At 45.0% G+C, this 49,054-nt stretch carries 39 protein-coding genes, 2 tRNA genes and 2 pseudogenes; 19 read left to right on the forward strand and 24 right to left on the reverse strand.

The annotated features are described in order from the left end of the window. Positions 1–105 (reverse strand): annotated as a pseudogene (locus tag FTU40_RS13120) (IS5/IS1182 family transposase); the annotation flags it as partial. Positions 106–298: 193 nt separating this feature from the next. Between FTU40_RS13120 and FTU40_RS13125 the strand changes: the two are divergent. After that, positions 299–658 (forward strand): helix-turn-helix domain-containing protein, encoded by a 360-nt coding sequence (locus FTU40_RS13125; RefSeq protein ID WP_180041114.1) that lies wholly within the window; start codon positions 299–301, stop codon positions 656–658. A 355-nt stretch (positions 659–1,013) separates the two neighbouring features. Here the strand turns inward: FTU40_RS13125 and FTU40_RS13130 are convergent, their stop codons facing one another. Genes FTU40_RS13130 through FTU40_RS13140 form a run of 3 tightly spaced genes read right to left on the reverse strand, consistent with a single transcriptional unit; the run spans position 1,014 to position 3,040 of the window. Further along, complete coding sequence (locus tag FTU40_RS13130; protein ID WP_005095179.1) at positions 1,014–1,409, reverse strand: hypothetical protein; 396 nt, start codon at positions 1,407–1,409, stop codon at positions 1,014–1,016. A 20-nt stretch (positions 1,410–1,429) separates the two neighbouring features. After that, the gene (locus FTU40_RS13135) at positions 1,430–2,056 is read right to left on the reverse strand and encodes a DUF1294 domain-containing protein (protein WP_180041116.1); all 627 of its coding nucleotides are present in this window, start codon (positions 2,054–2,056) and stop codon (positions 1,430–1,432) included. Between the two features lie 36 nt (positions 2,057–2,092). Then, positions 2,093–3,040, reverse strand: coding sequence for a homoserine kinase (locus FTU40_RS13140; protein WP_180041118.1), 948 nt, complete (start codon positions 3,038–3,040; stop codon positions 2,093–2,095). A gap of 113 nt (positions 3,041–3,153) precedes the next feature. On the opposite strand from FTU40_RS13140, the gene hisF reads away from it, so the two are divergent. Next, complete coding sequence (hisF, locus tag FTU40_RS13145; RefSeq protein WP_005095173.1) at positions 3,154–3,912, forward strand: imidazole glycerol phosphate synthase subunit HisF; 759 nt, start codon at positions 3,154–3,156, stop codon at positions 3,910–3,912. Between the two features lie 594 nt (positions 3,913–4,506). Here the strand turns inward: hisF and FTU40_RS13150 are convergent. Beyond that, the gene (locus FTU40_RS13150; RefSeq protein WP_180041120.1) at positions 4,507–5,151 is read right to left on the reverse strand and encodes a hypothetical protein; all 645 of its coding nucleotides are present in this window, start codon (positions 5,149–5,151) and stop codon (positions 4,507–4,509) included. Positions 5,152–5,260: 109 nt separating this feature from the next. On the opposite strand from FTU40_RS13150, the gene FTU40_RS13155 reads away from it, so the two are divergent. Next, positions 5,261–6,274 carry an AraC family transcriptional regulator gene (locus tag FTU40_RS13155; protein ID WP_180041122.1) on the forward strand — a complete coding sequence of 338 codons (1,014 nt, stop codon included), beginning with the start codon at positions 5,261–5,263 and terminating at the stop codon, positions 6,272–6,274. 101 nt (positions 6,275–6,375) lie between these two features. On the opposite strand, the gene FTU40_RS13160 is transcribed toward FTU40_RS13155, so the two are convergent. Beyond that, positions 6,376–6,621 carry a hypothetical protein gene (locus FTU40_RS13160; protein WP_005095167.1) on the reverse strand — a complete coding sequence of 82 codons (246 nt, stop codon included), beginning with the start codon at positions 6,619–6,621 and terminating at the stop codon, positions 6,376–6,378. A 77-nt stretch (positions 6,622–6,698) separates the two neighbouring features. After that, positions 6,699–7,781 (reverse strand): DNA/RNA non-specific endonuclease, encoded by a 1,083-nt coding sequence (locus tag FTU40_RS13165; protein ID WP_180041124.1) that lies wholly within the window; start codon positions 7,779–7,781, stop codon positions 6,699–6,701. 265 nt (positions 7,782–8,046) lie between these two features. Between FTU40_RS13165 and FTU40_RS13170 the strand changes: the two genes are divergently transcribed. Further along, the gene (locus tag FTU40_RS13170) at positions 8,047–8,622 is read left to right on the forward strand and encodes a hypothetical protein (RefSeq protein WP_180041126.1); all 576 of its coding nucleotides are present in this window, start codon (positions 8,047–8,049) and stop codon (positions 8,620–8,622) included. A gap of 80 nt (positions 8,623–8,702) precedes the next feature. Here the strand turns inward: FTU40_RS13170 and FTU40_RS13175 are convergent, their stop codons facing one another. Next, positions 8,703–10,583: a potassium transporter Kup gene (locus FTU40_RS13175; RefSeq protein WP_180041128.1), complete on the reverse strand. Its 1,881-nt coding sequence runs from the start codon at positions 10,581–10,583 to the stop codon at positions 8,703–8,705. A 121-nt stretch (positions 10,584–10,704) separates the two neighbouring features. Between FTU40_RS13175 and FTU40_RS13180 the strand changes: the two genes are divergently transcribed. From FTU40_RS13180 to FTU40_RS13190, 3 genes are all read left to right on the forward strand, one after another. Beyond that, positions 10,705–10,795 (forward strand) — tRNA-Ser (locus tag FTU40_RS13180). 366 nt (positions 10,796–11,161) lie between these two features. Next, the gene (locus tag FTU40_RS13185) at positions 11,162–11,389 is read left to right on the forward strand and encodes a hypothetical protein (RefSeq protein WP_005095157.1); all 228 of its coding nucleotides are present in this window, start codon (positions 11,162–11,164) and stop codon (positions 11,387–11,389) included. Between the two features lie 203 nt (positions 11,390–11,592). Then, positions 11,593–11,668 (forward strand) — tRNA-Thr (locus FTU40_RS13190). A gap of 75 nt (positions 11,669–11,743) precedes the next feature. On the opposite strand, the gene FTU40_RS13195 is transcribed toward FTU40_RS13190, so the two are convergent. The 3 genes from FTU40_RS13195 to FTU40_RS13205 all read right to left on the reverse strand — a co-directional run bounded on the left by FTU40_RS13195 (position 11,744) and on the right by FTU40_RS13205 (position 15,196). Further along, a complete protein-coding gene (locus FTU40_RS13195) occupies positions 11,744–12,592 on the reverse strand; it encodes a cyclopropane-fatty-acyl-phospholipid synthase family protein (protein ID WP_074383895.1) in 849 nt (282 codons plus the stop codon). A gap of 3 nt (positions 12,593–12,595) precedes the next feature. Further along, positions 12,596–13,903 carry an FAD-dependent oxidoreductase gene (locus tag FTU40_RS13200; RefSeq protein WP_100329486.1) on the reverse strand — a complete coding sequence of 436 codons (1,308 nt, stop codon included), beginning with the start codon at positions 13,901–13,903 and terminating at the stop codon, positions 12,596–12,598. 414 nt (positions 13,904–14,317) lie between these two features. Beyond that, on the reverse strand, positions 14,318–15,196 hold the full coding sequence (locus FTU40_RS13205) for a pirin family protein (RefSeq protein ID WP_100329487.1): 879 nt from the start codon (positions 15,194–15,196) through the stop codon (positions 14,318–14,320). A 308-nt stretch (positions 15,197–15,504) separates the two neighbouring features. On the opposite strand from FTU40_RS13205, the gene ycaC reads away from it, so the two are divergent. Continuing rightward, positions 15,505–16,131, forward strand: coding sequence for an isochorismate family cysteine hydrolase YcaC (ycaC, locus tag FTU40_RS13210; RefSeq protein WP_005095149.1), 627 nt, complete (start codon positions 15,505–15,507; stop codon positions 16,129–16,131). A gap of 143 nt (positions 16,132–16,274) precedes the next feature. Further along, positions 16,275–17,198 carry a LysR substrate-binding domain-containing protein gene (locus FTU40_RS13215; protein ID WP_180041130.1) on the forward strand — a complete coding sequence of 308 codons (924 nt, stop codon included), beginning with the start codon at positions 16,275–16,277 and terminating at the stop codon, positions 17,196–17,198. An 81-nt stretch (positions 17,199–17,279) separates the two neighbouring features. Here the strand turns inward: FTU40_RS13215 and ahpC are convergent, their stop codons facing one another. The 4 genes from ahpC to FTU40_RS13235 all read right to left on the reverse strand — a co-directional run bounded on the left by ahpC (position 17,280) and on the right by FTU40_RS13235 (position 21,421). Then, positions 17,280–17,843: an alkyl hydroperoxide reductase subunit C gene (gene ahpC, locus FTU40_RS13220; RefSeq protein ID WP_005095146.1), complete on the reverse strand. Its 564-nt coding sequence runs from the start codon at positions 17,841–17,843 to the stop codon at positions 17,280–17,282. A 329-nt stretch (positions 17,844–18,172) separates the two neighbouring features. Continuing rightward, complete coding sequence (gene ssb / locus FTU40_RS13225; protein WP_005095120.1) at positions 18,173–18,763, reverse strand: single-stranded DNA-binding protein; 591 nt, start codon at positions 18,761–18,763, stop codon at positions 18,173–18,175. A gap of 51 nt (positions 18,764–18,814) precedes the next feature. Then, positions 18,815–20,179, reverse strand: coding sequence for an MFS transporter (locus tag FTU40_RS13230; protein ID WP_074383891.1), 1,365 nt, complete (start codon positions 20,177–20,179; stop codon positions 18,815–18,817). 153 nt (positions 20,180–20,332) lie between these two features. Beyond that, the gene (locus tag FTU40_RS13235) at positions 20,333–21,421 is read right to left on the reverse strand and encodes a DUF475 domain-containing protein (RefSeq protein ID WP_180041132.1); all 1,089 of its coding nucleotides are present in this window, start codon (positions 21,419–21,421) and stop codon (positions 20,333–20,335) included. A gap of 221 nt (positions 21,422–21,642) precedes the next feature. Between FTU40_RS13235 and tenA the strand changes: the two genes are divergently transcribed. From tenA to uvrA, 3 genes are all read left to right on the forward strand, one after another. Continuing rightward, positions 21,643–22,314, forward strand: coding sequence for a thiaminase II (gene tenA / locus FTU40_RS13240; protein ID WP_180041134.1), 672 nt, complete (start codon positions 21,643–21,645; stop codon positions 22,312–22,314). A 217-nt stretch (positions 22,315–22,531) separates the two neighbouring features. Continuing rightward, on the forward strand, positions 22,532–22,900 hold the full coding sequence (locus tag FTU40_RS13245) for a hypothetical protein (RefSeq protein ID WP_180001844.1): 369 nt from the start codon (positions 22,532–22,534) through the stop codon (positions 22,898–22,900). Between the two features lie 181 nt (positions 22,901–23,081). Beyond that, positions 23,082–25,913, forward strand: coding sequence for an excinuclease ABC subunit UvrA (uvrA, locus tag FTU40_RS13250; protein WP_180041136.1), 2,832 nt, complete (start codon positions 23,082–23,084; stop codon positions 25,911–25,913). Between the two features lie 393 nt (positions 25,914–26,306). On the opposite strand, the gene FTU40_RS13255 is transcribed toward uvrA, so the two are convergent. Continuing rightward, positions 26,307–28,013, reverse strand: a complete 1,707-nt coding sequence (locus FTU40_RS13255; protein WP_180041139.1) for a diguanylate cyclase — start codon at positions 28,011–28,013, stop codon at positions 26,307–26,309. 1,112 nt (positions 28,014–29,125) lie between these two features. On the opposite strand from FTU40_RS13255, the gene omp33-36 reads away from it, so the two are divergent. Further along, positions 29,126–30,037 carry a porin Omp33-36 gene (omp33-36, locus tag FTU40_RS13260; RefSeq protein WP_373686069.1) on the forward strand — a complete coding sequence of 304 codons (912 nt, stop codon included), beginning with the start codon at positions 29,126–29,128 and terminating at the stop codon, positions 30,035–30,037. Between the two features lie 68 nt (positions 30,038–30,105). Here the strand turns inward: omp33-36 and FTU40_RS13265 are convergent, their stop codons facing one another. From FTU40_RS13265 to FTU40_RS13280, 4 genes are all read right to left on the reverse strand, one after another. Further along, the gene (locus FTU40_RS13265) at positions 30,106–32,076 is read right to left on the reverse strand and encodes a choline BCCT transporter BetT (protein ID WP_180041151.1); all 1,971 of its coding nucleotides are present in this window, start codon (positions 32,074–32,076) and stop codon (positions 30,106–30,108) included. Between the two features lie 175 nt (positions 32,077–32,251). After that, positions 32,252–32,965, reverse strand: a complete 714-nt coding sequence (locus FTU40_RS13270; RefSeq protein ID WP_005095099.1) for an ion channel — start codon at positions 32,963–32,965, stop codon at positions 32,252–32,254. Positions 32,966–33,211: 246 nt separating this feature from the next. Beyond that, the gene (locus FTU40_RS13275; RefSeq protein WP_180001002.1) at positions 33,212–34,918 is read right to left on the reverse strand and encodes a cation acetate symporter; all 1,707 of its coding nucleotides are present in this window, start codon (positions 34,916–34,918) and stop codon (positions 33,212–33,214) included. 1 nt (position 34,919) lies between these two features. After that, positions 34,920–35,252 carry a DUF485 domain-containing protein gene (locus FTU40_RS13280; protein ID WP_004890697.1) on the reverse strand — a complete coding sequence of 111 codons (333 nt, stop codon included), beginning with the start codon at positions 35,250–35,252 and terminating at the stop codon, positions 34,920–34,922. A 182-nt stretch (positions 35,253–35,434) separates the two neighbouring features. On the opposite strand from FTU40_RS13280, the gene FTU40_RS13285 reads away from it, so the two are divergent. After that, entirely contained in the window at positions 35,435–38,926 is a 3,492-nt protein-coding gene (locus FTU40_RS13285) for a PAS domain-containing hybrid sensor histidine kinase/response regulator (RefSeq protein WP_074383882.1), read from the forward strand. Between the two features lie 410 nt (positions 38,927–39,336). Further along, positions 39,337–40,098 carry a hypothetical protein gene (locus FTU40_RS13290; protein WP_005095093.1) on the forward strand — a complete coding sequence of 254 codons (762 nt, stop codon included), beginning with the start codon at positions 39,337–39,339 and terminating at the stop codon, positions 40,096–40,098. Between the two features lie 80 nt (positions 40,099–40,178). Here FTU40_RS13290 and FTU40_RS13295 read toward each other — a convergent pair whose 3' ends face one another. Then, positions 40,179–40,829, reverse strand: coding sequence for a response regulator transcription factor (locus FTU40_RS13295; RefSeq protein ID WP_004281370.1), 651 nt, complete (start codon positions 40,827–40,829; stop codon positions 40,179–40,181). Positions 40,830–41,206: 377 nt separating this feature from the next. On the opposite strand from FTU40_RS13295, the gene msuE reads away from it, so the two are divergent. From msuE to FTU40_RS13315, 4 genes are all read left to right on the forward strand, one after another. After that, the gene (msuE, locus tag FTU40_RS13300) at positions 41,207–41,941 is read left to right on the forward strand and encodes an FMN reductase (protein WP_005095088.1); all 735 of its coding nucleotides are present in this window, start codon (positions 41,207–41,209) and stop codon (positions 41,939–41,941) included. A gap of 29 nt (positions 41,942–41,970) precedes the next feature. Continuing rightward, complete coding sequence (gene sfnG, locus FTU40_RS13305) at positions 41,971–43,083, forward strand: dimethylsulfone monooxygenase SfnG (protein WP_180041153.1); 1,113 nt, start codon at positions 41,971–41,973, stop codon at positions 43,081–43,083. A gap of 181 nt (positions 43,084–43,264) precedes the next feature. Further along, a complete protein-coding gene (locus FTU40_RS13310; protein WP_100329499.1) occupies positions 43,265–43,885 on the forward strand; it encodes a riboflavin synthase subunit alpha in 621 nt (206 codons plus the stop codon). Positions 43,886–44,005: 120 nt separating this feature from the next. Continuing rightward, a complete protein-coding gene (locus FTU40_RS13315; protein ID WP_100534522.1) occupies positions 44,006–45,421 on the forward strand; it encodes a deoxyribodipyrimidine photo-lyase in 1,416 nt (471 codons plus the stop codon). Positions 45,422–45,486: 65 nt separating this feature from the next. On the opposite strand, the gene FTU40_RS13320 is transcribed toward FTU40_RS13315, so the two are convergent. The 3 genes and pseudogenes from FTU40_RS13320 to FTU40_RS13330 form a co-directional block, all read right to left on the reverse strand. Beyond that, positions 45,487–46,668: an acyl-CoA dehydrogenase family protein gene (locus FTU40_RS13320; RefSeq protein WP_180041155.1), complete on the reverse strand. Its 1,182-nt coding sequence runs from the start codon at positions 46,666–46,668 to the stop codon at positions 45,487–45,489. A 138-nt stretch (positions 46,669–46,806) separates the two neighbouring features. Continuing rightward, positions 46,807–48,753 carry an acetate--CoA ligase gene (gene acs / locus FTU40_RS13325; RefSeq protein WP_074383876.1) on the reverse strand — a complete coding sequence of 649 codons (1,947 nt, stop codon included), beginning with the start codon at positions 48,751–48,753 and terminating at the stop codon, positions 46,807–46,809. Positions 48,754–48,944: 191 nt separating this feature from the next. Continuing rightward, positions 48,945–49,054: pseudogene (locus tag FTU40_RS13330) on the reverse strand (IS701 family transposase); the annotation flags it as partial.

A 49,054-nucleotide genomic window follows, 5' to 3' on the forward strand; every position in this document is an offset into this window, starting at 1 on the left:
AGCGTGTTGTAACACTGATACCATTTTTAAGAATAATGGACGAGGAACGCCAACAAGTCGTTTAAATTCCCCATCATTAAATCTAGTTAAATTTTCATATTTCATGGGACTAGTATAAACAATTTTTTACTTTCGCAAGAGGTCTAATGATCACGACCTGCCACAAAGACATTTTTTTGAAAGCAACTTGTGCTTTTTCCATTGATGTCACCTGAACATTATTTATTTTCGTTATTTGTTCAATTGCAATGACTATGCCATATAATAAAAATATAAATAAATTGAGTGAGGACAGAAAATGCCAAAGTACAATTTAGAAGCTCGAATTGCAGCCATTCAGATGTATAAAAAGACCGATTACAAGGTGGCTGTCTGTAAAGAATTTGGCATCTCTCGGGTGACTCTGGATGCATGGATCCGCCTTGAAGAAGAAACTGGCGACTTGGTCCAGAAACCTGTAAAAAATCGCGGCGCACCGGGCCATATTAAAGATTGGAATGAATTTCAAGTGTTTGTAAGATCTTTAAAATTTCAAAATATTAGTGATTTGGTTCCAATATTTGAACAGCGCTTTGGTTATGCAGTTTCTTATGCGGTTCTGGTGCGTGCTATTCATGTTTTAGGCATGCGTCGCCGTCGTGGTCGCTTTTATTCTTAAATTAAAAATGAGCCCGACAATAAAATAATTCGACCTGTTAAATTTAAAAAAATAAATGTACATTAATGTAAGTTTTATTTATTAAAAACGTAAACTATATTTATTAAAAAAGTAAATTTATAAAACAAAAAAGTAAAGTCTAAATATTAAAAATGTAAATTTATAAAATTAAAAATATTTAGCAATGTTCGTCATTATGTTCAATGATGATAAGAATTGCTCCCTAAAATGGAGCAAGCTTGAATAAAAGTGGTGCGAGTTGGTAATTTTTTCAGCCTATGCAGACAGATGGAATCCGTTCTATTGCATGAGGCATAAAAAAGCAGCACTTTGGCTGCTTTTTCTACAATAAAATTTAGGATTTATACATCGGTCGATTGTCATTCAAGCGCATGATGCCACGAATCGCCCGATACACAATCCAGATCCAGGCCAGAAACACCACTAACAAACAGAAAGCGGATGCGCCAAATGCCACGCCTGCAAACAGGTTCGGATCTTCGCCAGTAAAGAACAGAAACAAAAATGGAATAAAGGCAATGATATTCCAGACCAGATACCACCAGAAACTGCGGATCTGCCAGGTGAAGTGGCTTTCAAAAATTGAACCACGCACATCGCGACGTTTGACATAGTTAATGATCAACGCCACGACAGCCAAGAGGCCAGCACTAAAAATGGCCACAATATATAAAATGTACAGTGCAAAAGTCAGTGTGCGATTTGGGTCTTTATCAATGGAATAGTTCACGTCCCCTCCTGATCTTTCCCCTAAATATTTAAACTGTTAAATGGGGAAATTAGCCATATAATCAAAATGATGTTAAAGGCTATAGTACAAAAATATATCTGCCGGAACGGTTGTTTTTGTGTTTTATGTCGCAGTTTTTGCTGGGCTAACCAGGCTGCTGGCCAACCACCTAAAAAAGCCACCAGATGCAGGGTATTTTCCGGAATACGTTGCTTACCCGATTGCGCCGCTTCCTTGTCCTGCGCATACAACCAGTAACTCAATGCATTCATCAAACTGATCAGCAACAAGACCAGTCCGCTGAGCAGACCGCCCAAAGTCAATGCGGTCAGCAACAGAATATAAACCACACAGGCAATCTGCATCGGTTGTAATTTCTGTGACTGCTGTTGCTTGGAGGGTTTGAATTTAGCCTGAGACGTTTTGGTTCGCGATGCTTTCAGATACATGACCTGCTGTGCTTTGTATCGTCCGCGCTCATCTAAAATGACCGTGTAATCTAAGGCACAGCCGACAATCGGACGCGGACCTTGCTTGGCAAAGTCCTTGATATGCAGAAATACGCGATCTTTGGCCGAATCATTGGGCTGAATAAAGCCATAACCCTTGTCATCAAACCACTCCACTAAACGCCCCTGATCGCGCATATCCCCTGTCCTTTTGTCTTTATAAATTTTAAATATTTAAGCTGTAACGAATTTTAATCGCTCAATCAACATATTACGCATCTCGACTGGATTTTTTTGCAAAATATCTTCGCCAGTACGACCCAAGGCCGCGTTACGCTGTGCCACCTGTAACCGCATCATCCAGAAACGTCCTGCGGCCATGGCCAAGTACAACTCTAAACATGATTTTTCATCTGCTGTTAAGGGGCGGACGCTTTCATAGGCATTTAAAAAGACAATGGCTTTTTCTTCGTTTAAAGTGACATCCGGATAGTTGGTGCAAAAGTCATTTAAAGTAATCGCGATATCAAATAAAAATTCATCTTTGTTTAGTTCATAAAAATCCAGAATACCGTTGAGTTGATCACCCTCAAATAAGGTATTGTCCCGGAACAGATCGGAATGAATAAAGCCACGTGGACGATCTGGATAGACTGCTGTTAAAGCGTCATACAGGCCTAAAAGCTTGCCGAGCAATACTTTATCGGCCGGACTTAAACTTGGTTTGATTTCTTGGGACACGGTCAGCCAATACGCATGATCACGCACGAAATTACGTTCTAATTTGAAGTCCTGCAATGCCACATGCATTTTTGCCTGCGCCACTGCAATTGCTTCAACTTGTGCCACGGTCGATGGCATGGGATGCTCACCCAACAGGCGCGGTGCAATCTGTGCCGGTTTATCTTTAATACTATGAATAGCCTTGCCTGAATGCGATAAAGGCACCGGAACGGCCAAGCCTGCTTTGCCCAAATGTTGTAATACAGGCACAAGTTCCCCTGCCGCCTGTTCATCCATATCCTCAAACACGGTCAGCACATAGTGTGCGTCTTCGCAGACCAAAAAATAGTTGGTATTTTGAATACCGCCTTGAATCGGAATCAGATCAACCGCCTTTAAACCGTAGGGCGCTGCAAAATCCTGAACTTCCTTTAAAGTCAAAGTGGTATAAACCGACATAGAAAACCTGCGAAAAAACTTACATAATTTTGCTAGAATACCGTTTCCATCTGCCAAGGTGTAGCGCTTGCGTGGGTGAGTTTCATAATCGGCTGTAATAATTGGAAAAATTTATGCTAGCTAAACGTATTATTCCTTGCCTCGACGTTGATAATGGTCGTGTGGTCAAGGGTGTTCAATTCCTTGATATTCGTGATGCAGGTGACCCAGTTGAGGTCGCACGTCGTTATAACGAACAAGGTGCCGATGAAATTACTTTCCTTGATATTACCGCTACACATCATGGACGCGACACCACTTACCGTACTGTAGAACGTATGGCTGAATCGGTTTTCGTCCCCCTGACGGTCGGTGGCGGTGTGCGTAAAGTCGAAGATATCCGTTTGCTGCTCAATGCTGGTGCAGATAAAGTCAGCATCAACTCGGCAGCAGTATTTAATCCGGAATTTGTCCAGGAAGCATCACAACGTTTTGGCGCACAATGTATCGTGGTCGCCATTGATGCCAAAAAAACCGGCGAAGATAAATGGGAAATTTTCACCCACGGCGGCCGCAAACCGACCGGCATTGACGCCTTGGAATGGGCAGAACAAATGGCCAATTACGGCGCAGGTGAACTCCTGATTACCTCAATGGATGCTGACGGCACCAAAGCCGGTTATGACATCGCCCTGATGCGTGCCATCAATGACCGCGTCACTGTACCGACTATTGCCTCTGGCGGTGTAGGAAATTTACAACATCTGGCAGACGGGATTATTCATGGCGGTGCTGATGCGGTACTGGCAGCGTCAATTTTCCATTTTGGTCAACATACCATTCCTGAAGCCAAAGCCTATATGGCAGCGCAAGGCATTGAAATGCGCCTTTAATTCAAAAACGAATTCCTATTTAAAAAAAGAGCATCACAACGATGCTCTTTTTTATTTCTACAGGATAAGCCTAGGCAATAAATCATTTGGAAAATACTCTCATCATCTGTGGCACATTCGGGTTTGCTCTAATGATGACTGCTTTAAAAAAGTATATCCATCGTTCTGTGGATTAAAGCAGAACAGCAAACACGACAAGAAAGAGTTAATAGAAAAGGGCTGGTATGTTCAAAATGATGTTTAGGGATTGTTATTGATCAATAGCCGCCGGACAGGACCAAGCTTTCCAGTGCTGAGCAGCTTAAATGTAAAGGACGTTATTTTCTTTCAATATTCACCCCAGTATGAGGATGAACAAGATCGCCCTATTTTGACCGATATTCAAAAGTAAAAATTAAATAAAAAAAAGGAGTCTTTCGACTCCCTATAAAACCAAGAAAAGACTACAGCACTTGGTATTGAAAATAACTTATTACACCACACACCCCAGTATGAGGCTTCACTCACCGACAGCAGTGAATATAGGGCAAATAAACAGCAGAATATTGACAATACAAGTGTATTTTATTGACAAATCACGACAACAAGCGGTTTTCAGCCATTTACTGGCATATTTAAATGATGAGTCGCAGTGTTTTGCGCTATTTTAGCCGGATTATGTACCCATTTGGCCGGAAAATAACGGTCTGCCCAATAGTTCAGTTTTTTCGAGATCGGTGCAGGCAATACCATACCTAAAGGGTTCTGCTCCTGTAAATCTGCGGAGGAAATCACCCGGGTACCCAGCAGATAGTCGAACCAGGGTTTGGTCACACACCAGTTGGCATCCTGATTACTATTCATGTGATGATCATAATGCCAAGGCAGCTTTTTTTTGGCCCATTCTGGCTCCAGATGGGCACGACGATGCCGATAATAATAATTGCCTGCACTATATAATACGGCCAGCGTCATCCCTTTGGAAAAAGGATAAAACGTCAATCCAAAGACTGTAGCAACCACGGCAAGAGAAGCAATTTCATTGCGGGTACGCCAGTTGTTCAGTCCTTCTACATAACCGAAATCGGAAAATTCCGTTTTACGCACAATGCGGTGATGTTCCCAATGCGAACACATGCTTTCTGGAACCGGACTATAGCGGCTCTGTCCTTGGCGGTGAATTCCATGTAACACATATTTATGCGCAAACCATTCAAATCCATTGGCAACGACGAGTCCTGCCAGAAAACCTTTCCACATGATCTTTTACCTCTTGGTCTATTTTTCAATATAGGCTAAGTAAAAGACTAGATATTGACCAAAATATTCAATATGATTGACAAAATACGACAAAATAAAAGAATTAAAAATGCTGGTTCTAAAAAACTACGTAGGCTCGATATACGGTGGTTTAGGACATTTACTTTTGGACTATTATCAGCTGAAACAGCTCGAAGTCCCTGAGAAATTATTGGCCATTCAAAATCTGGAACGCTTTGATTTTACTCTGTGGCGTGATCTGCTGACGACACTTGATCAACAGCTGCAGCGCCCGGCTTTGGGCCTGGAAATTGCGCAACTGGTCGAGACTAAACATCTCGGGATTATCGGTTATCTGGCACTTTCCAGTGACACGCTGGGTGAAGCCTTCATGCGCTATCATGACTACCATCGCCTGATCTATGATGGTAGCCCGCTACAAATCCAGGGGCAAGGAGATCATCTTTCGATTGCCTGGGGTGAGGTTCCTTTTAAGATGAGTACGCAACTGACCGATGAAATCGCGATTGCACTCATGATCGAATTTATTAAATCGAATATTCTGGATAATAATCATCTGCATCTGCATGAAGTGCATTTTCAGCATCCAACACCCAAAAATATAGCATTGTATGAACAGTATTTCCGCTGCAAGGTTCGTTTCGGTCAAGCCAAGACTCAAGTCCTGATGCCGGTCAGCGAGCTGTCTACGCCTTTAAAACAGGGTGATCAGACCCTACAAAAGCTTCTGAAACAACAAGCTGAAGCTTTACTGGAAAAATTCCCCAATTCCACCCAAGTTGACCAGCAGTTACAGCAGGCGATTCTGGTGGGCCTGCAAAAAAACCAGTTCCAGATTGAACATATTGCCCAGCAAATAAAATTCTCTGTCCGTCAGTTACAACGACATTTGCAAAAGCAGGGTAAAACCTATCAGCAATACATGCAGGAAATCCGCTCTATGATGGCAATGCAATATCTGAAAGATCCGCATTTAAGCTTACAGGAAATTTCCATGCTGCTTGGTTACTCCGAGCAGAGTGCATTTCAGCGGGCATTTAAGCAATGGACCCAGCTGACGCCACAACAATGGCGCTTAGAATCTTTGGCTCAGACAGCTTGAGACGCTGCAATGCTGAGACTAAAAACAGTAAAAAGCCCAATAGGAATATTGGGCTTTGTGTCTGGTTCCAGATGGAACATTCTCCAACAAATGAAAAAATCTTATAAAAATGGATTTTCAATTTCGTCCAGATCATCCCGCTGCAGCTTTTCTGGCAGATCTACAGTATTTTCCAGTTGCTGCACCACATCATTTACAAAAGCCTGCAAAACCTTGGCAGCCTTAAGACCTTCCTGATCCTTGGTGATCTGCAAGTTTCCATACAGGCTGACACAATCCAGATCATTTTCCAAGGTCAGATCATGAATGGCATGGGATTCACTGCCATTTTCAAATGCTTTAAACATATCCTCTCCACCTGTCTTTGTTATTTTCAATAATGGGCGAGATCGATGCTACTCGAATCCCACTTTTTTCAGCAAGTTTATTTCAATAACTGCAAAATATATTGCAATAGCGCATCTATCAGCTGTTTTACAATCGTATTTTGGGTGTCGTTATCGATTGCACCACCAGTCGCTGAGGACGTCGAGGTATTTGAACCTGAAGATTTAAACTCACGTTGCAGTGCCTGCAAGTTTTCTTTAGAGACGTCTTCCGCACACTGGCTTTCTGCATCCCAGTTAGAATATTCGATTTTCTGATTGGCTTTAACCGCCTTGGCCGTCAATGGCAAACGATAGGTATTGCGCTTCTGCTCTTCGGTCAATTGTGGGAACAGGTTAATTCCGAGCTGTTCCTCCAGATAACAGACACTAACAATACGCACTTTGAGCGAATTATCATTCGGCGCATAATAAGCACCAATCGCACCGGTTTTCGGCAGGTAAACTGCCTTATACACCGCCGTCGGTACAATCACGCCATTACCAATGGTTTTTAGTTTTTTCGCCGCAAATACCGGCCCGGTAACAACATAAGCATCCTGCTTCTGTTTGGTTACAATGGCACGGGTCGCTTCTTCCAGTTCACGCCAGACCTGTTGATTGTTTTTCGGTGCTTGCGGCACCATATTGGCCAGTGAGAAACTGTCCGACTGTGCAGCCTTATTGGGCATATCCGCATTTGGCGCCATATGCCCGCGATCATAACCGGAACCACGATAATCCGCCAACGTCGCCCGATGCGCAGGTTTGAGCTGGGTCTCTTCATGAAAATTATCTTGACGCGGAATTTTCTGGCTTAAGCGTGCCGGTGTGAGTGCTTCAGCCACCCAAAGTGGGGTTTTCGAAACACCGGAATAACCAACGTTAAAGCCATTAAAGCACAGTGAATAACTGTCTTTTTTCAGGCTGTCTTTCATCAGATACGGCGGAACATCACGATAAAACTGTGTCAGACAGGCGGAATCGGATGAAGATGGCAGAGACACCCATTGACTGATTTTTTCCTGACCAAAGGCGATGGCAAAACTACTCGAAGCCACCACACCCAGAATGACTTTAGTACTATTTTTACTTAAAAACTGAAAAAGAGAGTTCTTGGATTTACGCTGCTTCTTGGCCATTATTACACGTACTTTTTAGATCAATACCGATTTTTCCCGAGCTTAACAAGCTGTGTATATGAAGTATATCTTGACCCTGCCATTCGCTTAACAAATAAACAATAATGGCTTAAAAGCCACGAAAGCTGTAACAAACTGTCTATTTTTTATTTCATTTTAAATGAGGTTTCGCAGTCTTTGAGTAGCTTTGATTGGAGCTGCCGGATGAGTATGTAAAGCTAAGCGCCTATCCCAATTCGTACAATTATTAGCAGTGGTGTCAATCATGAATTCCAAACTCTCTAAAATATTAGGTTTAGGATTATTCACAAGTGTAATCAGCGCAGGCGCATTTGCCGAGCCACCGGTTCAACCGGGTGAAACACTTGAAAGCTTGTCTAAAGCTAAAATTAGTACCACGGTAAATGGTCAGGAAGGCTCTCTAGAAACTCTAGTCAACTCTGGTCAAATCCGCCTTGTCGATCCGCGTACAGCTGCGCCACAGCAACCAATGCCAAATACGCAGCCAGCGATGCCAAATGATCCAGCGATGATGCAGGCGCCCGGTAATTCAGACATGGTTTCTCCACAACCTCCTGTGGCAGAACCGGGTATGAATCAATCAGACATGCCGGCCAATCTGGCTGAACCGGCCAACAGTACTGAAGTCGAGACAACTACATCTATGGCTGCACCAGAACAACAGCCTGTGCTTGAAGAGCAACAGCAAGCCGCTGTAGTTGAAGCCAATATGAATGCACAAACTGAAATTGCAGCTCAAGCCGATGCAGAACCAGTGCTGATGGAACAGTCTTTGAATGCTGCACCTGAAGTGCCGGCTGCCGTAGAACTTGAGCAATAATCCAAAGCTCACTTATTTAGTGTGTCTCCCATAAAAAAACCAGAGTGTGCCTCTGGTTTTTTTATGCTTTTTAATTTTATTTACATCTGAATCTGGGTGCCCAGCTCGACCACACGGTTGGGTGGAATCTGATAGAAATCACTGACCGGACTGGTATTGCGCTGCATGGAAATAAACAGCTTTTCCCGCCACGGTGCCATACCCTCACCCACAGTATGCATAATCCGTTCACGTGAAATAAAGAAACTGATCTGCATCAGATCATATTCAAAATCCCATTTTCGATAAGCCTGTTGTAAAGCTAGCGGAATATTGGGCTGATCCTTAAAACCATAATAGATAAATACCCGATAAAAATGCTCACTCAATTGTTCCAGTTCAACCCGATCTTGCTTAGCTACAAAGGGAACATCACGGGTAATGACCGTGAGCATAATATTACGTTCATGCAAGACTTTGTTGTGCTTGATATTATGCAGCATGGCATGCGGGACAATATTCGGTGTACCCGTCAGGAAAATGGCCTCACCTGGCACATATTTGGTACCTTCCCCCATTGAGATACTTTTAATAAACAGATCAATCGGCAAAGCATCCTGTTCCAGACGCTTCAAAACCAAAGCGCGTCCATCTTTCCAGGTCATCAAAATGGTAAACAGCACGGCACCAATCAGAATCGGCACCCAGCCACCCGAGGTGATTTTTAAAGAAGTTGAGGCTACAAAGACCAAATCCAGAGCCAAAAATGGCACAGCAAACAATGCCACTTTCCAGACCGGCCAACGCCATAAACCATAAGCCAGAATCGAGATCAGAATAGTACCGCAGAGCATGGTCATGGTCACTGCGACCCCATAAGCACTGGCCAGATTGGCACTATTTTCAAACAGTAAAATCAGGATCAAGACCGAAATAAACAGCAGCCAGTTAATAAAGGGCAGATAAATCTGGCCACGTTCGACTGCCGAGGTATGCTTGACCGATAGACGCGGCAAATAACGCAGTTGAATGGCCTGATTGACCATCGAAAATACCCCGGTAATCACCGCCTGCGAGGCAATGACCGCTGCAGCCGTGGCCAGTCCAATCATCGGGAATAAAGCCCATTCTGGCAGCAGCATATAGAAAGGATTGGCCAGCGCTTCTGGACTGCGCAACAACAATGCGCCCTGTCCGGCATAATTCAGCAATAAACAGGGCAAGACAATAATAAACCAGGCCAGACGAATTGGCAGACGACCGAAATGCCCCATATCGGCATAAATTGCTTCCCCCCCGGTCATGGTCAGAATCACCGCGCCCATGGTCAGGAAAGCCACGTAGGGCTGATCAACCACAAAGTGATATGCCCAGTACGGATTCACCATCCAGAGGACAGACGGGGTCTGGATAATGCTCCACAAACCAAAACCGCCAATGGACAGGAACCAGAGCATGGTTAAAGGCCCGAAAAATTTCCCCATGGTGGCTGTACCGTGGCGCTGCACCATAAACAGCCCCGCCAGAATTCCAATCGATAGCGGTACCAGCCATTGATTGAAAATAGGTGTCGCAATACTCAAGCCTTCAATGGCAGACAGCACAGAAATTGCCGGAGTAATAATACCGTCACCAAAGAATAGCGATGCACCAATAAAACCCAAGGCAATCAGGAAAATTTTCTTTTGATCAGCAATTCGTGTGGTACGCAGATTTAATGCCAATAATGACATGATTCCGCCTTCGCCGTTGTTATCGGCACGCATGATGACCGTGACATATTTAAAGCTGATGGTGAGCATCATGCACCAGAAAATCAGCGACAGGATACCGAGTACAGAGGCCTCGCTAATGGCGAGATGTGCGGTGAGGAAGCATTGGCGCAGTGCATAGAGTGGACTGGTGCCAATATCTCCGAAAACGACCCCAAGCGCAGCCAGTGTAATCACCGGGAGAGCTGCTTTTTGTGCAGTGCTTTGCATATATTGTCTTCGTTTTTAACAAGCATTTTTGCGAATCATAGCACCACATTAAAAGTTTTTCTGCAAATCAATTGTTTCAGCTTGGCACAGCTGGTTTTTTTCGCTATTATCCTCGGCCTATGGTGAGGTGTCCGAGTGGCTGAAGGAGCACGCCTGGAAAGTGTGTAAACGTTTATAGCGTTTCGAGGGTTCGAATCCCTCTCTCACCGCCAGAATTTAAAAACCCGAATCACATGATTCGGGTTTTTTTATTGCCTGAAATTCAAATTCGCATCTGCTTAGAATCATTAAACAATCCATCACCACCATGATTAAAGTTACTATGACCTAAGGAATATGGCTGTTCTAAGACGATTATTCCACCATATTTAAATTTTTCTTAAGCTTCCGTGCTTTTCTAGGTTCAATTTAAAAACTGGCATAAAAATAGCTTAACTCTATTGTCATCAAAGCTATGTTATGGTGCCTACAGAGGTGCTGAGAGGAGAATAAAAACCATAAAATAGAAAGAAATACAGGATTGATCGAGCCATTTAAACTTAAAGCTAAATAGATACACTGCTATTCGGAGAGCGAACATGAATAACAGCGCAAACTATGCAAAACAGATCAAAAATGCAAAACGTGGCGGTTATACCCCAACCATTGCCAAAGACATCAATAAACATAAAATTCAAAAAGCTCTGAGACTCATCGAACAGTGGAGAAGCCTCGCTCAAGAACTCAAACCTCAAATGCAGTTTGATATGGCCTTTACTTTAGAGGAATGTGCACAAGAATTAGACCAGATCCTAAAAAAGCGATAATCCCTTTTAAGCGATTGACCCATACTAAACCCTGTACATTCACCCTCGCCCATATCTGCCTATATGGGCGTTTTCTTGATCTTTCGATAAAAGACAGTTTAGATAGAATGAACCGGAAAAACGGTAAATCGTACCAAAATAGCTTGAACGGTTATTTTTTGGCTTGCGTAGCGAATGAATTTCTGTAAAATGCACTCCACCATGCCGGCATAGCTCAGTTGGTAGAGCAACTGACTTGTAATCAGTAGGTCCACAGTTCGAATCCGTGTGCCGGCACCATATCTTAGCCTCGCTTTTTAGTGAGGCTTTGATGTTTCTGGGCCTTATTTTTTCAGCTAAGTATGCTGGCTTTTTCTAGTGCTTCGCTTGTGCCGTTACTTGCACATATCTCACGATCCCTTCCTGGTATAGCTTCTGGCATAGCTTCGCTGTCATTTGAATTTTAAAATGATCCAGGCTTGAACCTTGAGCATGCAGAGCAGCATGTTTTGAATTTAAAGTTTGCCCAACATAATTTGCAAAGCCTGAAAATACAGCTTCGGACAAATCCTGAATCTGAATATTTTTAAATTCAAAACGATCTAGACACTCATACAGTGCACCGACAGACATTAATTCTTTTAAATTTATATCGGCAGATTTTAATAAAAACTGATATTTGCGCCGTTGCAAGGCATTCAGATTGTGCCAGCGTTCCGATAACACCAGATGGTGAAAACCAATCCGCGCCTTTGAATTTAAAACACTGCTGATCTGTTCCAGCAGTAACGGAACCGGGCTGTGATAGGCCGCATCCAGACACAGCACCACATCAAAACGCTGAGAAAACGGCAATTCCTTTAAACGCAAGAATGAAGCCTGATAAATGGCATTCAATTCTGGCAAATGCTGCTGGATATTGGCCACACACGCTGCTTGTAGTTCGACACCGGCCAGATATTGCACCTGATACTGCTGCTGCCAGTGCAACAAACTTGCACCCTGACCACAGCCCAGATCCAGCAATTTATCTTTTGAATTTAAATTGACGCCATCTGCGAGCCGATCGGCCAGCGTACGACAGGCAGTGACATAATCCTGCTGCCCTGCCTGCCAGTAGCCCAGATTGCTCCAGGGCAATTGCGCCTGATCCCCCAGCACTGCTGCATGAATAGCATATTTATGCTGAGGAAGACGCTGACGCAGTGCCTGAAGCCATTGCATCAATTAATAACCCAGTTGCGGAGCAACCTCAACTACAGGTTTTAAACCTTGAAACGGCAAAGGCGCACCGAAAATTTCCGCAATCTTCATCGCTGAGGTCACAGCCGATTCTAGAATGGGCAAACCGTCACATGACCATGAACCGCAGAAAAAGACTTTGCGATTGGCTTCCAGATGACGCTGCTGTAATTCCTTGTTCAGCGCCACGGTATTGGCATCGACCACCGCACGCGTCAGCATGACCGAGGTAATCACCTTTTTCGGGTCAATCTCGGTCACCGGACGCCAGGTCTGGAACACTGCCGACTTGCCGACCAGAGAAGGTTCAATCGAGTTGAGCCACACTGTAAATTGCTGACGGGTAAACTTACGATCCATCATATAGCTAAGCACGGCCCAGTCTTTACGTTTTGGCGGCATCACGCTGGAGTCGGTATGAATCACCAGTTCGCCCTGTTCGAATTTGAATTTCTTCAATAATTCAATTTCGCTGGCAAACTGGGTTGGATCCAGGAATTGCTCAATTTTAGTGGTTGGCGTCGCGACAATGACCCGGTCAAACAGTTTTGAATAACCGGCCGCATTTTCAACTTTGACCTGATCGCCCTGCTCTTGAACCAGTGTAATCGCTGAACCATCTTCAATATGAATACCTTCCACCAGTTTGTCGACCAGCGCCGGTGTTCCGCCTTGCAAGCGTAGTAAGGCATCGCCATCAGTCAATTGACGCAGGAAAATCAATAAAGGTTTCGCCGGCCATTCACCAATGGTTTTCGGATTGCAGGTACAAATGGTATACAGTACCGGCATTACGGCGCCATGCCAGAACACTTCTTCAATCTCGTTACGATTGATAAATTCTGCCAGGCTGATGTCCTGATTTTTCGACTTAAAAAATTTGGTTAATGCCACTTTGAGCTGCAACAGGCCCTTGACCAGACGCCAGCCGTACTGCTGCAAGCCTTTACGGTTATTGATAATTGGAATATTGCCGATACGGCTACGCGATGTGGTCAGCCAGGTTTCAGTTTTATCTTCAAATAACCAGCTGCAGGCCATATAGGTACGCACCGGATAAGTTTTAATGCCCAGATGCGTGGCCAGACTCAAGGTATTTTTCCACAGATAAGGATTCATCACACGTAAAGGTGCATCAATCAGCCCCCCTTCAAATTCAAGGCTATGACTGTCCATGCCACGACCTGGAAGTGCTTCAAAAATCGTGATGTGATGTCCTGCATCCTGGAGAATTCTGGCTGTTGCCAGTCCGGCCATGCCACTACCAATTACTGCGATATCCAAACTGATCATCCGTCATTGAAAAACTACAGAAATTATGTACCATGCGCCAATCAAACAGGTTATTAAAATCTTCCAGAATATATGTTTTTCGTAAAGGCAATTGGGCGGGATAAAATCTGCTTTTCACTATTTTTTCAAACAGGTTACAAAATACACCAAACTCAGGATTTTATTCATATTTTTTCTACATAACCTGAAAAATCACTTTAAAAACAAACATCTTAATTAACCATTTTTATAACCTTTGGTTGACAAACGCCCTTGAAAAATCTATGATTCACAGCATAATAAAACCATAAACCCATCAGATTCCACCAAGATGAGTTTATGCGTAAATTATTTAAAACGACAAGAAACTACAGCGCCTTATAAAATAAAAGCCTCTGCGAAAGCAGAGGCTTCTTTGTTTAACCGCTCGGTGTACTATTCAGCCTGCACCGCAATTTCACCAAATTTACCCTGATTAAAATCTTGAAATGCCTGCATAATTTCTTCCTTGCTGTTCATTACAAACGGGCCATAACCTTGAATGGGCTCATTGAGTGGCTCGCCTGTCAGTAACACAAACTGGGTATCCTGATAGGCTTGCAACTGAATCGCCGGATCTCCATCACGGGCAAACATTATAATTGAGCTGTCCAGGACTTTCTGGCTCGCATTGACCACCAGCTCACCCTTCAGCACGACTAACAGTGCATTATGCCCGGCAGGGATATGTAATGTGGTTTCATATTCCGCTTTCAGTTCACCATCCCAGACATTGATCGGACTAAAGGTGTGAGCAGGACCTTGATGACCAGCAAACTCACCTGCAATCACCCGGATATGCCCCGCCTCTTCATCCATTTCAATCCGCGGAATAGCTGCCGCAGTGATCGCCTGATAACGTGGTGTGGTCATCTTGTCTTTGGCCGGCAGATTGACCCAGAGCTGTACCATTTCAAAGAGACCGCCATGTTTGGCAAAATCTGGAGAATGAAATTCTTCATGGACCACACCTGAGCCTGCGGTCATCCACTGCACATCCCCCGCCTGAATCGTGCCGCCACCGCCACTTGAATCTTGATGCGTCACTGCCCCCTGATAGGCTAACGTCACTGTTTCAAAACCGCGATGTGGATGTGAACCCACGCCATGTTGTACAGTCGTCGGATCAAAATGATAGGGCGCAGCATAATCCAGCAACAAAAACGGACTGATCGCCTGACCTAAACGGTCATAGGAAAACAGATTTTTGACCGGAAAGCCATCACCGACCCAATGCATGTTTTGATTACGGTAAACACCAATTACTTTTTTCATCTTTTAACTCCTATTAAGATAGGATGAACATGCAGCCATTTTATGCCGGGCCAAGATACGCTGATAGTCCTAAGCTGGAATACAGTATCTTATATATAAGACAATCTCTGCTTTAACTTCCCGAATTCAACACAAACAAACTAAAATTTTGGTCTAAATTTTTAATTATCCTATTTTTAAGATTATTTATCCCAGAATTTGGGCTTATTTTGTCCTGTTTTTAGCTCTAATATAAAAATCACCACGTCCCGGAACAGCCTGGGTTTGATCCAAGACGGGATGCTAATTTTATAGAGAGGAACAGAGAAATGGCAAAACCTTATGTACGTTTAGACAAAGACAATGCAGCCGTATTACTTGTAGACCATCAGACTGGTTTGTTGTCACTGGTTCGTGATATTGACCCAGATAAATTCAAAAATAATGTATTGGCGCTTGCGGCAGCAGCAAAATATTTCAATTTACCGACCATTTTGACCACCAGCTTCGAACAAGGCCCAAATGGTCCGTTGGTTCCTGAGCTGAAAGAGCTATTCCCAGACGCACCTTATATTGCTCGTCCAGGGCAAATTAATGCCTGGGATAATGAAGATTTTGTTAAAGCGGTAAAAGCCACGGGTAAAAAACAGTTGATCATTGCTGGCGTGGTGACTGAAGTGTGCGTTGCCTTCCCGGCGCTGTCTGCACTTGAAGAAGAATTTGACGTATTCATCGTGACAGATGCATCTGGTACCTTTAATCACCTGACACGTGATGCTGCATGGAACCGCATGTCACAGGCTGGTGCACAGCTGATGACCTGGTTTGGTCTGGCTTGTGAACTGCACCGTGACTGGCGTAATGATATCGAAGGTCTCGGCAGCTTATTCAGCAATCATATTCCTGACTACCGCAACCTGATGAATAGCTATAGCCAGAATACTGCACAGAAATAAACCATACACATCTCTAAAATAAGCGGCCTTCGGGTCACTTTTTGTTGGAACAATTAAATTAATCTGGCTTGGAAACAGTTTAGCCTGGCCCGGATTTCCCCTATGATGGGCATTGTATGAGCGCAGGGCGATTGAGGTGAAAGGTGCATTCTTTTGATGACTATTATTATTTTTATCTGGTGGTCAAGCATGGCGGCTTCAGTGCAGCCAGTGACATCTCCGGAATCACCAAATCCAAACTCAGCCGACGTATTTTAGAGCTGGAAGCCCGTTTCAATGTCACCCTGATTCAACGCTCAACCCGACATTTTAAGGTGACCTCACTGGGCCAGGAATTTTTTGAGGAATGCGAAAAGCTGATTCAACAGGTGGAATGTGCCCGTAATGTCTTGCTCAAGCAGAAAAGTGAACCACAAGGCCTGGTCAAGCTGAGTTGTCCTTCGGTGATGATGCGCTACCAGATCCGCAGCCTGCTGAATGAATTCCTCAAGACTTATCCCAAGGTTCAGGTAGAAATGGAAATTACCAGCCGGCGTGTCGATGTGCTGCATGATGAGATTGACCTGGCAATCCGCACCAACTTTGAAGCCAATGAAGATTCCAGCATTGTCGTTCGCGATGTGACTAAAACCACGCATTGTCTGGTTGCCAGTCCGGAGCTGTTGCAAGGCCGTTCGATACACTACCCCACTGAGATCAATGACTTTCCGACCATCGTTTTAGGCACGCAGAAAAACCACTATCAATGGCATCTGCATCGTATCGACAGTCATGAACAGATGGATATCCCCCTAGAACCCCGCATCAAAAGCAACGATCTGGCCGGCGTATACTATTCTGCCCTGGATGGCCTGGGTATTGCCGATCTACCCTTGTTAACCGTAGAAGCAGATCTCAAAGCTGGTCGCCTGATCCATCTGCTGCCAGACTGGTGTTCCAATATGGGAACCGTACAACTGGTCTATGCCTCACGCAAAGGTCAGCGTCTGGTGATGGAAAAACTGATTGAACATTTGGTCGAAGGCTTACGTGCCCGGGCAGAAGGCTATCAGGGCTATACCATTTAAATTGCGCTGTCATGCTGAGCAGCCAATAAAAAAATCCAGCACTAAGTGCTGGATTTTTTGCTTCGAAAGAAAGTGAGCGAATTAGATTTTACCCACTAAGTCAATTGAAGGAGCAAGAGTCGCTTCGCCTTCTTTCCATTTCGCAGGACATACTTCACCTGGGTGAGCGTGTACATATTGCGCTGCTTTCACTTTGCGAAGCAGTTCAGCTGCATCACGACCAATACCACCGGCATTGATTTCAACAATCTGGATTTTACCTTCTGGATCGATCACGAAAGTACCACGATCTGCCAGACCTTCAGCTTCAATCAATACTTCAAAGTTTTTCGCCAAAGTCCAGGTTGGATCGCCAATCATGGGGTACTGGATTTTACCAATCACGTCAGAGGTATCGTGCCAAGCTTTATGGGTGAAGTGTGTATCGGTTGATACACCATAAATTTCCACGCCCATTTTCTGGAATTCAGCATATTGATCAGCAAGATCGCCTAATTCAGTTGGACAAACAAAAGTAAAGTCAGCAGGATAGAAGAATACAACCGACCATTTACCTTTCATGTCCTGCTCGGACACTTCCACAAATTGACCCTTGTGGTAAGCAGTGGCGTTGAATGGTTTGATTTCAGTATTGATTAAACTCATGAGACCTTTCCTCGTATATTGGTGAGATTGTTCATTCGATGAAGATAGAATACGAAAATTTCTTAAATAGGTAAAACCGTAAGTTTTTATAAAAATAATCGTTTTTTTAGATTTAAGATTTCTATGAGAATTACTGATCTGATTGATTTGCTCAATATGGAACCTAGAATTTGGAACATAAGCCGAGCAGTTGAAATATAATTTTTTGCAACTTAGATTAGCAATCATAAAGCTCTGAGCTCTATCAAAACTAAACAAAGCAAATTCAAGACATAAAAAACCCACCGGATTCAGGTGGGTCTTGGATGAAGATTTACCGTTCTGATAAGTTAAAACGGAAGATCATCATCTAAATCAGCTGCAGGCGCTGCTGTTGGTGCAGGTGCAGATTTCGGTGCAAAACCACTCGGGTTATTGTTGCCATAACCGCCACCCTGATTGTTGTTGAAACCGCCTTGCTGCGGCGCTGAACCATAACCCGACTGCGGATTATTGCCGTAACCGCCACTTTGGTTGTTACTCGCCTGATTATTGTTATTAAAACGTGGCTGGTTAAAACTGTTGTCGCCCTGCTCGCCTTGTGAACGATTCGAGTCCAGCATCTGCATTTGATCACCACGGATTTCCGTTGTATAGCGCTCCTGACCATTTTGATCAGTCCACTGACGGGTACGTAATGAACCTTCAATATATACTTTAGAACCTTTACGCAGGTATTGCTGCGCAATTTCGCCTAAACGGTTATGCAACACGATACGGTGCCATTCCGTTTGTTCTTTACGTTCACCGGTACTTTTATCTGTCCACGAATCGCTGGTAGCAATCGAAAATTGAGTGAGAGAACCACCATTTGCAAAAGTTTTGGTTTCCGGATCTTTACCCAAAGTACCCACTAAAATGACTTTATTTACACCACGCATTTGCTGTTTACTTCCTATATATTTCTGTATTTTACTTTATAAGAGTTATGCTTAAATGGCTACCTCTTTACCTAACAAGTGCGTTAATTGTTGTCGCGAAGCATCATCAATCTGCTGTTTATCGACTTTTATATAGGCAACTTGCTGTTCAGCCATCACCACGACTTCTTCAATACCACGAATCGCCAAAAGCTGAGAAGTCCATTCGTCAGTTTGTCTGCTTTCCGGCAAACGCAGCACCAGTGATGAAAGATAGCGTGGCTGAGCTAGCCCGAAACTCATCAGCAGCCAAACAATCGCAATCCCGGTCAGGATACTCCAGCCCATCGAGGTATTATTGAGCAGCAACAATTGACCACCGATCATCCCACCAAAGAAGGCACCCAAAAACTGGCTGCTGGCATTCACGCCCATTGCCGTCGCTTTAGACTGGATTGGCGCAGCTTTAGACAGCCAGGAAGGCAATAAGGCCTCCATCACGTTAAAGGCAATAAAGAACAGGCCCAGGCCAATGAGCAAGATATATTTGGATTCAAAACCAAAGACCATCACCATTAAACCCAGAATAATACCGCCAATCGCCACCAGAAAAATCGCGCGCATTTTGTGGTATTTTTCTGCCAGAATAATACTCGGAAAAGCAAAGAACAGACTTAGCACCAACAGGGGTAAATAGACCAAACCATGACTAGAAAGTGGCAGATCTGCAAACTCGATCAGCTGCGAAGGCACATAAATAAACATGGCTGTGAGCAATAAATGCAGGGTAAACACAGATACATGCAGACGATTCAAATCGCCAATCTGGAGCACCTGTTTCAGTTGGGTCAGATAACCCTGTTGAAAGTTTTTATGATGGCGCGTGACTTTAGGCACCATAAACAGCATCGCAATGGCAGCCAATCCCATCACCGTGGTGACCCAGAACAATCCCGAAATGCCAACCAGACCTGTCAGCCAAGGCCCGAGACTAAATGCCACCACAAAAGACAGACCAATACTCATGCCCATGATTGCCATGGCTTTCATGCGGTTTTCTTCACGCGTGACATCGGCCAGCAAGGCCATGACGACAGCGGATACTGCGCCACCACCAGCAATGGCACGACCGATAATCACGCCATAAATGCTGTCAGACATGGCTGCAATCGCACCACCCAAGGCAAACAGCAGCAGTCCTAAAACAATCAAAGGCTTACGGCTATAGCGGTCTGCAATCAGGCTAAATGGTATCTGTAATAAGGCCTGAGTCAAACCATAGACCCCGACCGCCAAACCGATCAGTGCAGGCGTTGCATATTGATATGCCTGCCCTGCCACAGAAAACACCGGGATAATCATAAACAACCCCAGCATGCGCAGTGCAAAAATACTGCTCAGGGCAAAGGTTGAACGACGTTCTAAAGCATTCATCATAAATTATGGCGATTGGGTTAATTAATCTGGAGCCCAGATTATAGGACATTCAGCTCATTAATAAGACATGAATTTTATTTGAAATAAAGATGATGCCAATCTAAAAACAAAAAAGCGCAGCCGGAGCTACGCTTTTTATTCAGGAACAGCGCTTTATTTGTCTAAAGCCGCCTGACGCTTTTTGTATTGAATCGAGGCAAATACTGCCCAGACAATAAAGGCTACACCGATCAGACCGGTTACCACTTCTGGCACATGCAGACCGGTTCCGCTGGCAATCATAATGAAAGCCAGTGCACCGATGGCATAATGCGCACCATGTTCCAGGTAGATATAAGCATCCAATGTGCCCTGCTCAACCAGATAAATCGTCATTGAACGGACAAAGATCGCACCAATTGCCAGACCCAGCATGATGATGACCACGTCTGAGGTAATCGCAAAGGCACCGATCACGCCATCAAAACTGAAAGAGGCATCCAGGACTTCTAAATAGAGGAAACCACCAATACCGGCTTTCACTACACCCGTCGGTACGCCATTTTCATCATGACGAATCGCATTGCCTTCTTCATCGACTTCCGGTTCACCACCGAGCATATGGCTCAAGACCTGCACCCCAATATAAATTACGATGCCCCAGATTCCCGCCATAGTCACTGCCAGACGCTTGGCTTCATCGACATTGGCTGCCATGATTAACAAGGCCACCAGTGCGATAAACACCGACATCGCTGGTACATTGGCCAGATTGGACAGACGGCGTTCCACCCGTCTGAACCAGTGCGTGTCTTTTTCTTCATCCAGGAAGAAGTTCAGGAATACCATCAACAGGAAAGCACCACCAAAAGCTGCAATTTCGGGATGATGTGCCATTAAACGTGCTGAATATTCTTTCGGATCATTCAGGGCCAGACGTACCACTTCCATAAAGCCCAGGTCTGCAGTCACTGCAACAATGACCACCGGGAAGATCAAACGCATTCCGAAGACTGCAATCAGAATACCGACTGTCAGGAACAGCATTTTCCAGAAATGATCCCAACCCCGTAGGACTGAGGCATTGACAACCGCGTTATCAAAGGACAACGACACTTCCATAATCGCCAGAATAGCGGTAATGGTCAGCGCTGTGAGCATGGTTTGCAGGCCTGCGTCAGGCCCGTGGGTATAGCCCCAATATGCAGACAAACCAAGACACACGATCGTAAATACAATTGAGAAACCAAAATGTTTCAACATACACAACGACCTTGGATAAATTAAATAAATATATTGCGACCAGAGGACAGCAATATGAATGGGAAAAGTTGGGCTAATTATGAAACTTTTAGCGCATAAACCAAAGCACTTCCTGAGCTGTTTTAGCTTATTTTCTGTTTCTAAAATCTGCCGTTCTTTTAAACAGCCCGATCTTTGCTATAGTGCCGCATGGTTTAACTTGAACTGCGAAGGATTTCCGCATGAGTTTTTCACAAGAGCTATGGCAACGTAATCTAGGGCTTTATCAGAAGACCCTGGCTCTGCCCTTTAATCAGCAACTGGCACAAGGCACATTAAGCCGTGAGGCCTTTAGTCATTATGTGATTCAGGATGCACATTATTTATTGGCCTATGGCCGTGCACTGGCAGTCTGTGCCGCCAAAGCATTTGAGGCAGATGATGTAATTCAGTTTGCTGAAGCCGCCAAAATTGCGATTGTGGTGGAGCGTAGCCTGCATAACGGTTTTATGCAGGATTTTGGCATTAGCAAAGACCAGTTCGAAAGTACTCCTCTGACGCTGGCTTGCCATCATTATACCTCTTATCTCACTTCGACTGCCTGGTCAGAAAGCTACCCGGTGGTGCTGGCCTCGTTACTGCCTTGTTTCTGGATTTATGCTGAAGTTGGTAAAGATATTGTCGACAACTCTGCGCCGAATAATCCGTATCAGGCTTGGGTGGACACCTATTCAGGAGAAGAGTTCCACACTGCGGTACGTAATGTGATTGCGACTGTTGACCGTGTTGCGGCGCGTGTTGATGCCGATACACTAGAAAAAATGCATGCAGCTTATACCCATGCTGCCCGTCTGGAATGGTTGTTCTGGGACAGTGCCTTTGAGCAACGCCAGTGGCCTGGTCTGGATGAATAAGACGAATAAAAAAAGCCCTGTTTAAGACAGGGCTTTTTGGTTATAGCCGTTTAAAAAATTTCTGCTGTCATAAACTGATCATAAAAACGGCTTAGTCTGAAAAAACAAGGATAGAACGGGCCGGTATGCTAGACCTAGCTATAAGCCCAAAATTGCCGCACAATAATTGAGAATAATTATCAATTAATAAAATCAATCCCGGAAAGAGGCAGATAATATGGACACTTTAGGCACCGAAGCGATTCGGGCATTTTTCACCCTGCAATGTTGCTGGTTCAACAATGAAGAAATCTATCTCGAACAAGGCTGCCTAGATTGTGGTTCGGCAGCGACTTATCTGATTTACCATACCAACACGCATATCCAGAAACATCTACTGAAATTTATTGAAAAGTATCGCTGTCATCAGGCACGCCGTAATGATTTGCTTGACTTGGATTTTTTCCAAAAAGACTATGAGGACTTTCTGCACATTCTGGAAAATGAAGTGAATTTTTATGCACGTCTGCATCATGATGTGCCACGTGACCGCTACTTTAAAGATATTGAATCTATCTTTGAACGCCGCTATGCAGCGGCTTGTTAAGAACTTCCCTCACGTCCAGTCATTCTGAACAGTGAAGCGATCTACTGTGATATTTCTCGGTATTGTGATGAATTGACCAATCACCGACATAACTTGACGTTTAAAATACTTTTATTTGCACTTGAACATTTTTCATCCGGTATCATATAAGGGTTTTTGATGAATATTCTAGGATCCTTGCATGAGCCAAAGCCACATCCGTATTCGAGGCGCACGTACCCATAACCTGAAAAATGTGAACCTTGATATACCACGCGACAAGTTTGTGGTGATTACGGGACTGTCTGGTTCAGGTAAGTCCTCGCTTGCCTTTGATACCTTATATGCCGAAGGTCAACGCAGATATGTAGAATCGCTGTCTGCCTATGCACGCCAGTTCCTTTCACAAATGGAAAAACCGGAAGTCGATTCGATTGAAGGTCTCAGTCCAGCCATCGCGATTGAACAGAAATCGACCAGCCATAACCCGCGTTCTACCGTGGGTACCATTACCGAAATTTATGACTACTTACGTCTGCTGTATGCACGTGTCGGTACGCCCTTCTGTCCAGAACATGACCTGCCGATGGTGGCACAAACCGTCACGGAAATGGTCGATGCAGTCAAAGTGCTGGAAGAAGGCACAGCCTTGATGCTGCTTGCCCCGGTGGTGCGTGAGCGTAAAGGTGAATATACCGCCTTATTTGAGCAGTTACAGAGTCAAGGTTTTGTCCGTGCCCGCGTCGATGGCGAGATTATGGAAATTGATCCGCCACCAGAACTGGACAAAAAGAAAAAACATACCATTGAAGTCGTGGTCGACCGCTTTAAAGTCCGTGATGATCTGGGCAACCGTATTGCAGAAAGTTTTGAAACTGCACTGCGCCTCGGTGGCGATATTGCGATTTTATCCTGGATGAAGGATGAACATGATGATCGGGTATTTTCTGCCAAGCATTCCTGCCCGGAATGTGACCGCGCTGTCGCAGAACTGGAACCGCGTTTATTCTCGTTCAATAACCCTTTTGGTGCCTGTCCGGTCTGTGATGGTCTCGGCACCCGCAGTCATTTTAGTGCCGATAAACTGATTCCCAATCCTGAAGTCAGTGTCAGTCAGGGTGCGATTCGTGGCTGGGACCGTCAGCGTCCTTATTATTACGGCATGATCCAGAAAGTCGCCGAGCATTTTGGTTTTTCTTTAGAAACGCCGTGGAATGAACTGGATGCCAACACCAAGAAAAAATTCCTGTACGGCACCGGCAAAGAAAAAATTGATCTAAGTTATATCGATGAGCGTGGCCGTCGTCATAATCGGGTGATTCCGTTTGAAGGGATTTTGCCGCATCTGGAACGCCGCTACCGTGAAACTGAAAGTAATTATGTGCGTGATGATCTGGCGCAGTATCTGTCCAATGCCGCCTGTGATGCCTGTGATGGTTCGCGTCTGAATGAAATTTCGCGTAATGTGAAAATTCTGGACAAGACCATTGCTGATATTACCCGTATGTCGATTGGCGATGCTGAAAGCTATTATCAGGGTATTCATCTGGAAGGTGCGCGCGGTGAAATCGCCGACAAGATTTTCAAGGAAATCCGTGAACGTCTATACTTTCTGGTTTCGGTCGGCCTGAATTATCTCAGCCTGTCGCGTTCTGCCGAAACTTTGTCTGGTGGTGAAGCGCAGCGAATCCGTCTGGCCTCACAGATCGGTGCCGGTTTGATGGGCGTAATGTACGTGCTGGATGAGCCATCAATTGGTTTGCATCAGCGTGATAACGACCGTCTGTTACAGACCCTGATCCGTCTGCGTGATCTGGGCAATACCGTCTTGGTGGTCGAGCATGATGAAGATGCGATTCGTGCCGCTGACCATATTATTGATATTGGTCCGGGTGCCGGTGTACATGGCGGGCATGTGATTGCCGAAGGGACTTATGATGAAATTCTGGCCAATCCTGACTCGCTGACCGGAAAATATCTATCCGGAAAATTAAAAATCGAAGTCCCGAAAAAACGGATTCAACCGCCCAAGCCTGAGGAACAGATCAAGCTGATGGGAGCATCCGGGCATAACCTGAAAAAAGTCGATTTGACCATTCCTTTAGGTATTATGACCTGTGTTACCGGGGTGTCCGGTTCAGGTAAATCTACCCTGATCAACCGTACCTTGTTACCTTTGGCGGCGACCCAGCTCAATGGTGCCACCACTTTAACTTCGGAAAAGTTTGAATCGATTGATGGTTTGCAATTCCTCGACAAAGTCGTCGATATTGACCAGAGTCCGATTGGACGAACCCCACGTTCCAATCCGGCCACTTATACCGGTTTATTTACCCCGATTCGTGAACTGTTTTCACAAACTCCGGAAGCCAAAGCACGTGGTTATGCCGCGGGTCGTTTCTCGTTTAACGTGAAAGGTGGTCGCTGTGAAGCCTGTGAAGGCGACGGCATGATCAAGGTGGCGATGCATTTCCTGCCGGATATGTATGTGCCTTGCGATGCCTGTCATGGCAAACGTTATAACCGTGAAACGCTGGAAGTGAACTATAAGGGCAAGAATATTTCCGATGTCTTGCAGATGACAGTTGAAGATGCCATGCATTTCTTTGATGCCATTCCGGTGATTCACCGTCGTCTGGAAACATTGCATCAGGTGGGTCTGGGTTATATCCGTCTGGGTCAGTCTGCTACCACTCTTTCTGGTGGTGAAGCGCAGCGTGTCAAACTGGCGCGTGAACTGGCCAAACGCGATACCGGTCAAACCCTGTATATTCTGGATGAACCGACCACGGGTCTGCATTTCCATGATATTGCCAAGCTGCTGGACATCCTGCATCAGCTACGTGATAAGGGTAATACCATTGTGGTGATTGAGCATAATCTGGATGTGATTAAAACTGCTGACTGGGTGGTAGATTTGGGACCTGAAGGTGGTTCGGGTGGCGGTATGATTGTCGCGGAAGGTACGCCTGAACAAGTCGTGAAAGTGAAAGCATCACATACGGGTAAATTTTTGAAGCCGTTGTTGAAATAAGCTATACAAGATTTATCAGCCCTTCTTTTATCAAGGAGGGCTTTTTATTTTTCATGATCCTATTGAACGATATTTCTTCAGCCAATTGTGCCAATATTTGATCATCTACCTTTTTAGCATCATGAGATGAGATATAACCTTCATAGGCATCAAAATACTTATCTATTGAAGAATGAATTGGCTGCCAGTTTTCATGCGTCTTTTTAGTCTGATGCATTGGAAATAATTTGGCATGAACATGGTCAACCTAAGGCTAAAGATCATCCAAATTAAATCACATGACTGGCAACATGGATGTTGCCCGTTTGACTGTGCTAAAGGGACTTAGCATCAGTCGAACAAATGCATTTTGCTACTTTTGTGCAGTCAAAAGTAGAGAAGGAATCTTTTAGACTAAACCTCTGCCACCACATTCCGTCCCTTCGCTTTGGCTTTAAACAAAGCATCATCAGCATTTGACAACAAAGCCATCCAGGAAACAGCCCCAATCGCCACCCCAATACTGACCGAAATCTGGATCTCATCTCCTAGCGCAGTCAGAATATAGCGCTCAGCCACTTCAGCCCGAATTTTATCTGCAACGATCAGTGCCTGTTGCATCTGGATATTTTCAATCAAGACTAAAAATTCATCGCCACCATAGCGCACCAGCAAATCCGTCGCCCGAACATTGGCCTTTAAACGTTCGGCCACCAGTTGAATCACCTGATCACCCACAATATGCCCATACCGATCATTCACCTGTTTAAAATGATCAATATCGATAATCATCAAACAGGTTTGGCTCAGTTGGCTCGGTTGATTTTCCAGAAAACGTATATATTCTTCCAGAGCAAAACGGTTTGATAATCCGGTCAAAGCATCTGAATGCGCGATATTCTTTAACCGGAATTCCAAAGCATCGCGTTCTTGCAACATCTGCTGTAACTTCTGAATCGCAGCGAATAAAGAATCAGAATGCTTATCTGAGCGTATTTTTAAACCAGATAGCTGACGGCCCGAACGTTTAGATAAACTCAAAAGTATTCTGCGAGCTTGAATGAGCGGCAAAAAAACCTGCTTACGTGCAAAAATCATGGTCGAAATGGCAGCAAGCAAGGAAATAAGAGAGAGCAATACGGTCCAGATCAAATGATTCATATTGGTGGTCATTTCCCGAATGGCCACTTCTCTGCTGTACTGAAGCAGATAGCTTTGCAGGTCAACCACGGTCGAAAATTTATCGACAATGGCTTCAGTCAGTTGGGTTCCAGTCAAATGATAGGTACGTTTCTCCACACTATCATTGATCAGTTCAGAAACAATCGGCAGACCTTGCTGAATAAAATCAGTTTCTACCCGGCGATGTAAACGGATAAATTCATCTGTCTTGTCTTCAGCCGGTTGAATGGTTTCAATCAATGCCCAAAGATAATGCACCTGATGCTGAGTCTGTAAAGAACGGGTGATATTTTGCGTGGGAAGAGGCGTAGCAAAAGTCACATGCGCTATGATACTCGAAGCCACACGACCGGCCTGATCACGTAAATCGGATAAAAATAAAATCTGGCTAATATAACGATAGAGATGAGTCGACGAGCTATCTGAAGCGATAACCACGCCTCTTAAAATTTCACGACAGCTGTCCCATGCAGCAAACATGGCCAGAATTGCCTGATCAAGTTCCTGAGCACTGCGCAGCTGACGCGGCATCTGGGTATAAGCATCGACCTGGGCACGTCCATGGTCAAGACTGATTTTGACCTTTAAAAGTTGCTGACTCAGATCGTTGAAACCGGATTCTGCCAATACCTCAGCGGTCTGGGAAAACTGCTGATCCACCTGCTGACGGTAAATCATTAATTCTTGTTGATGCTGCGCAAAATCTTCTGCCGAACTGGACATGGCTTTATTGGCAGGAGCACGCTCACGGGAGATTCGATTGGCCAGATCAGCGACCTGTTGTAGTGCATCTAACTGTTGATAGGTCTGTACCGATTTTAAATAATTTTGACCACTACTGACGATCAAGGGAATGCAGATACAAAGCAGACTTAAAATAATGATCGACATGGCCCAGTATAAACGTTTACTGATCCAGCCTGAGCGTAAGGTGTTCATGCTGTTTTATTACGCCCCAATACCAAAAGAATGCTGTATAGAGCGATTATTATACAAATAAAATGAAATACTCTTAAAGTAGTTATTTAACTTAGTTAATGTTTTTTCTATATTTTTTTGATTTTAATTTTTAAAAGCGCTACTTTTTAAATTCAGGCTAAAGTTTTATGGGTTTTATCCTACAAAAAATACAACACAAATACAGGACTTTTAAGCATTAAAAAAAATATCAAAACTTGCTTTCCGCACTATTTACACATGCAACAATTGGGTGCATAATGCACCGCATTAGGGCGAGTTAAATTATTCCTCAGCAGATATTTTAGTTTACCCGCAAATTTTGGCGAAAAAACCCCAGTTTTCTATGAAAACTGGGGTTTTTTTTAGTGCTTATATTTTTAGGTCATCTATTAATGAATTAATATGCACCATTTTAGTGCTTTATTTTTACTATTTTTATTGCTGAAGTTCATTGCTACAGAACAGTTTCTATCTTAGAAGATGAATAGAAAGTAAATAAAAAATGCGGATAAAAAAAAGCCCAACCTTGGGGAAAGCTGGGCCAATAAAAAAATTGTGGAGAATCACGTTAAATCATAATGAAACATGAACTTTAACCTGATACTGATATTATGTAAAAATCTATTAACAATGTAAAGCCGATTGGCCTAGTCGAGATTAAAAAGCATCACATTTTGGTTCAAAAAAGAGACACCTATTACAATTCTAGAGAAATTCTGCATTAAATTTGTACAATTTATAATAAAGCGTGATGAATTATATAATTCATCTTATATTTTTTGACATATTTATGAATTTATCCTTAAAACATAAATTGAATTTTACGATAAAAAATCAATAATCAATTTAATTAATGAATAATAATATCCACACATTTTCTTCTTAATCTTTGACGTAGTGTTCTATTTTTAAGCTCTAGCTTTTTGTTATAAAACAAATTTTACATAAAATTCAATTTCAAGCTAAATAGATGAATATTACACAAAACTAATACATTATTTTAAGACGAAAAAATACTAAATTCAAAGCGGATTGACTTAATAAATTGTTACAATACAATACGTTCTATGTTGTACATCTTTTGTAACAAAATGGTAAATATCATGAAAAAACTAGGTTTAGCCACTGCTGTATTATTAGCGATGACCGGTGCTCAAGCATATCAATTCGAAGTTCAAGGTCAGTCAGAGTACATCGATAACACTGCAAATGACAAAGACTTCACTGGCGCTGTTCAAGGTACTTATTACTTTAAAGATGTAGATGCTTCTAAAGGTCCTTTAGCTGAAGCTGCTTTCCTAAACCAAGCATCTAATGTTGCTCTAGCGTATAGCTATGGCGAAAATGGTCAAGAAGAAGCTGGACGTTCACGTACTGTAAATCATACTTACGGCGTGAAAGGTGAAACTTATATCCCAACTAAAGTTGTGCCTGTTTATGCAAGCGCTTCTTATAGCCATACCATCGCGGATAACAAAGCGGGTAAAGCAGACGGCAATGGTGACCGTTATGCATTAGAACTAGGTGCATTACTAATCCCTAACTTCTTGGTTGCTGTGGGTTATACCAGTGTTGCTGACCAGACTTCTTATGACGCTTTCAACATCGTTTCTAATGGCGTTGCTAAAGCTGCTCTTGAATCTGCAACAATTAATGAAGACCAAGACGCAATCACTGCACGTACTAAATACGTAGGCGCGATTGACGGTACAAACATGTCAATTGGTTTTGAATCTGGTTTAGTTTATGGTGAAGACACTGCCTACAACCTAGGTACTACGCTTTTCCTTAACCCACAGTTAAGCGTTGGCGCATCTTATATGGAATCTAGCTATGCTGGTTCTCCAGACAAAGCTTGGGGTGCGAACGTAAACTACTTCATCACTCCTGCTGTTGCAGTTGGCGCAACTTATGTAAATGCTAACTACGAAGCAAATCTTGCGCAAAATACACAAGTACGTGACACACAAACTGTTGGCGTAAATGCGAAATTCCGTTTCTAATTTCTGATTAGATTCTGAATCAAAAAAGGACGCATATTGCGTCCTTTTTTATTGTTTTATGACTCCGTTTACTCAGGTGTACGTACCAGACTTAAGAAGTGCAAATGACGTTCATATTGGTCAATGATGTCCTGTAATAGATCTTCTTGGGTCCATTCCATCACATCATAGCCCTGCCCGCCTTCTCTTAAAAAAACTTCTGCCTGATAAGAATCTACGCCCGCATTCTCCAGTTCAGACATAAAGCTTGGACTTAAAGTCTGGGTGGCATTGACCTGATAGATAAAATTAATTTCATCCTGATGATCAACACGGAGCTGTATACCGTCTTCTAGCGGGCTAATCGCCACGTGTAATCGGCGCCGTTTCAATTCACTTTGAAAGCTGAGAAATGCCTTATTCACTGTATTGTGAATATACTGCTGCACCTCTTCCTGAGTGTGCGGATAATGCATAATCAGGCCTAATCGCTGTTGCCAGCTGCGTGGATTCTGGATTGCACGCGGGGTGATCCGTGCAGCTTGCAGCGCATGCATTTTGGTGACATCCAGATGTAAGGCTTTGATTAATCCCCAGCACATCAGCAGCATAATGAATGTAAATGGCAAAGCACTCATGATCGTGGCCGATTGCAAAGCCTCTAAGCCTCCTGCCAGTAAAAGGATGATAGCCAGTAAAGCCATGAGTACGGTCCAGAACAGACGCTGCCAGGTCGGTGAATTTTCACTTTTTGCTGTCAGATAATCAGTCACCAATGCTCCTGAATCGGCAGAAGTCACAAAGAACAGCATCACCAGTAAAGTCGCAATGATACTGGTCACTGAGCTGAAAGGCAGATTAGCTAAAAATTCGAATAGAGCCACAGAGGAATCACGTTGAACTGCTTCTAGCAAGCTGGTATTGGCTTCATGCATAATGCTATACAGCGCAGCATTGCCCATAAAGCCCATCCAGATCAGGGTAAATCCAGTCGGGATCAGCAATACACCCACGATAAATTCACGAATACTGCGCCCTTCCGAGACCCGGGCAATAAACATCCCGACAAATGGCGACCAGGAAATCCACCAGGCCCAGTACATGATGGTCCAGCCCCCAATCCAGCCACTTGGCTGATAGGCATACAGATTAAAGGTCATACTGAACAGATTTGAAACATACTGGCCGGCATTCTGAATAGTCGTCTGTAACAGATAAATACTCGGACCTGCCACAAAAACAAAAATCAGCAACAGCAGTGCAAGTACCAAATTTAGTTCAGATAAACGTTTAATTCCTTTGTCTAATCCAAAAAATACGGAAGTCGCCGCCATGGCACTGACCACAATAATCAAAATGACCTGAGTACTGGGTGCCTGTTCAATGCCAAACAAATAGTTCAAACCTGAATTGATTTGGGTCACCCCGAAACCAAGCGTGGTGGCCACACCAAATACCGTACCAATGGTGGCAAAGGTATCGACGCCATCTCCAATCGGGCCATAGATTTTTTTGCCAATCAGCGGATACAAGGCTGAGCGAATTTTTAAGGGGAGTTGATGCCGATAAGCAAAATACGCCAGCGACAAACCGACGAGCGTATAAATGGCCCAGGCATGCAGCCCCCAGTGGAAAAAGGTGACCCGCATAGATTGTTGTGCAGCCAGTACAGTTTCCGGTTCACCGGCAGGTGGCGTGACATAATGCATCACCGGTTCGGCCACGCCAAAGAACATCAGTCCAATCCCCATTCCTGCGGTGAATAACATCGCAAACCAGGAGGCACTGCTATATTTCGGCTGGCTATGGTCGGGTCCCAGTTTGATTTTGCCCATATCCGATAGGGCAATATAAACTAGAAGGATGAGAAATATCGCCACCGACAATACATAGAACCAGCTAAAGGAGGTGGTAATCCACTGGTTCAGTTGCTGGGTGAAAACTGAAAAAGCATCGGGTGCAAATACGACCAACGCTAAAAATATCGCAATAATGGCGACAGTACTAATAAAAACATTTGGATTGATATTGGCAAACCAGGATGGTTTTGTGGAAGGCATACCTCCTCCATTTTTTAAAAATTGGATCGACAAACAGCGTCAAATAATTATTGGTAAGGTCAAAATGATCAGACAGATTCAGTCTATGGAAGCTAGATCTCCTGCTATTTTAGGATGTTACACAAAATAAAGCCGTTAAGTTACTGTAACCAATACAATAAAAGGATGAACTTCATTACTCAGGCGGGTTTTCTCTATTTTTCACGTTCTTTTTATGAGGTAGACGTGCGATATATTGCAAGGCAATTAAGCGAGAAACAATCAGGGCCAAATACATCACCCCGACAAACATCTGGATAATTGCCAGCATCCGTGCCAGCGGACTGACCGGCATCACATCCGACAAGCCCGTGGCGGACTGGACACTAAAGCTGAGAAAGATCAAATCTAGCCAAGGCTGATGGGCTTGCAAGTCAGGATCTGAAAAGCTGTAAGGCACCCATAACTGGCAGACACTATAAAGAAAAGCAAAGCCCCAGGCCAGTAAGGTAAATACCGCTCCAGCTGCAAAGAGTTCATCTTTGGTCAGATAGCGGTCATGAAACATATAACGCAACAGGCCATAAGCAGCACTAAAATATGCACTGGCTTCAAACAGATTCGCCGTCACATAGACCCAGGTATAGCGCAGGCCCAAAACAATCAGTGAAGAAAATAGAATTGCGCCGGCCACAAAGCTGAGTCCTAAAATGGTAAACATCGGCGTCTGGCGAATGACCTTGGCAATGACCAGTAACACCAGGACACCGAGCATCCAGGTGATTGCCCGATAGGGCAGGTTTTCATAACTCAACATGGACAAGATCAAAATCAGCAATTGTAAACAAAGCAGCCATGCTGAGGGCAGATGGGTAAAGCTGTGCCAGAACTGCTGCAAAGATTGCTTCATAATGCCCTTCTTGTTGCTATTCTTGTTACTATCTTCATGTAGGGAACACATTGTTATGGTTAGCCGCTTTTAACATAGCATGCTCAAAGTCGCTTGCAGATATGCGATTTGTATGAAAATTACTGAAATAACGCTGCACAAATCCAGCCAGCTCAATTCAATACGGCGTTTATACTAAAGAAAAAACTTGATGATATCTCCATAAAAAAAGCCCCTGACGGGGCTTTTTTTAGCGTAGCGGAGATCTTAGTGATCCGATGCGCCTGAGATACCAATACCAGTTTGTGAGCGTACAAACTGCGCATCAAAGGCTTTGCGTTCTGCCTGAGCCTGTGCCGAATTATCCGTCACAGAGAACAACCAGCAGCAGAAGAATGACAATGGCATCGCAAAAATTGCAGGGCCATTGAACGGGTTCACCGGCGTATCCGAAATACCCAAGGTGTCGACCCATACTGCTTTAGACAGCACAATCAAGGTTACTGCGGTTACCAGACCTGCAACACCACCAATCACGGCACCACGTGTCGTCAAGCCTTTCCAGAACATAGACAGCACCAGCACCGGGAAGTTGGCACATGCCGCAACCGAGAATGCCAGACCGACCATGAACGCTACGTTTTGTTTCTCGAACAGAATACCGAGAATCATCGCGAAGATCGCAAGACCTAAAGTTGCAATTTTAGACATGCGCAGTTCAGATTCAGGTGTAGTTTGGCCTTTTTTCAAGACGTTGGCATACAAGTCATGCGAAATTGCTGAGGCACCTGACAGGGTCAAACCTGCAACCACCGCAAGAATCGTTGCAAATGCGACTGCAGAAATGAAGCCCATGAACAGATCACCGCCCACTGCATCAGACAAGTGCACCGCAGCCATGTTATTACCACCAACCAGCTCCAGCTTGCCAGTCAATGCCATTTTCGCAACATCAAGGAATTGCGGGTTGTTCGATACATACAGAATCGCACCGAAACCAATGATGAAGGTGAGCAGGTAGAAATAACCAATAAAACCTGTCGCAACTACGACTGATTTACGCGCTTCTTTAGCATCTTTTACCGTGAAGAAACGCATTAAAATATGTGGAAGACCTGCTGTACCAAACATCAATGCCAGACCTAAAGAAATCGCATCAATCGGATTAGACGCCAGACTACCCGGACCCATGATTTTGGTCGCATCTGTCAGGCTCAAGTCATGTACTTTTGAGTAGACACCAATCGCCTGTTCAAACATGTTGGTAAAGCTGAAGCCCACACCTTTCATGACCATGAATGCCATAAAGGTTGCACCAGACAGCAACATCACCGCCTTGATGATCTGTACCCAAGTGGTTGCCAACATACCGCCGAACATCACGTAGGCCATCATTAACAAGCCAACGATCACAACTGCAATATTATAGTTTAGACCGAATAGGAGTTTGATCAGCTGACCTGCACCGACCATCTGTGCAATCAGGTAGAACGCCACAACGACTAACGAGCTCAAAGCCGCCAGAGTACGTACCGGTTTCTCCTGCAAACGGAAAGAAACCACGTCTGACAGGTTATATTTACCCAGGTTACGCAAACGCTCTGCGACCAGGAACAATACGATCGGCCAGCCGACCATAAAGCCCAGTGAGTAAAGCAAGCCATCAAAGCCTGACAGGAACACCATCGCGGAAATACCCAGGAAAGAAGCTGCTGACATATAGTCACCGGCAATCGCCAGGCCATTCTGAAAACCGGAAATACCGCCACCGGCCGTATAGAAGTCTTTGGTGCTGGTGGTTTGTTTCGCTGCCCATTTGGTAATGAACAGTGTTGCACCTACGAAAATCACAAACATGATAATTGCAGGCCAGTTGGTTGGTTGCTGTTCTGCGGCACCCAGATCAGGACCAGCAAAAGCCATACCTGAAGCCATAAGGGTGGTCGCCAGGGCAATAAGAGAATTCCATTTCATCTTAACGTGGTCCTTTTTCATGAGCGATTGCTTCAACTTCACGGATTGCTTCTTCGGTCAATTGATCCAGTTTGTTATTGGCAATGTAGGAATACACACCACACAAGAGAAACGACAAAACAATGATGCCCAGACCGAGTGGAATACCCCACGTGGTCACACCACCTGAAAGTGAAGACAATAGAAACTCTTTGTTATAGCCGACCAAAAGCATGAAGCCGACATAAACGAATAACATGATTGCCGTAAGCGTCCAGCTAAGACGACTTTTCTTGGCAACCATTTCTTTGAATTTTGGATTTTGTAGAATGCGATCTACTTGTACCTCATCCATAATTACTCTCCTGAAGCCCAACCTTGGGCCGACTATTTTTTAATTCGAATTATCACTGTTGCAAATTAACAATAATCGTAGGTGCTTGTAATTTAGACTTTGGTCGTTAAAAAATGATCAATTTAAACTGTAGCGTTCACGATGCGTTATCATAGCGGCATGCTCAGTACACATCAGGCTATATGAACAGTTGGCTCATCATAGGGGTACTCGCCCTCTATATCGCATTACTCTTTATCTGCGCTTTCTACGGGGAAAAACATGCCAGCCGGCTGAGTACCCGTGGGCGCATGCTATTGTTTAGTTTAACTTTAGGAGTGTACTGTTCCTCCTGGACCTTTTATGGCGCCACAGGTGCTGCGGTACGTGAAGGGATTATTTTCCTGCCGATTTACTTAGGCCCACTGCTCTTCGTTGCTGTCGGCTATGACATCTGGCGCCGTCTGGGACGGGTGAGACAGCATCATGCCATTTCTTCAATTGCCGACTTTGTCGCAGCACGCTATGGTAAAAGTGGTCCCCTCGCCTCGCTGGTAACTATTCTGGCAGTGGTGGCGATTGTGCCCTATCTGGCCTTGCAGTTACGTGCCATTGCCCTGAGTGCCGCTGTCATTCTGGAACCATCTGCCGGAATTGCCAACACCACCAATGGGGTGCTGTTTTTGACCGGTGTACTGGCCATTCTGGCGATGATCTTTGGCACCCGGCAGATTGCCAATACTGAACAGCATGGCGGTCTGATGCTGGCCGTGGCCTTTGAATCCTTTGTCAAGCTCTTTGCCCTGCTGGCAGTCGCCTGTTTCTTTATGTTTGAAGCACCAGGAAATATGGCACAGATCAGCACAGATATCAGTACCACCTTCCGTGATGTCCAGCTGTTTGGGGTTCCGCAAAGTTTCTGGGTTCAGACCTTGCTGGCAGCCCTGGCAGTTATCTGCCTGCCACGCCAGTTCCATGTGGCAGTGGTGGAGCTGCGTGATGAAAAACATATCCGCGGTGCACGGCGCTGGTTTGCGGTTTATCTGATTCTGACCACGCTGGCGATTATTCCGATTGCCAGCTGGGCATTGCATGCGGCGCCGCAATATCTGGCAATTCCAGATGTGGCGGTCCTGTCCTTACCCCTCAGCTATAATCAGGACTGGCTCACTTTATTGGCATTCTTGGGCGGCTTTTCCGCATCTACCGGGATGCTGCTGGTGTCTTCTGTGGCACTTTCCATCATGCTCAGTAATGATCTGATTATGCCAGCGCTATGGCGTTTGAAACTGATTTCCCGACATGATAAACGCTTGCCGCTGGTACTGAAATTTACCCGCCGGATCTGTATTCTGGGCGTGATGTTAATGGGCTTCCTGTTCTTCAACTTCTTTAATGATATTGATCAGCTTTCTGTTTTTGGCCTGTTGGCCTTTAGTGCGGTAGCACAATTCGCCCCTGCCCTGATCGGTGGCCTCTACTGGCGCGGTGGTAGTAAGCAGGGCGTATATGCGGGTCTGTTGACCGGTTTTGCCTTGTGGTCCTATACCCTGCTATTTCCCACCATTCTGCGCAGCCTGCCAGAAGCCTATCACCGCTTTAGCCAAAATCTGCTCACTAACGGCCCTTTTGGCTGGAACTGGTTACGTCCTGAAGCGCTGATCGGTTTCGAATCGTTTGATCCGCTGACGCATGGGGTGGTCTGGGCACTGGGCCTGAATACAATCCTATATATTTGGATCTCGCGGATTTTCCGTCCGAGTATTGCCGAACAGATTCAGGCTGAAAGTTTCTTCTATTATGAAACCAAGCCACTGCCATCGCAGAGTCCCTCAACTGAAGTCAGTTATTCGCATCAGGATGTGGCGCGTTTAAAAGTCGGCGATCTGATTACCCTGGCCAAGCGCATTACCGGTGAAGGGCCCACTACCCGCGCTTTTCAGCAATTTTGTACCCAAAACAGTGTCGAACTGAATGAAAATAGCAGCGCCAATGGCATGTGGTGGCGTTTTACCGAACAATATCTGGCCGGTACCATCGGGGCAGCTTCGGCACGTACCCTGCTGACCACGGCCATGGTCAATAATGGCCTGGCCTTGGGTCAGGTCGCCAACATTCTCGATCAGGCCTCGCAATGGCAACGTTTTAACCAGAATCTGATCATGACCATGATTGATCACATGACCCAAGGGGTCAGCGTAGTCGATGAAAACATGTGTCTGGTGGCCTGGAATAATCAGTATCTGAAACTGTTCGATTATCCGACCGATATTGTCTATGTCGGCTGTCCAATCGCAGATCTGATCCGTTATAACGCCGAACGTGGTGAATGTGGGCCGGGTTCGGTCGAAGAACATGTCCGCAAGCGTATTCACTGGATGCAGGTCGGCAGTGCCCATGAATTTGAACGGATTCGTAAAGATGGCCGGGTCATTCAGATGCGTGGTAATCCGATCGAAGGGGGTGGTTTCGTTACGACTTTTGCCGATATTACTGCCTTCCGTGAAAATGAAGCCGTCTTGGAAGCCCGGGTTCAGGATCGTACCCAACAGCTGGCAGATGCCTTGTCCGAACAGCAACTGGCGCGTGAACAGGCCGACAAAGCCAATATGTCGAAAAGCCGCTTTATTGCCGCCGCCAGTCATGACCTGTTGCAGCCGATGCATGCGGCGCGTCTGTTCAGTACTGCCTTGGAACAAAGCGTGCAAAATGACGAAGACCGCAAGACCTTGCAGCAACTAGATCGTGCCCTGCATGGTGCAGAAAGCATGCTGTCTGCGCTACTGGATATTGCCCGACTGGAAGGCGGTACCATTCAGCCGAAACGTCAGGCCTATCCGCTACATGACCTGCTCAGTGATCTGGAACTGCAGTTTAAATCCATTGCGGCACAACGTGGCATTCAATTCAGTGTACATGATGCGCAGTTCTGGATTGATACCGATCCACAGTGGATTCGCCGGATTATCCAGAACTTTGTCAGTAATGCGCTGCGTTATACCGCCAAAGGTAAAGTGATGGTCGGGGTCTTACGCTCCAGTACCAAACCGAATCATATCCGCATTGGCGTCTGGGATACCGGACCGGGGATTGCCGAAGAACAACGTATCAAGCTGTTTCAGGAGTTTGAACGTTGCGGCCATACCTCTCCATGGGGTGAACAGGGCCTTGGACTGGGTCTGGCCATCGTACAACGCATGACCAGCATGCTGGATTATCCTGTGCATGTGTATTCGGCGCTGGGCAAAGGCTCCTGTTTTATGATTGAAGTGCCTGTCATCGCAGCACCCAAAGTCGTCGCTGCACCTGTTCAGGCCGTACCACTAAAAACCAAGGCGTTTAAAATCCTGTGTCTGGATAATGATGAAACCATTCTGGAAGGGATGGCGACCTTGTTGAGCAAATGGGGTTATCAAGTCTTTAAAGCCACCGAACCAGAGCAGGCATTGAGGCTGATTCAGCAGGAAAATATTCAGGTCTGGCTGGTCGATCAGCATCTCAATCAGAACAAGATCGGTTTAGACTTTATTCTGGAACAGCGCCGCAATGATGTTCCGGTGGCGCTGATTACTGCCGATTCCGATCCGGAATTGCCACAGCGCCTGAAAGAGCTGAATATTGTATTGCTGAAAAAACCACTGAAACCTGCATCCTTACGATCATGGTTATCCGGACTGAAAATTTCTGATTCCTAAGATTGTATTGCATTCATGAATGCCCATTTTAAAGCTTAAAATGGGCATTTTTTATACTCAACTGCCACAGAAAATCACCTAGCTTGCATAAAATTTATTCTAATGTGCTAAAAGCAGCAAATATGCCGAAAATACAGCCGAATAAATTGACCAAAATGTTCATTTTCTAATTCACCATGGCAAAAAATGACCAATCTGTACCTGTACAGCAGTACACTTATTTACAATTAATTATCTATTTGTTTTAACTCATAATTAAAGGGTAATTTTCCAGCACTATAACTTTAGTCGTATTTTTTATCAGCTATGCTTGGCTCTAAAAATAGAGGAATAAGAAACGATCAGTTTCCATCTCATACATGCCTTGATTGTTTGGGTAGCTGATCTTTCTGCATATCGGAGTTCTTCACATGAACATAGATCAAAACCATGGCCTGAATCAGGCCCAGCAGTTCCACCGTCAATATGGCGCCAATGCCTTATTGCCAAGCATTGACTGGGCACAGATCTTTAAATACAGCAAGCTGAATGATGCCCAGTATCAGGCGCTGGAAACGCTGTATCAGAGTGCAGTCCCGCTGGCACTGCAAGTTTTTGATGAATTACATTTTGATGTCTTTGAACCTTATGCTTACAAGCCGCAAGGACTGGGTCTGTTTGAACGGATTGCCGAGCAGGAAGACAAACTGCTTCAGTCTTTAGAAGCTGAAACAGCGGATCTGCCGGCGCAAACTCGTCATCAGATCTGGAGCATGTTGCTGCGTGGTGGTGCCGTCCTGGTGTTTAAGGCCTGGCTGGGTAAAGTCAAAAACGAAGATAACTGTCTGGATACCAGCCAGTTTGACGAGCTGTCTGATTTACTATTTATTAAAACCTGCCCGCATGAGCTAGCGCAGCGTTTACATGTCGATCCGAACACGCGCGATGATCATATCTTCCTGATGTATGACAATGAAGTCTATCTGGACCGTTTTAACAGTCTGGAAACGGCTGCACTCTTTGTCGATCTGGGTGTTTATGATGCGACTTTCCTGAGCCTGCGAGATGATCGCGTGGCAGAGTATCTGAAATCCAAAGGTTATGTCACCGAAGATCAGATCGATGAATTGCAATGTGCCTTAAATCCATTATTCTGCGATGATTTCACCCGCAAGCAGGATTATATTGCTTAATATATGCATGCTTTTTCACTGAATTATTCAGATAAAAAAAGACCTCCAAGGAGGCCTTTTTCCATGCGGATATACAGAACTTACATTTTCCGGTCTTCAATATTCAGTGCATTAATGGCCAATACCGCTTGTGTCCGGTTTTGTACGCCAAGCTTACGGAAAATTGCAGTCACATGCGCTTTAATGGTCGCTTCTGATACGTCCAGTTCATAAGCAATCTGCTTATTCAGCAAGCCTTCGGCCACCATCATCAATACCCGGAACTGTTGTGGGGTCAAAGACTGGATCCGTTCCGCCAAAGCCGTTTCATCGGCAGCACGCGGGTCAAAGTTCATGTTGGCTGGCAGATTTGGCGGCAACCAGATCTCGCCTTCCAGCACTTCGCGAATCGCTTCACCAATATGGCTTGGATGGGCAGATTTTGGAATATAGCCCATGGCACCATGCGCAATGGCACGCTGGATAATACTGACTTCTTCATGCGCAGACACGACAATAATCGGCAGCGACGGATATTGCGCGCGGACGTGTACCAAGGCAGAAAAACCTGATGCGCCTGGCAAATTTAAATCCAGCAGCACAAGATCAGGCTCGGGGCCATTTTCTAGACGTTCATAAAATTCATTGACTGCCGCAGTTTCATGAATCTGGGCTTGTGGCAGGCTATAACGTACAGCCTGAATCAAGGCATGACGAAATAGTGGATGATCATCAACGATTAAAATATTCATAGGCAACGTGTGAGAGATCTTGGCACGGTAGACCCTATTCTAACCACACAACCCGGTTAAGGATATGCAAGACTCTACAATTTTTAAAATAATATGCAGTTTTTCTTCAAAATCACCATTTTTCGCGGTATTTCAATAATTATTTAATTCTCATCACTTTTTTATATATAACGTATTCCTAAATTAAAAAGCTTAGCTATATTCAATATAAATCTACATATCAAAAACTTATATTAAAATTAATGCTTATAAACCAGGCTTTTTTCATATATCGAAAAATCAGATAACTTTTCAGCTTTTCGTTATTTTACAGCCCGGCACTGAATCGGGATTAATAAGGACATTCCGAGATTACTCCTATTTTTTAGGTTCTAAACATGTCTAATTTTAATGCGCAAAAACCCTTAAATATTGTTGCCGTATCGGGTGGTTTAAATCATCCGTCTAAAACTGAAGCCTTGGTTCAGGCCATTATTGATGAACTGGGTGAAGCGACACCAATTCATGTACATTTTATTAAATTTAGTGAAATTGGTTCGCTCTTGGGTGGTGCGATTTATCGTAATCAATTACCGCAGCGCGTTCAGGATGATCTGGCCGCCGTCGAAGCTGCAGATGCACTGATTGTTGGTACACCCGTATATCGCGCTTCATTTACCGGCTTGTTTAAACATTTCTTTGATTTTGTCGAGCAGACTGCACTGGTCGATGTACCGGTACTTTTAGCGGCTTCAGGTGGTAGTGACCGACATGCGCTGGTGCTCGAACATCAATTACGTCCATTATTCAGCTTTTTCCAGGCTCAGACTTTACCGATTGGCGTGTATGCGACTGATCGTGATTTCACTCCTGAATATACCATTCACAGTGAATTGCTCCGCGATCGTATTACCCTGGCAGTAGCACGTGCCCTGCCTATTCTGGAATGGGCACCGGCCAAAGGACAACGTGCCGAAGTCATTAAAGCAAAAACCCAACAGGCCAACCAGAACTTGAGCATCAATAAACAAATCGAACAAGAAGAAGTCTTGCCCTCTGCGGCTGTACCAAGTCTGGATGCAGCAGAATCCCGCTTGCACAGTAAAAAATCAGCGCAAACGCAAGTTGCTTGATCAGCGATTTTCACTTCGAGGGTTGAAATATGTCACAACAGCAAATACAGCAAGACATCAAATTTGCATATTGGGTTCCGAATGTCAGTGGCGGTTTTGTCGTCAGTACCATCGAACAGCGTACCGACTGGAGCTATGAATATAACGTGCGTCTGGCACAAGCAGCAGAAAAAAGCGGTTTTGAATATGGCCTGACCCAGATTCGTTTTGCGTCAAGCTATGGTGCAGAAAACCAGCATGAATCTGTCAGCTTCAGTCATGCCTTGCTCGCACAAACCAGCAAGATCAAGTTAATTGCAGCAATTTTACCCGGGCCGTGGAAACCTGCGCTTGCGGCAAAACAATTGGCCAGCATTAACCAGCTCAGCAATGGCCGGATTGCGATTAACGTGGTCAGTGGCTGGTTCCGTGGCGAATTTGATGCGATTGGCGAAGCATGGCCAGAGCATGACCAGCGTTATGCCCGTTCAGAAGAGTTTATTCGCAGTTTGCGCGGAATCTGGAATACGGATCACTTTAATTTTGATGGCAAGTTCTATCAATTTAAAGACTATACCTTACGCCCACAACCGCTCCCGGATAAACCGGTCGAAATTTTTCAGGGTGGCAGTTCACGTGCGGCGCGCGATATGGCTTCACGTGTTTCAGACTGGTATTTCACCAATGGCAACACCCCTGAAGAGCTGAAAAAACAGATTGATGATATTCGCGAAAAAGCCCGGGCCAATAATCACACTGTAAAAATTGGGGTCAATGCCTTTATCATCGCACGTGATACTGAAGAACAAGCTAAAGCGGTGTTACAGGAAATTATTGATAAGGCCAATATCAAAGCAGTGAAAAATTTTGCTGAAGCGACACGTGAAGCCGGTGCCTCGACAACTGAAGGCGAAGGCAACTGGGCAAAATCAAGTTTTGAAGATTTAGTCCAGTATAACGACGGTTTCAAGACCAATTTAATTGGCACACCGCAGCAAATTGCTGAACGTATTGTAGTTTTAAAAAATATTGGAGTCGATCTGGTGCTTTCCGGTTTCTTGCACTGTGTTGAAGAAGTCGAATATTTTGGAGAAAAGGTGTTGCCATTGGTGCGTGAGCTAGAAGTACAACAACAGCAGGTTGTACAGGCTAAATCCGCTTAAATCTAAGTGGTGCTTATGCCCAAATATTATAATAATGACGGCACATTGCAAATTTTCCCCTCAAGGCTCGGCTTGAGGGGTTTTTTATCCGGACAGAAACCAAGCAGTCCAGTAAAGCGCTAGCCGGATTTAGCTTTCCTGCCTACAATGGGATGCAATTGCAAGAATAGACGTTTTAACTATGTATACCGGTATTGTCCAAGGCCTGGAACAGGTCATCGAGATTCGCAAAGGCGATGGTTTTATTACCCTGTTGGTCAGTGATCAGCACGGCTTTTTTGCAGATGTGTTTATTGGCGCCAGTGTGGCAGTAAATGGTGTCTGTCTCACGGTGACCACGATTGACCGGGCGCAGAAACAGATTCATTTTGATATTTCCAATGTCACCTTGGCGCTTACCACCTTGAAAGCCTTAAAAATTGGTGATGAAGTGAATATTGAACGCTCTGCCAAAGTCGGTGCAGAAAACGGTGGACATAATCTGTATGGCCATATTGAAGGCAGGGCTAAGGTCATCCAGATTGAAGCTCGCGGTGAAACCCTGCATATCGATTTACAGATTCCAGAGGGTAATATCAAGTACTTCTTCCTAAAAGGCTTTATTGGGCTAAATGGCTGCAGCCTGACCGTGAACCGTGTCGATCGTGCCCACAGTGAAATTTCGATTGACCTGATTCCAGAAACCTTGCGTCTGACCACCTGGAAGCACATCCAGGTGGGCGATACAGTGAATTATGAAATTGACCAGATGACCCGTACTTTGGTGGATACTCTGGAAAATATTTATCAAGCCAAAGCTTAATGGTATAAAGAGACTGGTACGTGCAAAAATCAGTCTCCTATCATATTAATATTTTAATACTATTCCATCGGTAGCAGATTGCCTAAAATGCAGGCTAACTCCCTGATTTAAGAAAGTACCATGCATCTGATCTGGTTTCGCCAAGACCTTCGAATTCAAGACCATGCCGCTTTGTGGCATGCCACTCAACAAGGCCCCTGTGTGGCTTTGGTGGTGCTTTCTCCTGAGCAATGGCAGTTACATCAAGATGCGCCGATCAAAATCGATTTTTATCTGCGACGGCTACAGGTTTTCAAACAGCAACTAGAACAACTGAATATTCCTTTAATTGTGCGAGAAGTCGGCTTGTGGCGTAATCTTGCTGATGAGATGTTAGCACTCTGCCAAAACTTGCAGATTGATAGTGTGCATGCACATATTGAAGTTGGGGTCAATGAACTACAGCGTGATTTCAAGGTTCAGCAACGACTGGAACAGCAGCAGATTCGGGTCGAGCTGTATCATGATCGCACCCTCTTTCCATTGGCGAGTATCCGCAATCAGTCCAATCAACCCTATCAAGTCTATAGTGCCTTTAAGAAAAAATGCTATGAGCGGCTGATTCTCGATGTGCCTTCTGCTTATCCTGTGATTGCGTCTCAGGACTTGCTCGAATTGCCTGCAGAGCTGACACATTTTGATCTGGAAAAGTTTGCGGGTCGCTATTCAATAGAAAATTCTGAAAAACTTTGGCCCGTAGATGAAACTCATGCCCTACAGATGCTGGATGATTTTATCGAAGACCGCTTAAGCAGCTATCAAACAGATCGTGATATTCCAGCGCTTAATGGCACCAGTCAACTCTCGCCTTATTTAAATATCGGCATTCTCTCGATCCGCCAGTGCATTCAGGCGCTGTTTAAACAACATCATGGCTATTTCCAGATCGATGATCTCGGTCAACAAACCTGGCTGGATGAACTGCTGTGGCGTGAGTTTTATCAGCATACCCTGTTCGATTTTCCCCGCGTTTCCAGACATCGCCCGTTTAAAGAAAATACCGATAAAATCCAGTGGCGGCATGCACCTGAAGATTTGGCAGCCTGGCAACAGGGCCAAACCGGGATCCCGATTGTAGATGCCGGGATGCGGCAGCTACTGGCCACCGGCTGGATGCATAATCGGGTGCGCATGATTACCGCAATGTTCCTGTGCAAAAACCTGCTGATCGATTGGCGTTTGGGAGAAAGCTGGTTCATGCAGCAGCTGATTGATGGTGATCTGGCAGCCAATAATGGCGGATGGCAATGGTGTGCTTCGACGGGTATGGATGCGGTGCCTTATTTCCGGATTTTCAATCCGGTCAGCCAGTCACAGAAGTTCGACCCGAATGGGGATTATATCCGTCAGTGGGTGCCTGAACTGGCGCATCTAGATGCCAAAAGCATTCATGAACCCTACGCCAAAAACCCTGACCGTGAACTGGACTATCCAAAACCGCTTGTGGATTTAAAATCTTCCCGTGTCCGGGCAATCGAGGCTTTTAAGCAGCTTTAAAAAAGACCCGTCATCTTAAAAATAATAAAACAGCTTCTCATATAGAGGCTGTTTTATTATTAGGATCAGGAATAAAAACTTGGATCAGGCACTTTTCCGGTCAGCACCCATTCCCCCACTTCCTGATATTTATAATCCACCGGATCATGCAAGGTTTGAGTCCGAACATTACGCCAGAACCGGTCCAGATTCAGTTGCGCAGTCGTTGCCCGTGCACCCATGACCTGAAAAATATTCTGGGTGATATATAAAGAGCTATTGGTCGCGGCAATTTTGGCGGTGGCAATCGCAATCGAGACTTCACCACGCTGCTCGGCAGTCAGATCAGGGCCGATATTCCAAGCTTTCTGCAAGGTCTGAATGGCTTGATCTGCCAATAAACGCACGCTTTCCAGCTGCACATAAAACTCGGCAAAATGCTTTTGGGTAAAAGGATCATTCACTGCATGTTCAACCAAGGATTTTGACCAGGCTTTTTGGGTTTGTACGGTCTGTTTGGCAACTTCAAAAGCCCCTTCGGCGACACCGAGAAACATATGCACAAATATCAGCTGCGCAATCAATGGACGTAAACTGGAATACGGCGTACTCAGTGGCCCCGGATTGAGCAGCAATTCATCCCGGTGAATGTTGACCTGTTCAAAATGACTGGTGCCGCTGTCAGTCTGGCGCTGGCCCATATTGTTCCAGTCGCCTAGAAAGCTCACACCCTGTCGCTGGGTAGGAATCACGCCAATCAGCAATTTTCCTGCTTCGTTATAACCTGAACACAGCAACATATCCGAATCGATCGAACCAGAACAAAAGCTTTTATCACCATGGAAAATATATTCATGTTCTGAGACTTGAGTTGCCGTGGTACGACGATCCAGCGGATTGAGAGTATTGCCCCAGAACAGATTATTTTGGACAGTCTGTGCAAACCATTTGCCATATTGCTCGGGTTGGGAAAATAGCTGTACGGTGGCAATCAATAAATGATGAAATCCATAAATATGCGCCAGAGAGCTATCGACCTGCGCCAGGGTCTGAATGGTTTTAAAAATTGTCCGCCAGTCTGCACCCTGTCCACCATAGGCAACAGGAATAGACAAGCCGAGCAGACCACTGTTACGGATCAGGTCTCGTTCATGCTTGGGATTACCGCCCTGCTTGTCTCGCACTGCGGCAGTTTGGGCAAATTGTTCTGCCAGTTTCTGGGCAATATCGACAGGAGATTGATCTAAATATGGTGATCGTACATTCATTATTTTAACTCATGTTCAGCATGTGGGCAGCTTAGCAGATCAAGACGTTGCGCTATATTCGAAAGCATGCAGAGCTTATTCCTGATCTAAAAATACCGGCTGCGTGCAGCCGGTATTTTGCTTGTGGACTTTAGCTATTTAACGAGGATTGGCTTGTACTTCTGCAATCAGATGATCCACCACTTGTGGTTCAGCCAATGTCGAGGTATCGCCCAGGCTATCCAGCTCATTGGCTGCAATCTTTCTCAAGATCCGGCGCATGATTTTCCCTGAACGGGTTTTGGGCAAAGCGGGTGCCCAGTACAGTGCATCGGGTGTCGCCACTGGCCCCAAAATCTTGCGCACCCAGCTCACCAGTTCAGCACGCAATTCATCTGAACTGGTCACGTCGGCCTGTAAGGTGACAAAGGCACAAATTCCCTGCCCTTTAATGTCATGCGGCATACCCACCACAGCAGCCTCAGCCACTGCTTCATGCGCCACCAGCGCACTTTCAACTTCAGCTGTGCCTAAACGGTGTCCGGACACATTCAGCACATCATCGACCCGGCCAGTAATCCAGTAATAACCGTCTTTATCGCGACGCGCGCCATCTCCGGTAAAATAAGTACCCGGATAAGTCGAGAAATAGGCTTCGATAAAACGTTCCGGATCACCCCAGATGGTTCGCATCTGGCCCGGCCAGGAATCTTTAATCACCAGATTGCCTTCAGCTTCGCCTTCCAGCTCCTTACCATCCGCATCGACAATCGCAGGTTGTACCCCAAAGAAAGGCCGTGTTGCAGAACCCGGTTTCAAATCAGTCGCGCCTGGCAATGGCGTAATCATAAAACCGCCGGTTTCCGTCTGCCACCAGGTATCAATGACGGGACAGCGACTTTCACCGACCACGGTGTAATACCAGTTCCAGGCTTCAGGATTAATCGGCTCACCCACCGAACCTAAAATTCTCAGGCTGCTGCGGTCACTTTCCCGCACAAAGGCATCGCCTTCACGCATCATGGCGCGGATGGCTGTCGGTGCGGTATAGAGAATGGTGACGTTATGCTTATCGACAATGTGTCCGGTACGCGCCCAGCTCGGATACTGCGGAACACCCTCGAACATAAGAGTCGTGGTGCCATTCGACAGGGGGCCATACAGCACATAGGAATGTCCGGTAATCCAGCCGACATCTGCGGTACACCAAAAGATATCATCCTGTTTGATGTCAAACACTTCGCGGAAACTGCAATTCACATAAGTCAAATAACCGCCCGTGGTATGCATCACGCCCTTGGGCTTGCCGGTCGAACCTGAGGTATACAGGATAAATAGCGGATCTTCGGCATTCATCGGTTCCGGTGGGCAAATGTCATTCACCGACATGATTTCCATGTGATACCACAGGTCGCGCCCCTCTTGCATTTCAATCGGGTTGCCGGTGCGATGCACCACTATTACATTTTGAATGGAGTCTGTACCAGCCAGTTTCAGGGCTTCATCAACATTGGCTTTCAGCGGAATCGGTTTCCCGCCACGCATACCGGAATCGGCCGTAATCACCATTTTGGCCTGACAGTCTTCAATCCGGCTGGCCAGAGAATCAGGTGAAAATCCACCAAATACCACGCAATGCACCGCCCCGATGCGTGCGCAGGCCAGCATGGCAATCGCGGCTTCAGAGACCATGGGCATGTACAGCATCACCCGGTCGCCTTTAGCAATGCCATTTTTTTTCAGCACATTGGCGAAACGGCAGGTTTCGTCATGCAACTCGGCAAAAGAAATAATCTTGTGCCGTGAAGGATGATCCCCTTCCCAGATAATGGCCGGCTTATAGGGATGTTCTTTCAGATGACGGTCCAGACAGTTGGCGCTGACATTGAGCTGACCATCAGCAAACCATTCAATTTTAAAATTGTCGGGATCGAAACTGGTATTTTTGACTTGGGTAAAAGGCTTGATCCAGTCCAGACGTTGTGCCTGTTCTGTCCAGAATGCTTCTGGCTGCTCGATGGAATGTTGATAACGTTCGAAATACTGGTCTTCAAGCGTGCGTGCTGTTTTTTTAAAATCTTCGGGTACTGGATAGATCTCTTGCATATGTCACTTCCTTGATTTTGTTCTATCTCATCACGAGAGGTTAATGCTGTGTTGTTGATTGTTTTTTATGCATAATGGCAGTATGGCCTGCTTATTTCGAATCCGGCAATCATGCTTTCGTCGTAGATTATTTATTCAAATTCAAACAAAATAAAGCATAACTTACAGTACAGAATAGGACTTACGCACTATTATTTATAGATTCTCTGTGGTAGCAGATGATTTTTATCGAGAATAAAGTCATCAATGAAGTTTTTGATAACTGGTCTAAATAATTTCTTCTGCCAACGATATACATTTT

The sequence above is a fragment of the Acinetobacter sp. YH12100 genome, from assembly GCF_013419135.1.
GTDB classification, from domain to species: domain Bacteria; phylum Pseudomonadota; class Gammaproteobacteria; order Pseudomonadales; family Moraxellaceae; genus Acinetobacter; species Acinetobacter pseudolwoffii.

Coding starts and splice junctions, on each gene's coding strand:
- FTU40_RS13125 (WP_180041114.1), top strand. CDS start 299: ATGCCAAAGTACAATTTAGAAGCTCGAATTGCAGCCATTCAGATGTAT.
- FTU40_RS13135 (WP_180041116.1), bottom strand. CDS start 2,056: ATGCGCGATCAGGGGCGTTTAGTGGAGTGGTTTGATGACAAGGGTTAT.
- FTU40_RS13140 (WP_180041118.1), bottom strand. CDS start 3,040: ATGTCGGTTTATACCACTTTGACTTTAAAGGAAGTTCAGGATTTTGCA.
- hisF (WP_005095173.1), top strand. CDS start 3,154: ATGCTAGCTAAACGTATTATTCCTTGCCTCGACGTTGATAATGGTCGT.
- FTU40_RS13150 (WP_180041120.1), bottom strand. CDS start 5,151: ATGTGGAAAGGTTTTCTGGCAGGACTCGTCGTTGCCAATGGATTTGAA.
- FTU40_RS13155 (WP_180041122.1), top strand. CDS start 5,261: ATGCTGGTTCTAAAAAACTACGTAGGCTCGATATACGGTGGTTTAGGA.
- FTU40_RS13160 (WP_005095167.1), bottom strand. CDS start 6,621: ATGTTTAAAGCATTTGAAAATGGCAGTGAATCCCATGCCATTCATGAT.
- FTU40_RS13165 (WP_180041124.1), bottom strand. CDS start 7,781: ATGGCCAAGAAGCAGCGTAAATCCAAGAACTCTCTTTTTCAGTTTTTA.
- FTU40_RS13170 (WP_180041126.1), top strand. CDS start 8,047: ATGAATTCCAAACTCTCTAAAATATTAGGTTTAGGATTATTCACAAGT.
- FTU40_RS13175 (WP_180041128.1), bottom strand. CDS start 10,583: ATGCAAAGCACTGCACAAAAAGCAGCTCTCCCGGTGATTACACTGGCT.
- FTU40_RS13185 (WP_005095157.1), top strand. CDS start 11,162: ATGAATAACAGCGCAAACTATGCAAAACAGATCAAAAATGCAAAACGT.
- FTU40_RS13195 (WP_074383895.1), bottom strand. CDS start 12,592: ATGCAATGGCTTCAGGCACTGCGTCAGCGTCTTCCTCAGCATAAATAT.
- FTU40_RS13200 (WP_100329486.1), bottom strand. CDS start 13,903: ATGATCAGTTTGGATATCGCAGTAATTGGTAGTGGCATGGCCGGACTG.
- FTU40_RS13205 (WP_100329487.1), bottom strand. CDS start 15,196: ATGAAAAAAGTAATTGGTGTTTACCGTAATCAAAACATGCATTGGGTC.
- ycaC (WP_005095149.1), top strand. CDS start 15,505: ATGGCAAAACCTTATGTACGTTTAGACAAAGACAATGCAGCCGTATTA.
- ahpC (WP_005095146.1), bottom strand. CDS start 17,843: ATGAGTTTAATCAATACTGAAATCAAACCATTCAACGCCACTGCTTAC.
- ssb (WP_005095120.1), bottom strand. CDS start 18,763: ATGCGTGGTGTAAATAAAGTCATTTTAGTGGGTACTTTGGGTAAAGAT.
- FTU40_RS13230 (WP_074383891.1), bottom strand. CDS start 20,179: ATGATGAATGCTTTAGAACGTCGTTCAACCTTTGCCCTGAGCAGTATT.
- FTU40_RS13235 (WP_180041132.1), bottom strand. CDS start 21,421: ATGTTGAAACATTTTGGTTTCTCAATTGTATTTACGATCGTGTGTCTT.
- tenA (WP_180041134.1), top strand. CDS start 21,643: ATGAGTTTTTCACAAGAGCTATGGCAACGTAATCTAGGGCTTTATCAG.
- FTU40_RS13245 (WP_180001844.1), top strand. CDS start 22,532: ATGGACACTTTAGGCACCGAAGCGATTCGGGCATTTTTCACCCTGCAA.
- uvrA (WP_180041136.1), top strand. CDS start 23,082: ATGAGCCAAAGCCACATCCGTATTCGAGGCGCACGTACCCATAACCTG.
- FTU40_RS13255 (WP_180041139.1), bottom strand. CDS start 28,013: ATGAACACCTTACGCTCAGGCTGGATCAGTAAACGTTTATACTGGGCC.
- omp33-36 (WP_373686069.1), top strand. CDS start 29,126: ATGGTAAATATCATGAAAAAACTAGGTTTAGCCACTGCTGTATTATTA.
- FTU40_RS13265 (WP_180041151.1), bottom strand. CDS start 32,076: ATGCCTTCCACAAAACCATCCTGGTTTGCCAATATCAATCCAAATGTT.
- FTU40_RS13270 (WP_005095099.1), bottom strand. CDS start 32,965: ATGAAGCAATCTTTGCAGCAGTTCTGGCACAGCTTTACCCATCTGCCC.
- FTU40_RS13275 (WP_180001002.1), bottom strand. CDS start 34,918: ATGAAATGGAATTCTCTTATTGCCCTGGCGACCACCCTTATGGCTTCA.
- FTU40_RS13280 (WP_004890697.1), bottom strand. CDS start 35,252: ATGGATGAGGTACAAGTAGATCGCATTCTACAAAATCCAAAATTCAAA.
- FTU40_RS13285 (WP_074383882.1), top strand. CDS start 35,435: ATGAACAGTTGGCTCATCATAGGGGTACTCGCCCTCTATATCGCATTA.
- FTU40_RS13290 (WP_005095093.1), top strand. CDS start 39,337: ATGAACATAGATCAAAACCATGGCCTGAATCAGGCCCAGCAGTTCCAC.
- FTU40_RS13295 (WP_004281370.1), bottom strand. CDS start 40,829: ATGAATATTTTAATCGTTGATGATCATCCACTATTTCGTCATGCCTTG.
- msuE (WP_005095088.1), top strand. CDS start 41,207: ATGTCTAATTTTAATGCGCAAAAACCCTTAAATATTGTTGCCGTATCG.
- sfnG (WP_180041153.1), top strand. CDS start 41,971: ATGTCACAACAGCAAATACAGCAAGACATCAAATTTGCATATTGGGTT.
- FTU40_RS13310 (WP_100329499.1), top strand. CDS start 43,265: ATGTATACCGGTATTGTCCAAGGCCTGGAACAGGTCATCGAGATTCGC.
- FTU40_RS13315 (WP_100534522.1), top strand. CDS start 44,006: ATGCATCTGATCTGGTTTCGCCAAGACCTTCGAATTCAAGACCATGCC.
- FTU40_RS13320 (WP_180041155.1), bottom strand. CDS start 46,668: ATGAATGTACGATCACCATATTTAGATCAATCTCCTGTCGATATTGCC.
- acs (WP_074383876.1), bottom strand. CDS start 48,753: ATGCAAGAGATCTATCCAGTACCCGAAGATTTTAAAAAAACAGCACGC.